Origin of the sequence: Pectobacterium aquaticum (assembly GCF_003382565.3) — a bacterium.
Lineage (GTDB): Bacteria > Pseudomonadota > Gammaproteobacteria > Enterobacterales > Enterobacteriaceae > Pectobacterium > Pectobacterium aquaticum.
Genome location: NZ_CP086253.1, coordinates 3,572,169 through 3,629,839 on the forward strand (window position 1 = coordinate 3,572,169; position 57,671 = coordinate 3,629,839).

General features: G+C 53.9%; 51 protein-coding genes and 3 pseudogenes (1 of these 54 only partly in view). 28 read left to right on the forward strand and 26 right to left on the reverse strand.

Annotation, left to right across the window (positions count from 1 at the left end; all coding sequences use genetic code 11):
• Positions 1 to 82: 82 nt before the first annotated feature.
• The 8 genes from DMB82_RS16580 to DMB82_RS16615 all read right to left on the reverse strand — a co-directional run bounded on the left by DMB82_RS16580 (position 83) and on the right by DMB82_RS16615 (position 8,837).
• The gene (locus DMB82_RS16580; protein WP_102117273.1) at positions 83 to 538 is read right to left on the reverse strand and encodes a GNAT family N-acetyltransferase; all 456 of its coding nucleotides are present in this window, start codon (positions 536 to 538) and stop codon (positions 83 to 85) included.
• Positions 539 to 555: 17 nt separating this feature from the next.
• On the reverse strand, positions 556 to 1,785 hold the full coding sequence (gene lplT / locus DMB82_RS16585; protein WP_102117274.1) for a lysophospholipid transporter LplT: 1,230 nt from the start codon (positions 1,783 to 1,785) through the stop codon (positions 556 to 558).
• Positions 1,782 to 3,953: a bifunctional acyl-ACP--phospholipid O-acyltransferase/long-chain-fatty-acid--ACP ligase gene (aas, locus tag DMB82_RS16590; RefSeq protein ID WP_116163320.1), complete on the reverse strand. Its 2,172-nt coding sequence runs from the start codon at positions 3,951 to 3,953 to the stop codon at positions 1,782 to 1,784. The genes lplT and aas overlap by 4 nt, the downstream gene beginning before the upstream one ends.
• 404 nt (positions 3,954 to 4,357) lie before the next feature.
• Positions 4,358 to 4,831, reverse strand: a complete 474-nt coding sequence (locus DMB82_RS16595) for a GNAT family N-acetyltransferase (protein ID WP_116155454.1) — start codon at positions 4,829 to 4,831, stop codon at positions 4,358 to 4,360.
• A gap of 2 nt (positions 4,832 to 4,833) precedes the next feature.
• Positions 4,834 to 5,601, reverse strand: a complete 768-nt coding sequence (locus DMB82_RS16600; protein ID WP_102117275.1) for an FCD domain-containing protein — start codon at positions 5,599 to 5,601, stop codon at positions 4,834 to 4,836.
• 90 nt (positions 5,602 to 5,691) lie between these two features.
• A complete protein-coding gene (locus DMB82_RS16605) occupies positions 5,692 to 6,009 on the reverse strand; it encodes a PTS sugar transporter subunit IIB (RefSeq protein WP_014916549.1) in 318 nt (105 codons plus the stop codon).
• 29 nt (positions 6,010 to 6,038) lie between these two features.
• On the reverse strand, positions 6,039 to 7,475 hold the full coding sequence (locus DMB82_RS16610; protein ID WP_102117276.1) for a glycoside hydrolase family 1 protein: 1,437 nt from the start codon (positions 7,473 to 7,475) through the stop codon (positions 6,039 to 6,041).
• Positions 7,476 to 7,499: 24 nt separating this feature from the next.
• Positions 7,500 to 8,837, reverse strand: a complete 1,338-nt coding sequence (locus DMB82_RS16615) for a PTS sugar transporter subunit IIC (protein ID WP_116155453.1) — start codon at positions 8,835 to 8,837, stop codon at positions 7,500 to 7,502.
• A 286-nt stretch (positions 8,838 to 9,123) separates the two neighbouring features.
• Between DMB82_RS16615 and DMB82_RS16620 the strand changes: the two genes are divergently transcribed.
• Together DMB82_RS16620 and DMB82_RS16625 are read left to right on the forward strand one after the other, a co-directional pair.
• Entirely contained in the window at positions 9,124 to 9,468 is a 345-nt protein-coding gene (locus DMB82_RS16620; protein ID WP_116155452.1) for a PTS lactose/cellobiose transporter subunit IIA, read from the forward strand.
• A 131-nt stretch (positions 9,469 to 9,599) separates the two neighbouring features.
• Positions 9,600 to 10,613 carry a LacI family DNA-binding transcriptional regulator gene (locus DMB82_RS16625; protein WP_116155451.1) on the forward strand — a complete coding sequence of 338 codons (1,014 nt, stop codon included), beginning with the start codon at positions 9,600 to 9,602 and terminating at the stop codon, positions 10,611 to 10,613.
• A gap of 24 nt (positions 10,614 to 10,637) precedes the next feature.
• Here DMB82_RS16625 and lysA read toward each other — a convergent pair whose 3' ends face one another.
• Positions 10,638 to 11,900, reverse strand: a complete 1,263-nt coding sequence (lysA, locus tag DMB82_RS16630) for a diaminopimelate decarboxylase (protein WP_116163304.1) — start codon at positions 11,898 to 11,900, stop codon at positions 10,638 to 10,640.
• A 150-nt stretch (positions 11,901 to 12,050) separates the two neighbouring features.
• Here lysA and DMB82_RS16635 point away from each other — a divergent pair, with 150 nt between their 5' ends.
• Positions 12,051 to 12,974: a LysR family transcriptional regulator gene (locus DMB82_RS16635; RefSeq protein ID WP_102117281.1), complete on the forward strand. Its 924-nt coding sequence runs from the start codon at positions 12,051 to 12,053 to the stop codon at positions 12,972 to 12,974.
• A 32-nt stretch (positions 12,975 to 13,006) separates the two neighbouring features.
• Here the strand turns inward: DMB82_RS16635 and DMB82_RS16640 are convergent, their stop codons facing one another.
• A complete protein-coding gene (locus DMB82_RS16640; protein ID WP_102117282.1) occupies positions 13,007 to 13,915 on the reverse strand; it encodes a LysR family transcriptional regulator in 909 nt (302 codons plus the stop codon).
• Positions 13,916 to 14,022: 107 nt separating this feature from the next.
• Here DMB82_RS16640 and DMB82_RS16645 point away from each other — a divergent pair, with 107 nt between their 5' ends.
• The 4 genes from DMB82_RS16645 (at position 14,023) to pspG (ending at position 17,355) form a co-directional block, all read left to right on the forward strand.
• The gene (locus DMB82_RS16645; RefSeq protein WP_116155448.1) at positions 14,023 to 14,904 is read left to right on the forward strand and encodes an MBL fold metallo-hydrolase; all 882 of its coding nucleotides are present in this window, start codon (positions 14,023 to 14,025) and stop codon (positions 14,902 to 14,904) included.
• Positions 14,892 to 15,548, forward strand: a complete 657-nt coding sequence (locus DMB82_RS16650; protein WP_116163302.1) for a DsbA family protein — start codon at positions 14,892 to 14,894, stop codon at positions 15,546 to 15,548. The genes DMB82_RS16645 and DMB82_RS16650 overlap by 13 nt, the downstream gene beginning before the upstream one ends.
• A 346-nt stretch (positions 15,549 to 15,894) precedes the next feature.
• The gene (gene dusA / locus DMB82_RS16655; protein ID WP_116163300.1) at positions 15,895 to 16,917 is read left to right on the forward strand and encodes a tRNA dihydrouridine(20/20a) synthase DusA; all 1,023 of its coding nucleotides are present in this window, start codon (positions 15,895 to 15,897) and stop codon (positions 16,915 to 16,917) included.
• A gap of 165 nt (positions 16,918 to 17,082) precedes the next feature.
• Positions 17,083 to 17,355, forward strand: coding sequence for an envelope stress response protein PspG (pspG, locus tag DMB82_RS16660; protein ID WP_010279209.1), 273 nt, complete (start codon positions 17,083 to 17,085; stop codon positions 17,353 to 17,355).
• Positions 17,356 to 17,745: 390 nt separating this feature from the next.
• Here the strand turns inward: pspG and DMB82_RS16665 are convergent, their stop codons facing one another.
• Entirely contained in the window at positions 17,746 to 18,729 is a 984-nt protein-coding gene (locus tag DMB82_RS16665) for a quinone oxidoreductase (RefSeq protein ID WP_116163298.1), read from the reverse strand.
• 227 nt (positions 18,730 to 18,956) lie between these two features.
• On the opposite strand from DMB82_RS16665, the gene DMB82_RS16670 reads away from it, so the two are divergent.
• From DMB82_RS16670 to DMB82_RS16705, 8 genes are all read left to right on the forward strand, one after another.
• Positions 18,957 to 19,925, forward strand: a complete 969-nt coding sequence (locus tag DMB82_RS16670) for an IS110 family RNA-guided transposase (RefSeq protein ID WP_102119603.1) — start codon at positions 18,957 to 18,959, stop codon at positions 19,923 to 19,925.
• Positions 19,926 to 20,217: 292 nt separating this feature from the next.
• Positions 20,218 to 21,624 (forward strand): replicative DNA helicase, encoded by a 1,407-nt coding sequence (dnaB, locus tag DMB82_RS16675; RefSeq protein WP_039490832.1) that lies wholly within the window; start codon positions 20,218 to 20,220, stop codon positions 21,622 to 21,624.
• A 41-nt stretch (positions 21,625 to 21,665) separates the two neighbouring features.
• Positions 21,666 to 22,748 (forward strand): alanine racemase, encoded by a 1,083-nt coding sequence (gene alr / locus DMB82_RS16680; protein ID WP_116165010.1) that lies wholly within the window; start codon positions 21,666 to 21,668, stop codon positions 22,746 to 22,748.
• Positions 22,741 to 23,379: a hypothetical protein gene (locus DMB82_RS16685; protein ID WP_102117288.1), complete on the forward strand. Its 639-nt coding sequence runs from the start codon at positions 22,741 to 22,743 to the stop codon at positions 23,377 to 23,379. The genes alr and DMB82_RS16685 overlap by 8 nt, the downstream gene beginning before the upstream one ends.
• Positions 23,380 to 23,512: 133 nt before the next feature.
• Positions 23,513 to 23,992 carry an Lrp/AsnC family transcriptional regulator gene (locus tag DMB82_RS16690; RefSeq protein ID WP_102117289.1) on the forward strand — a complete coding sequence of 160 codons (480 nt, stop codon included), beginning with the start codon at positions 23,513 to 23,515 and terminating at the stop codon, positions 23,990 to 23,992.
• Between the two features lie 249 nt (positions 23,993 to 24,241).
• On the forward strand, positions 24,242 to 24,856 hold the full coding sequence (locus tag DMB82_RS16695) for a YitT family protein (RefSeq protein WP_102117290.1): 615 nt from the start codon (positions 24,242 to 24,244) through the stop codon (positions 24,854 to 24,856).
• 64 nt (positions 24,857 to 24,920) lie between these two features.
• Positions 24,921 to 26,114, forward strand: coding sequence for an amino acid aminotransferase (locus DMB82_RS16700; protein ID WP_102117291.1), 1,194 nt, complete (start codon positions 24,921 to 24,923; stop codon positions 26,112 to 26,114).
• Between the two features lie 168 nt (positions 26,115 to 26,282).
• Positions 26,283 to 26,780, forward strand: coding sequence for a M48 family metallopeptidase (locus tag DMB82_RS16705; RefSeq protein ID WP_102117292.1), 498 nt, complete (start codon positions 26,283 to 26,285; stop codon positions 26,778 to 26,780).
• Here the strand turns inward: DMB82_RS16705 and DMB82_RS16710 are convergent.
• Positions 26,775 to 27,007 (reverse strand): annotated as a pseudogene (locus DMB82_RS16710) (IS1 family transposase); the annotation flags it as partial. The gene DMB82_RS16705 and the pseudogene DMB82_RS16710 overlap by 6 nt on opposite strands.
• 133 nt (positions 27,008 to 27,140) lie before the next feature.
• Here DMB82_RS16710 and DMB82_RS16715 point away from each other — a divergent pair.
• Positions 27,141 to 27,314, forward strand: a complete 174-nt coding sequence (locus DMB82_RS16715; RefSeq protein ID WP_167469190.1) for a hypothetical protein — start codon at positions 27,141 to 27,143, stop codon at positions 27,312 to 27,314.
• Here the strand turns inward: DMB82_RS16715 and DMB82_RS16720 are convergent.
• Both DMB82_RS16720 and uvrA read right to left on the reverse strand, forming a co-directional pair.
• A complete protein-coding gene (locus DMB82_RS16720; RefSeq protein WP_116155442.1) occupies positions 27,301 to 27,720 on the reverse strand; it encodes a secondary thiamine-phosphate synthase enzyme YjbQ in 420 nt (139 codons plus the stop codon). The two genes, DMB82_RS16715 and DMB82_RS16720, sit on opposite strands and share 14 nt — an antisense overlap.
• Before the next feature lie 16 nt (positions 27,721 to 27,736).
• The gene (gene uvrA / locus DMB82_RS16725) at positions 27,737 to 30,571 is read right to left on the reverse strand and encodes an excinuclease ABC subunit UvrA (RefSeq protein WP_116165008.1); all 2,835 of its coding nucleotides are present in this window, start codon (positions 30,569 to 30,571) and stop codon (positions 27,737 to 27,739) included.
• A 250-nt stretch (positions 30,572 to 30,821) separates the two neighbouring features.
• On the opposite strand from uvrA, the gene ssb1 reads away from it, so the two are divergent.
• Positions 30,822 to 31,379 carry a single-stranded DNA-binding protein SSB1 gene (gene ssb1, locus DMB82_RS16730; protein ID WP_116155441.1) on the forward strand — a complete coding sequence of 186 codons (558 nt, stop codon included), beginning with the start codon at positions 30,822 to 30,824 and terminating at the stop codon, positions 31,377 to 31,379.
• Positions 31,380 to 31,998: 619 nt separating this feature from the next.
• Positions 31,999 to 33,409, forward strand: a pseudogene (locus tag DMB82_RS16735) (reverse transcriptase domain-containing protein); the annotation flags it as partial.
• A gap of 20 nt (positions 33,410 to 33,429) precedes the next feature.
• On the opposite strand, the gene DMB82_RS16740 reads toward DMB82_RS16735, so the two are convergent.
• Positions 33,430 to 34,557: an ISAs1 family transposase gene (locus DMB82_RS16740; protein WP_102119602.1), complete on the reverse strand. Its 1,128-nt coding sequence runs from the start codon at positions 34,555 to 34,557 to the stop codon at positions 33,430 to 33,432.
• A 96-nt stretch (positions 34,558 to 34,653) separates the two neighbouring features.
• Here DMB82_RS16740 and DMB82_RS16745 point away from each other — a divergent pair.
• The 3 genes and pseudogenes from DMB82_RS16745 to DMB82_RS16755 all read left to right on the forward strand — a co-directional run.
• Positions 34,654 to 35,154, forward strand: a pseudogene (locus DMB82_RS16745) (HNH endonuclease); the annotation flags it as partial.
• Between the two features lie 172 nt (positions 35,155 to 35,326).
• On the forward strand, positions 35,327 to 35,809 hold the full coding sequence (locus DMB82_RS16750) for a hypothetical protein (protein WP_116163691.1): 483 nt from the start codon (positions 35,327 to 35,329) through the stop codon (positions 35,807 to 35,809).
• A 377-nt stretch (positions 35,810 to 36,186) separates the two neighbouring features.
• Positions 36,187 to 36,645 (forward strand): GNAT family N-acetyltransferase, encoded by a 459-nt coding sequence (locus DMB82_RS16755; protein ID WP_102117304.1) that lies wholly within the window; start codon positions 36,187 to 36,189, stop codon positions 36,643 to 36,645.
• Between the two features lie 145 nt (positions 36,646 to 36,790).
• Here DMB82_RS16755 and DMB82_RS16760 read toward each other — a convergent pair whose 3' ends face one another.
• The 6 genes from DMB82_RS16760 to DMB82_RS16785 are packed head-to-tail and all read right to left on the reverse strand — an operon-like array spanning position 36,791 to position 44,575.
• Positions 36,791 to 37,828: a LacI family DNA-binding transcriptional regulator gene (locus DMB82_RS16760; protein ID WP_102117305.1), complete on the reverse strand. Its 1,038-nt coding sequence runs from the start codon at positions 37,826 to 37,828 to the stop codon at positions 36,791 to 36,793.
• Entirely contained in the window at positions 37,828 to 38,880 is a 1,053-nt protein-coding gene (locus tag DMB82_RS16765) for a carbohydrate ABC transporter permease (RefSeq protein ID WP_116163693.1), read from the reverse strand. Before DMB82_RS16765 ends, DMB82_RS16760 begins: the two co-directional genes overlap by 1 nt.
• Positions 38,881 to 38,888: 8 nt before the next feature.
• Positions 38,889 to 39,887, reverse strand: coding sequence for a carbohydrate ABC transporter permease (locus tag DMB82_RS16770; protein ID WP_102117307.1), 999 nt, complete (start codon positions 39,885 to 39,887; stop codon positions 38,889 to 38,891).
• Positions 39,888 to 39,910: 23 nt separating this feature from the next.
• The gene (locus DMB82_RS16775) at positions 39,911 to 41,002 is read right to left on the reverse strand and encodes an ABC transporter ATP-binding protein (protein ID WP_102117308.1); all 1,092 of its coding nucleotides are present in this window, start codon (positions 41,000 to 41,002) and stop codon (positions 39,911 to 39,913) included.
• Positions 41,003 to 41,004: 2 nt separating this feature from the next.
• Positions 41,005 to 42,111, reverse strand: coding sequence for a beta-galactosidase BglB (bglB, locus tag DMB82_RS16780; protein ID WP_102117309.1), 1,107 nt, complete (start codon positions 42,109 to 42,111; stop codon positions 41,005 to 41,007).
• A gap of 1 nt (position 42,112) precedes the next feature.
• On the reverse strand, positions 42,113 to 44,575 hold the full coding sequence (locus DMB82_RS16785) for a hypothetical protein (RefSeq protein WP_116163695.1): 2,463 nt from the start codon (positions 44,573 to 44,575) through the stop codon (positions 42,113 to 42,115).
• Between the two features lie 453 nt (positions 44,576 to 45,028).
• Here DMB82_RS16785 and DMB82_RS16790 point away from each other — a divergent pair, with 453 nt between their 5' ends.
• The 7 genes from DMB82_RS16790 to DMB82_RS16820 all read left to right on the forward strand — a co-directional run bounded on the left by DMB82_RS16790 (position 45,029) and on the right by DMB82_RS16820 (position 52,678).
• Positions 45,029 to 46,336 (forward strand): ABC transporter substrate-binding protein, encoded by a 1,308-nt coding sequence (locus DMB82_RS16790; protein WP_116163697.1) that lies wholly within the window; start codon positions 45,029 to 45,031, stop codon positions 46,334 to 46,336.
• Positions 46,333 to 46,884 carry a glucosamine kinase gene (locus DMB82_RS16795; RefSeq protein ID WP_102117312.1) on the forward strand — a complete coding sequence of 184 codons (552 nt, stop codon included), beginning with the start codon at positions 46,333 to 46,335 and terminating at the stop codon, positions 46,882 to 46,884. Before DMB82_RS16790 ends, DMB82_RS16795 begins: the two co-directional genes overlap by 4 nt.
• Positions 46,881 to 47,786: a glucosamine kinase nucleotide-binding domain-containing protein gene (locus DMB82_RS16800; RefSeq protein ID WP_116155428.1), complete on the forward strand. Its 906-nt coding sequence runs from the start codon at positions 46,881 to 46,883 to the stop codon at positions 47,784 to 47,786. The genes DMB82_RS16795 and DMB82_RS16800 overlap by 4 nt, the downstream gene beginning before the upstream one ends.
• A 25-nt stretch (positions 47,787 to 47,811) precedes the next feature.
• Complete coding sequence (locus tag DMB82_RS16805) at positions 47,812 to 49,635, forward strand: metallophosphoesterase family protein (RefSeq protein WP_116163699.1); 1,824 nt, start codon at positions 47,812 to 47,814, stop codon at positions 49,633 to 49,635.
• A 562-nt stretch (positions 49,636 to 50,197) separates the two neighbouring features.
• A complete protein-coding gene (locus tag DMB82_RS16810) occupies positions 50,198 to 50,908 on the forward strand; it encodes a metal ABC transporter ATP-binding protein (RefSeq protein WP_102117408.1) in 711 nt (236 codons plus the stop codon).
• Positions 50,905 to 51,759 (forward strand): metal ABC transporter permease, encoded by an 855-nt coding sequence (locus tag DMB82_RS16815; protein ID WP_102117315.1) that lies wholly within the window; start codon positions 50,905 to 50,907, stop codon positions 51,757 to 51,759. The genes DMB82_RS16810 and DMB82_RS16815 overlap by 4 nt, the downstream gene beginning before the upstream one ends.
• 40 nt (positions 51,760 to 51,799) lie before the next feature.
• Positions 51,800 to 52,678: a metal ABC transporter substrate-binding protein gene (locus DMB82_RS16820; protein ID WP_116163701.1), complete on the forward strand. Its 879-nt coding sequence runs from the start codon at positions 51,800 to 51,802 to the stop codon at positions 52,676 to 52,678.
• A gap of 189 nt (positions 52,679 to 52,867) precedes the next feature.
• Here the strand turns inward: DMB82_RS16820 and DMB82_RS16825 are convergent, their stop codons facing one another.
• From DMB82_RS16825 to DMB82_RS16845, 5 genes are all read right to left on the reverse strand, one after another.
• Positions 52,868 to 53,950: an ABC transporter ATP-binding protein gene (locus DMB82_RS16825; RefSeq protein WP_116163703.1), complete on the reverse strand. Its 1,083-nt coding sequence runs from the start codon at positions 53,948 to 53,950 to the stop codon at positions 52,868 to 52,870.
• 91 nt (positions 53,951 to 54,041) lie between these two features.
• Positions 54,042 to 54,881: a carbohydrate ABC transporter permease gene (locus DMB82_RS16830; protein ID WP_102117318.1), complete on the reverse strand. Its 840-nt coding sequence runs from the start codon at positions 54,879 to 54,881 to the stop codon at positions 54,042 to 54,044.
• Between the two features lie 27 nt (positions 54,882 to 54,908).
• Positions 54,909 to 55,793: a carbohydrate ABC transporter permease gene (locus DMB82_RS16835; RefSeq protein ID WP_102117319.1), complete on the reverse strand. Its 885-nt coding sequence runs from the start codon at positions 55,791 to 55,793 to the stop codon at positions 54,909 to 54,911.
• Between the two features lie 67 nt (positions 55,794 to 55,860).
• A complete protein-coding gene (locus tag DMB82_RS16840) occupies positions 55,861 to 57,150 on the reverse strand; it encodes an ABC transporter substrate-binding protein (protein ID WP_102117320.1) in 1,290 nt (429 codons plus the stop codon).
• A 229-nt stretch (positions 57,151 to 57,379) separates the two neighbouring features.
• Positions 57,380 to 57,671: the end of an alpha-mannosidase gene (locus DMB82_RS16845; protein WP_116163705.1), read on the reverse strand. The gene runs 2,846 nt beyond the window's last position; only the last 292 of its 3,138 coding nucleotides appear in the window; its start codon lies beyond the right edge, outside the window — the gene reads right to left on this strand; the stop codon is at positions 57,380 to 57,382.

Genomic DNA, 57,671 nt, shown 5'->3' on the forward strand with positions numbered 1-57,671 from the left:
AAAAAACAGCATTAATCAATGCGCACGAAACATTTATGGTACTGACAGAATGCTAAATCCAGGTTTTAGGAATCCCTAATTTTCAAAACGCTGACAGCATATCAATATGCGGAATGCCGTCTTCGTCGTACTCCTCACCGGTCGCCACAAAACCAAATGCGCCGTAGAACGCTTGCAGATGAGCCTGCGCGGACAGGAAAAGGTGCTTTTGCGGCCAGTGGCGTGCGCAGGCAATCAGCGTGTGTTCCATCAATTGGTGCCCAAGATGTTGCCCGCGGGCATGCGGCGCGACAATCACGCGCCCAATCGTCACCACATCGTTGTTCGGATGGGGCGCGAGCATCCGAGCGCACGCGGCCAGCTTGCCATCACGGTACGCCGTAATATGGCGATTGCCGTCCACCAGATCGCGGCCATCAATGTCCAGATAGGGGCAGGTTTGCTCGACCACGAATACCTGATTGCGCAGCGCCAATATGTCATGCAGTGAATACACGTTAAGGTCTGCCACATCCCAGTCATGCCATATAAGACTCATTGCTACTTCCTATTCGTTTATTCTTTACCTACGCCAACGGAACGATCGCGGCGCTTAGCCAGAATCAACCATGCCCACAGCAGCGCAATTGCCAGCGCAAACAAGGCGCCAAAGCCAATCCCGATGGTGATGACCGACACACCCAGTTTCACCACCAGAGAATAGAGCCCCAGCATTAACAGCATAGCGCCGTTCTCACCCAAATTCTGTACGGCGATCGCATTCCCCGCCCCGACGCTGGCCTTCCCCCGCACCTGCAACAGCGCATTCAGCGGAACAATGAAGAACCCTCCTAGCGCCCCTAGCAGAATCAGCAAGGAATAGGCGCTCATGAGGTTGTGCTGAAGCGTAAAAATCACCACCACTACGCCAATCAGGAATCCAGCAGGCAGGCAGCGCCGCACGCTATCGAGCGTTACCAGCTTCGCAGCCGCACCGGCTCCCGCCACGATACCCACGGCGACCATCGCATTAAGCAACGTTGGTGTGGCATTGTCGGTGATGCCGAGCGCATGCGGCACCCACAGCACCAGCAGAAAGCGCAGCGTCACGCCGGCGCCCCAGAACATACTGGTCCCAATCAGTGACAGCCTGGCATCACCATCGCGCCACAGCACCCGACAGGCGGAAAAGAAGCTGCTCGCCATCTGCACCGGATGCCACGGCTGCCCCGGTCGTGCCGCGTTGAGACGAGGAATCAGCATGTTCGCCCCCAGCGCTATGCCGTAAGCCACCGCACAAACCGACAGCGCCCCGTAAATGTTCCAGTCCGCCAGCACGCCGCCAGCGACGGAACCGGTCAGGATCGCCGCAATCGTCGAGGCTTCCATCAGACCATTCGCTTTGACCAACTGATCGCCGCGCGTGATCTCACCCAGAATGCCGTATTTCGCCGGTGAATAAGCGGCAGCACCAATGCCCACCAGCGTGTATCCCAGAAACGGATTTCCGCCCACGCAAATCAGCAGCGCACCCGCCAGCTTCAGGGTGTTGGCGAACATCATCACCTGCCCTTTGGAGAAGCTGTCCGCAATTTGCCCGACAAACGGTGCCAGAATGATGTACGCGGCGACAAACCCCATCTGCAAAAACGGCTGGCTCCAGTCGGGATACACCAACTGTTTGATCAGCGCTAGCGTGGCAAACAGCAGCGCGTTATCGCCAAACGCGGAGAAGAACTGCGCGATAATCACCGCGCTCATACTGCGCGACAGCAAAGGCGTCGCGGGTTCAGTCTGTTGACTCATGCATTGTGCTCCGACGCGTTGGTGACGGACTCTTCGGCCATCTGGCGCAGCGTGACAAAGTCAGGCTTGCCGCTGCCGAGTAACGGTAAGGCTTTCACATAGCGAATATCGCGCGGCACCGCAAGTTCCGGTACACCGCTGCTGCGTGCCTGCGCAAGCAATGCGTCACGGGTTATCTGGTTGTCCGTCGTAAACAGCACCAGCGCTTCGCCTTTGCTGCTGTCACTTTTCGCACTGGCGGCATGCTGCGCTTCCGGCGACACCTTCACCGCCAGCTGTTCCACGCTTTCCAGCGACACCATCTCCCCCGCCAGCTTGGCAAAGCGCTTCACGCGGCCGATGATGGTGCAGAAGCCTCTTTCATCCAGTTCGACAATATCACCGGTGTCATACCAGCCCTGCTGCAACTCGCCCTGTGCGTTTTCTGCCGCAGGCGCTTCGAGCACGCCGGGGTTTTCCACCCGCAGATAGCCTTTCATGATATTCGGCCCGCGCAGTTGCAGACGTCCACCGCGCGTGATGCCCGGCACCGTAATCAAGCGCGATTCGATTTCCGGCAACAGCTTGCCGACGGAATGGATTTTCGTCGCCATCGGTACGTTGATCGCCACCACTGGCGCGCACTCGGTCACACCGTATCCTTCCAAAATGCGGATACCAAATTTGTCCTGCCAAACCTGACGCGTGGTTTCAGACAGTTTTTCCGCCCCGGCAACCACATAGCGCAGACGAGCGAAATCATACGGATGGGCAAAGCGCGCGTAGTTGCCTAAGAACGTTGACGTCCCAAACAGCACAGTACAGTTCTGGTCATAAACCAGCTCCGGCACAATGCGATAGTGCAGCGGGCTGGGATAGAGGAACACGCGAGCGCCAGTCATTAGCGGCGTTAACAGCCCCACCGTCAGGCCAAACGCATGGAACAGCGGCAGCGCGGACATAAAGCGGTCGCGCGGCGTGAAATCCGCCACCGTGCGAATCTGCTCGACATTAGCCAACAGGCTGTCATGGGAATGCACGACACCTTTCGGATTTCCCTCGGAGCCGGAGGTAAACAGCACGATAGCCGCATCGTCAGGTTTCTGCGGCAGCATCGCGCGGGCAGGAAACAGCAAATGAAACAGGATCCACAGCTTATCCGTCAGCGTCACGGTGTCTTTCAAATCTTCCAGATAGACCCAGTTGGCCTCGTTAACCTGCTTCGGCAGATCGGTTAACTTGCCCTTTTCAAGAAACTGGCGAGACGTGACGATGGTTTTGATCCCCGTCGCTTTCATCGCACTTTGTAGCCCTTTCGCACCCGCGGTGTAGTTCAGCATGGCAGGAATACGGTTACGCAGCGATGCGCCCAGGATGGATGCGGCGGTAATGGTTGCGTTAGGCAACAGCATGCCGACATGTTCATCGGCGCGGGTGAAGCGCTGCAAAATGCGCGACACGCCCAACGATTTTTTCAATAAGCCCTGATAGCTGTCTTCATTGAATGAGATATCGGCAATGCTGGGAGAATGCCGCCCGTAACGGGTTCTCGCCGCCAGAAAGGCCTGATACAGCGTGTGCTGCGGGCGCGTATCCATCCGCGCCTGCATCATAATCTGGTGCAAGTGCTCACCGGCCAGCGCGCGGCGTTCTCTGGCACTGCTGGCTTCCGGCATCGGCAATGTGGTCGGCGGCAAATAGGTGATCGTAATCTGTGGGAGGCAGCGGCGTTTAAAGACGCCCGCCAGCCGACCAAAGGGCGTGAACTCTGCGCCATCAATGCGCACGGGGATGATCGTTGCCCCCGATTTCGCCGCGACAAACGCTGCGCCGCTGTAAATCTTCATCAGCGATCCGGTGACGCTGATACGCCCTTCAGGGAAAACCACGACGGGCTGGCCGCGTTCGATCACCTTGATCAGTCCTTTGATTGCCAGAGGCTTAGTGGGATCTAACGGCACGAAATCGATATACGGTTTTAGCCAGCGCATAAACCAGCGGTCGGAAATGGAGGAGTACACGGCAAAGACGGGTTTTATCGGTAAGAATAACGCCAGCAAAACGCCATCAAGGAAAGAGACGTGATTGGGGGTAATGAGCAATTTGGATTGCTGAAACTGACTGCTGTCGCCCTCGATCCGGATGCGGTACAGACGCTGGAACACCCAACGTAACAGGGTATGAATCATGCCTTCTCCCAATAGACAGATAAACGGCAGCTTGCTGAAACGCATAAACCACCAAGCGATACGTCAAAATACTACATACATATCATACTTCAAGTGATGGGTACGCGGCTGAACGTGAAGATTGCCAACAGCACAGCATTCACATCGCATGAAAATGGCTGGAGATAACGAAAGCGGGAAATTCAGGCAAAAAAAAACCTACGCATCCGCGTAGGTTGGTGTAATCAAATGGTTTCAATGTACAGAGCACATCGATATATCACCAATCAATACCTCTGGGACTTGTCACTCTAAGGATCGTCACCGCTCTTCACCAGCGATGAATCGAAAGAGTTATTCTATAAGTGCAACCAACTGTAAGATTCTGGTGAATCATGTAAGGCAGTGCCTTTTCGCGCATTTTTCTAGCGTGATAACGACTGGTGATACAGCCGCACGGCTTTGTCCGGGTAGTCCAGCCCATCACCGATATAACGCCAGCCGTGTTTTTCGTAATAGCCGCTAAACGTGGCGAACAGATAAAGATCGTCAAAGCCCTGACGGCGGCAGAAATCCAATACGTGTTGTTGCAACGCCAGACCTAACCCTTTGTCACGCTGGCTTTCTTCCACGTACAGCGATGCCAGCCAGGGCGTCAAATCCTGCCGGCTGATTAAATCGCAGCGCCAAAGCCCTACCGTCCCGACTAAACACTCGCCCTCCAGCGCGATAAACGTCAGCGGCAGCGCCGCCGGGTTCAGGCTATTACGCACCACGCTGGCAAAGAATTCACGGCTGTTCTGGCTACCAAATGCTTGCCATATCCAGTCAATCACCTGTTCCTGATGCTGAGGATGATCCGCCAGATAAACAATCTTTACGCTAGGAACATCCGCCATGATTACACCAGCTTCCCTTGAAAAATCGGTACAGAATCAAATAAATAGCCGTCAAACTCGGGCGCATCGGCGTCAGAGATTTCCATTAGCGTATTTTTGACATTTTCGAGGTGCTGCCACATGGCCTGATAAGAACCAGACACATCGCGACGCCGCAGTGCCGCCAGAATAGCCTGATGATCCGCCAGCCATTTCAGACGATAGCCCTGCGTCCCAACGTGCGTATAAAGCTGCTGCCAGAGCGCGTTATCGTCACGGCACGCCCAGATATTGCTGACCGTTTCCAGCAGCATCTGGTTTTGCGTCGCACCGGCAATTTGCAGATGGAACAGGCGATCGAAATCGCCACGGTAATCTTTTACGGCAATCGCGGCCTGCTCTTGTTCCAGCGTCTTACGCAGGTTTTCGATATCCGCACGCGTTGCCATACGTGCCGCAAACGCCGCAATGTTGCTTTCCAGCAGTTGACGAGCCTGTAGCATTTCAAAGGCGCCGATATGGTTTTTTCCACCCTCTGCCGCGTCGTCTTCATCGGGAATACGCAAGACATAAACCCCAGAGCCCTGACGAATATCGACCGTGCCTTCCAGTTCAAGCATCAGTAGCGCTTCGCGCACTATCGTCCGGCTAACGCCATAGGTTTCCGCAATATTTCGTTCAGGAGGAAGGCGCGATCCGACGGGGTAATCCCCTGACTGAATCTTCTGACGCAAATCACAGCCGATTTCCTGATATTGCTTCTTCTCTTGCAGAACTACATCCTTCGCCACGCTTTCACCCTACATGCACTGTCGCCCTAGATGCGGACGTCAGGCCCGCACCGAATATACCCAGCCACGTACTGACGTCGTAGCGGGGCATTAGTCTACCAAACTCAGCGCCTGATCCAGTACTTTTGCGCCATTTAATGTGCCGTAGGCGACAGGATCGATCACTGCGATAGGAATCTGGTAGCTGTCCGTCAGCTTTTTATTTTCGTTAAGCTTGAAGCGCACCTGCGGCCCCAGCAGAACCGCAATAATGTCGCCGCCGAACTCCTGTAGCTCATCCCGCAAGTTTTGCTCTGGGATCGCGTAGATTTTCAGTTCCATTCCCCGCGTTTCCGCTTCCTTTTCCATCTTGGTGACCACCAGTGAGGTCGACATTCCTGCTGAGCAGGCCAGTACGATTCTTTTCATATTCCGTTCCTCATTTTGGTTATCTGCACCTATTTCTCTTCATCATCCAGCGTCAATTCAAGCCGACGCGTGTCGTGTAGCTGACGAAACCAGGCGGCGGATTTTTTCGGCCGCCGTTGCCGATCCTGTTCCAGATCGATTTCAATTAGTCCGTAACGGTTTTTAAACGCGTTCATCGGCGAGACGTTGTCGGTAAATGCCCATAGCATGTAGCCGCGGCAGTTTGCGCCCTCTTCCTTCGCCTTCAGCGTCCAGTACAGGTGCTCGGCAATAAACGCGATGCGGTAATCGTCCTGAATCACGCCCGCGTCGTCTTTAAAGCGCGCCTCGTTCTCAATACCGATACCGTTTTCCGCCACAAACCACGGCGCATTGCCGTAGTCGCGCTCTATGCGTTTTGCCATGTCGTAAATGATTTTGGGATTGATCTCCCAGCCGCGCGAAGTGTTCATGCGACGCCCCGGTAGCTCAAAATGCTCGTAATAATAGGCCGGATGGAACGGTGTCTCTTTGTTCCACTCGCGGCTGGGCGCGTTGACCCGATGCGGGTAATACAGGTTGATCCCTACCTCATCGACCGTATTGTCCCGAATGATCGCCAGCTCTTCTTCCGTGTAATCCCACTTCACCTGATGCTGCGCCAGCAGCGCCACCAGCTCCGCCGGATATTCCCCTTTTAACGCCGGATCGAGGAAAACCCGGTTATAGAACAGATCGTAAAGGTGCGCCGCTTTTACATCGTGCGCCGCACGGGATCGCGGATACGTGACTTCGGGATTGAGGATCACGCCGATCGAACCGCCATCTCGGTGATAACCCTGCTGCCGAAACCGCTGCACCACTTTTGCCGTCGCCAGATTTTTATGGTGATTCCACTGCATCCAGGTATGCGTGTTTTGTTCATAAGGGTAGCGTAGCGCGTCCAGATAAACGCGCGTCTGCACCACAATCGGCTCATTGAAGGTAAACCAGCGCTTCACTTTCCCGGCATAGCGGGCGAAAACCGCGTCGGCGTACAGCACAAACCACTCCACCACCTGCTTGGATGACCAGCCCTGATACTTCTCCAGCAGGCAGGCGGGCAGCTCGTAATGTTCAAGGCAGATCATCGGCTCGATCCCCTGCCGGTGCATTTCATCCAGCAGGTTATCGATATAGGCCGCGTACTCCTCATCGACGATGCCTTTCTCATAGTCCAGCATAAAGCGTGACCAGTTGATCGACGTACGATAGTGCGTCAGCCCTGCCTGCTTCATCAACGCCACGTCTTCCCGATAGCGATTAAAGAAGTCCGTCGCTTTCGCTGGGCCGTAGCCGTTGTGCCAGACCTGACGATCCTGCTTGTACCAGAGATCCAGATAAGAATCCTGCCCAGCTTTCTTGCCACTCCATCCTTCCGTTTGCCATGCTGATGCCGCCGCGCCCAGAATAAAATCGGGTGGAATAGTCAGTGCAACCTTACTCATGCGTTACCTCTCTTCTCGTCCGTTTCAGGCTTTTTCCGCTGCGGCCTGCTTTTCTGCTTCCAACTGCGCCAGTTCAGCACGACGGGACGCCACTTTGACAAACGGCAGATAGATCAGCATCGCGACGATGATGCATACGATCTGTGTCGCAACCGCTCCCATCGATCCCGCCGTCGACAGCCAGGCGTTAATGATCGGCGGGGTCGTCCACGGCACCATCACCACGGCTTTGCCCGCAAACCCCATACTGGTGGCGAAATAGCCAATCGTGCCCGTCACTAACGGTGTGATAATGAAGGGAATAGCCAGAATCGGGTTGAGCATAATCGGCATACCAAAAATTACCGGCTCATTAATATTGAACACGCTGGGGCCGAAAGAAATTTTAGCGATCTCTTTCATCTCTTTGCGTTTAGAGGCAATCATCACCGCCAGCAGCAGGCCAATGGTGAGGCCGGAACCCCCGATGCTCATGTACACATCCCAGAACGGCATAGTGATAATGTTCGGTATCTCATGCCCCTGCTCGAACGCGGTCATATTGACGGCAATCGCCCCCAGCAGCAGCGGTTCACGAATCGGTTTAATCATCTGGTTGCCGTGAATCCCGATCACCCAGAACAGCTGAGCGACAAACATCAGCACCAGCAAACCGGGCAGGCTTTGCACTACGGATTCCAGCGGCTGCTGTACGACTTTATAAACGGCATCATACAGATACATGCCCGTCACGCGGTGAAACACAAACCCAAAGGTGGCAATCGCAACCACCGTGATAATGGAGGGAAACAGCGCGGAAAAAGAGGCGGCGACGTTGGGCGGCACGCTGTCCGGCATTTTAATCTGCAACCGATCAATATTTTGCAGCTTGGTATACATTTCGACAGACAGAATGGCGATGAACATCCCCAGAAACAGGCTTTTGGTATCGGAGAACTGTTTCGCCAGCACGTCTTTCACCACCATCATCTGCCCGTTGACGGCCATTTCGATCGTGGTTGGCGTGACGGCAATAAAGCAGATCACCGCCAGCAGGCCGGGAAACAGCCCGCGTGAACCGTTAATCTTCCCAAGCTCGATACCAATCAGGAAGACGGCACCGATAGTCAGAAAGCTGAGCGTGGCGTAGTTAATGCCGCTCATAATCGGTTTAAGTTCAGCCAGAAACGAAAACATAGAAAAACTGGCCAGACCATTTTTCGGGTCCATCACCATGTTGGAAATCAGAACGGAAAACGCCCCGACGATAATGACAGGCATCAGCGTAATAAAGGATGCCTTAATCGCCATAATGTAACGCAGACTGTTAAATTTATTGGCAAAGGAGCCCAATGAATCAATCAGTTGGTCCTTAAGTGACATAACACCACCTCTTTCATCATCATATTGTTATATCGCGTGTGACACGCGGGATGGCCGTTACGCGCAGGGTAAATGCAGGTACCGCGCTTTCGCGTTTGGCATACCAAAAATCAACCATAATGAATTATTTTTCTGTGACATGATTCTCACAAGACGATATTGGAATTCCAATATGATGAAAATGTGATTTTTGGCATACCATGCATTCTTGACTACATAAATTCTCAGCCACATAAGTTCTCAACCAACTTGGGCTGCTTTCCTGACTGCGATAAGGACACCTACGATGAAAGACACAGAAAACATCCCTGCATTCGATATGGAACAAACCGTGATGGAGCTGCTGATTAATGCGGGTGAAGCGCGCTCAAACGCCATGATGGCCATTCAGGCGGCGCGCCAACGGGAATGGCAACAGGCTGACGATCTGCTCGCGGCATCACAAGATGCGGCGCGTGCGGCTCACCGCGTTCAAACACGGCTGATCGGTCTGGACGAAGGGGAAGGCAAGGTGCCCGTCAACCTGATCATGGTACATGCACAGGATCATCTGATGACCGCCATGCTATGTCGGGATTTGGCGGAAGAGATTGTCTTGTTACGCCGTGAAATGGCTGCATCACAAAATTGACAAAAATCTAATTGAGAAACGAACATCAGGCGTTAAATCCAACAATATGCCTGTGGTAATATGTCATACGACGTTCGTAACAGGGATGGATAGGCGTTTAGCCCGTCATCATACTCAATTAAGGTGCAGCGATGAAAACCATGCTTGAGGTGGCAAGACGTGCAGGCGTGTCTAAAGCGACCGTCTCCAGAGTGCTAAACGGCACGGGTCAGGTCAAACAGACAACACGCGATGCGGTATTTCAGGCAATGGAGGAGCTAGGCTACCGTCCTAATTTTTTGGCGCGTTCGCTGGCTCGCCGTACCTCAAACAGCATTGGTCTTGTTATCTCCAATTTTAACGGCCCCTATTTTGGTCGCCTGCTGCGCCGTGCTACGGATATCGCAGAAAGCAACGGTAAACACCTGATCGTGACAGACGGGCACGATACGCCGGAAGATGAGCAGCGCGCGGTGCAACTACTGTCAGACAGGCAGTGTGACGCCATTATTCTCTATACCCGTTATATGTCCGAATCGGACCTCATGACGCTGCTCGACACGCTGACCATTCCGATGATCGTGATGAATCGCGATCTGCCACAGGCGCGAGAGCGCTGCATTTTCTTCCGCCAGCAGCAGGCCGCGTTTGACGTGGTGAATTACCTGATCGAACAAGGCCACCGCGAGATCGCCTTTATCACCGCCCCCATGCAAACACCGACGGCGCAGGCGCGGCTCGCGGGCTATCAGCAGGCATTAACCGCTCACCAGATCGCGCTTGAACCGCGCCGAGTGGCATATGGCACCAGTATGGTCGCCAGCGGTTATCAGGCTGCACGCCAGTTGCTGAATAGCGGCATCAGTTTTAGTGCGCTGTTTGTCAGCAACGATCACATGGCGATTGGCGCAATGAAAGCGCTGTACGAGGCGGGGAAAAAATTACCGCAGGATGTCTCCGTCTTCGGCTTTGACGACGAGCCCTGCGCCACTTACCTGCACCCTTCACTTTCCACCGTCTACATGCCGATTGAAGAGATGGCCGCTACCGCGATTACGCAAGTGCTGGATCTGATCGCGGGCAAAGACGTCAACCCGCTACAGCCCTTCACCGGCGAACTAAAAATCCGCGAGTCGGTACAGAAAGGGCCGTATTACGCTAAGTAAAACGCCCCTTTTTCTCAATCCCGATTAAAGCGCTTCCAGCGCCAGCAGCTCTTCCAACGTCTGGCGACGGCGAATCAAGCGCGGTTCACCGTTTTCGAACAGCACTTCCGGCAGCAGCGGACGACTGTTGTAGTTCGAGGACATGGATGCGCCGTACGCACCGGTATCATGGAAAACCAGATAATCGCCAACCTGTGCATCCGGCAGCGCGAACGTTTCTACGCCGCCGCCCGCCTGCTGGGTAAACACATCGCCGGATTCACACAGCGGCCCGGCAATCACGCTGTCGCGCAACGTGGACTGGCTGATATCGCGGCCATCACCCGGCAGCAGAGAAACATGGTGATAGCTGCCGTACATCGCCGGACGCATCAGGTCGTTAAATCCGGCATCGACCAGCACAAAGTGGCGACTCCCCATAGATTTTATCGCCCGCACTTCCGCCACCAGCACGCCGGATTCTGCGACCAGAAAACGTCCTGGCTCGATTTCCAGCGTCACTGGGTGACCAAGATGCGCGGCAATTTTCTCACGCGCCGCGTTCCACAGCCCGTAATAGTGTTCGGTATCAATCGCTTCTTCGCCGTGGCGATAGGGAATCGACAGCCCGCCGCCCGCTGAAATCGCCTCGATATCCTGACCGAGTTCAACAACCTGCTGCACCATCGCCTCGCACACCTGTTCCAGATGGCCATAATCAACGCCGGAACCAATGTGCATGTGGATCCCCACCAGCTTCAACTGATAGCGTTGAATATGCGCCAACGCCAGCGGCAAATCGCCGTACCAGATACCGTGCTTGCTGTTCTCGCCGCCTGTGTTGGTTTTCTGGCTGTGACCATGACCAAATCCTGGATTCACACGCAGCCACACCGGATGCCCCGGTGACTGCTGCCCGAGCTGTTCCAGCATACCGACCGAGCCGGCGTTCACCGGAATGTTCAGTTCGGAAACGCGTTGCAGCGTCGGACGATCCAGCAGATCGGCGGTAAACACGATCTCATGATCGTCAGTACCCGGAACAAACCCCGCAATCAGCGCACGCTCGATCTCCCCCAGCGATACCGAATCCACTTTCACACCCTGCTCACGCATCAGGCGCAAAATATGCGTGTTGGAACACGCCTTCTGTGCGAAGCGGATTGTGTCGAACTGGCGCAGTTGGGCGATGCGGCTAACGATGGTCTGCGCGTCATAGGCCCAAACCGGACAACCAAAGCGGGCGGGCAGTTCACGTAGGCTTTGCGCGTTCAGAGCATGGGTTACGTCATTCAGATCGTGTGGCATAAAAGTTACCGAGTTTCAGGATTAAAGGTGATAGGCAATCACTATAAAAATACCCCAACGGGCACACAAATATCGTTTTAGGCAGACTCTATTCATTTCTGATATGGTTTATCAAACTGATGGTTTATAAAAATAAATGAAGGAGGCGACATGGCGGCAGTATCCCTACGACATATCGAGATTTTCCATGCAGTCATGACCACTGGGAATCTGACAGAAGCGGCGGATCTGCTGAACACGTCGCAGCCGACCGTCAGCCGTGAGCTGGCCCGCTTCGAGAAACTGATTCAGATGACGCTGTTCGAGCGACTGCGCGGCCGGCTTTACCCCACCGCACAGGGGCTACAGCTGTTTGAAGAAGTCCAGCGCTCTTATTATGGGTTGGATCGGATCATCAACGCCGCCAGCGATATTCGCCGTTTTCAGCAGGCACAACTTTCTATTACCTGTCTGCCCGTGTTCTCACAGTCGCTGCTACCTGATGCCTGCAAACCGCTGCTGGCGCGTTATCCGCTGCTTAATCTGCACATCATTCCGCAAGAATCGCCGCTGCTGGAAGAATGGCTGTCAGCCCAGCGCCACGATTTGGGCCTAACGGAAAACAGCCTCACGCCAGCCGGTACCGAGCGGCAAACGCTGATGTTACTCAATGAAGTGTGCGTACTGCCTGCTGGGCATCCGCTGGCGCAAAAAGCGGTACTCACGCCGCAGGATTTTGCCGATGAACCCTTTATCAGCCTGTCGAGCGCCGACAGCTATCGCCAGTTGCTGGACAAGCTATTTCAGGAACAAGGTGTGTCGCGCCGGATGGTACTGGAAACGCACAGCGCGGCATCGGTGTGTGCGATGGTGCGGGCGGGCATCGGGCTGTCGATCGTTAACCCGCTCACCGCGTTGGATTATGCCGCTTCCGGCGTCGTCGTGCGGCCTTTCAGCATCGACGTGCCCTTTACGGTCAGCCTGATTCGTCCACTGCACCGCCCTGCTTCGGCGCTGGTCGATACCGTGATTGATCAACTCAAGCAGTACGCCGCCGGCGTGCCTTCACGTCTGGAGCTGGTCTTGCGGCAGTAATATTCCAGCCTTGGGTCGGCTCACTTCAGCAATTACAGCGCTAACACCCGCCAGCGGGGATCGTGAGCAAACCAGTCCACCAGAAAATCCAACAGGGTACGCAGCGCGGCGGGCATCTGGCGGCGCGAGGTGTAAATACCATAAATCCCCATCGCCTGCGGACGGTATTCCGGTAGCAGCGCCACCAGTTGTCCGTTAGCGAGATACGGCGCCACCGAATAGCGCGGTTGCAGCGCGATGCCCGCGCCTTCCAGCGCACCGGCCAGCAGCACCAGCGACTCATTGCCGCTCAGGTTACCGCTAACGGGAATCGTAAACTTTTCATCATCGCGGGAAAAATGCCACAGGCTTTTGCCGAAATAGGTGTAGGTCAGGCAGTTATGAATCGAGAGATCGGTCAGCTGTCGTGGAATACCATGCTCATTCAAATAAGAAGGCGATGCACACAGCACCGACTCACAGCGTGAAAGCGGTCGGGCAATCAGATTGGGATCCAGTTCGTTGGTGATGCGCAGTGCCAGATCGATACGTTCCTCGACCAGATTCACCGTTCGGTTATTCATTTGCAGATCGATAGCGACCCGAGGATGCCGCCGCAGGAAAGCGGTTATCGCCATACCGAGCGCGCCCTGCGCCAGCGATTGCGAACAGCTGACGCGCAGCAAACCGCTTAACGTGGCATCGTCGGTATCGGCCTCGACGCGCATATCCGCCGTCAGCGCCAGCATCTCCCGACAGCGCGCCAGCGTTTTTTCACCGGCATCCGTCAGGCTCAGCTTGCGCGTGGTGCGGTGCAATAATCGCGCCCCCGCCCACGTTTCCATCTCCGCCAGATAGCGCGTCACCATCGCCCGGGACATGTCCAGCGTGTCCGCCGCCGCGATCATGCTACCGCGGTCTATAATAGTCACAAACACTTCGGCTGCCGTTATACGATCCATAAATTAGTCCGTTTTATGCAACAAACAATTGCCCGTTTTGCGGTTTTTCGTACGATTAATGCAACATAACATGAACCCACTTTCTGTCCTACCTGTGGAGTATCACCATGTCTAAATCTATCGTTTTTACTGTTTCTTTACTCGCGGCATCAATGAGTCTGGCTTCTGCGGCTAACGCCGCCGAGTTAAACATCGACGTGTTTAATCCAGGTGAAGCCAGTATGTTCCCCGTTTCTTCTGAAATTATCAGCGGCGATAAAGAAGTCGCGCTGATCGATGCGCAATTCCAGCGTAACGATGCTCAAACGCTGGTTGATCGCATCAAAACCACCGGGAAAAAACTGACGACCGTCTATATCAGCCACTCCGATCCTGACTACTATTTCGGTCTGGACGTGATTAAAGCCGCGTTCCCAGACGCTAAAATCGTTGCGACCCAGGCGACCATCGATGCGATTAACGCCAGCAAAGACGGCAAAGTGGCACACTGGGGCCCAATTCTGAAAGAAAACGCGCCGAAAGAGATCGTGGTTCCTCAAGCACTGGCAGGCGATAGCTTTACCATTGATGGCAAAAAGCTGGAAGTGAAAGGTCTGAAAGGGCCAACGCCGGATCGCACGTACGTCTGGATCCCTTCGCTAAAAGCCGTGGTCGGCGGTGTTCCGGTATCTGCCAACATCCACGTCTGGCTTGCCGATACCCAAACGCCAGAATCTCGCGTGCACTGGCGTGACACGCTGAAATCCATTGAAGCGCTGAAGCCAACCACCGTCGTGCCGGGTCACTTTATCGCGCCAACGGATTACACCTTGAAAAACGTGACGTTTACGCTGCAATATCTGGATACGGTGGAAAAAGAGCTGGCAAAAGCGAAAGATTCTGCCGAACTGATCGCCGCAATGAAAAAACACTACCCGACCCTGAAAGAAGAATCGGGTCTTGAACTGAGCGCCAAAGTCCTGAAAGGTGAAATGAAGTGGCCACAGTAAGACTGCATTATATTTACGATCCATTGTGCGGCTGGTGCTACGGCGCCGCCCCACTCGCGCTGGCCGCGCAGGAGATTGACGGGTTGGATCTGATCCTCCACGGCGGCGGTATGATGACGGGCAGCAATAGCCGCACCATCACCCCCGAGTGGCATGATTACGTGATCCCCCACGATCGTCGCATTGCGCAAATGACCGGGCAGACCTTCGGGGAAGCCTATTACGAAGGGCTGCTGCGCGACACCAGCGTCGTGCTGGATTCCGCGCCGCCAACAGCTGCCGTACTCGCGGCAGAAGCGATGGCTGACAAAGGCATGGCGATGTTGCACCAGATCGAGCGGGCGCATTACGTTTCTGGGCTAAAAATCGCCGACGCCGCCGTGCTACGTCAATGTGCAGAAGCGATCGGTCTGGATGGTGATACGTTCAGCACCGAGTTCACCATTATTCAGGCAGAAACGCTGTCAAAACACATCAGCGCTAGCCGGGAATTACTGGCAAAAGTACGTGGACAAGGCTTCCCCACGTTTGCGCTGGAAGACGCTAACGGGAATTTCCAGCAAATCCCAGCGGCAAACTACCTCGGTCAGGTAGACGCATGGCGCAAGGTGCTGGCACAGAGGGTCAACCACGCGACCGCATAAGCATCCACATCAACCTTAATAAGGGAGCACGCCAACGGCCTGCTCCCTTTTTCGTTCCCGATGACGCCTGAATCTGATTTGATCTTTGAGATCTTCCCTCTGCTCAGTACCGACGTAAAGTCGCGTGTTCGAACACAGGACACAGCCGGATCCAACCCTCGTAATACGCAACTCACGTCGTGATTCATACTTCTTGATCTCAGGTTATCGTGTATGCAGGACGCGTTTTCACAGATGCAGAGTAAGATAGCGAGCAGTCACAGCCCGCTCCCTGTGCTATAGTCAGCGCCAGCAAAGATAACCTCAGACCACACCGCCAGACACACGAAACGATAACTGACAAACCATGACCGACGTAAAATCAGGTACACACCACACGGTATTCACCGACTCTCGCGCTTCTCGCCTTAACCGCTTCTCCATCGCGCCGATGCTGGACTGGACCGATCGCCATTGCCGGTATTTTCTTCGCAAGTTGAGCAGCCAGACGCTGCTGTATACCGAAATGGTAACGACAGGCGCGATTCTTCACGGTAAAGGCGACTATCTGGCCTACAGCGAAGAAGAACACCCGCTGGCGCTACAGCTCGGCGGTAGCGATCCGCAAGCGCTGGCGCAGTGTGCCAAACTGGCAGAGCAGCGTGGCTATGATGAAGTTAACCTGAACGTCGGTTGCCCGTCTGACCGTGTACAGAATGGTCGTTTCGGTGCCTGCCTGATGGGCGAAGCGGCACTGGTGGCGGACTGCATCAAGGCGATGAAAGACAGTACCTCAATCCCGATTACGGTGAAAACCCGCATCGGCATTGACGATCAAGACAGCTATGAATTCCTGTGCGACTTTATTCAAACCGTCGCCGAACGCGGCGAGTGCGATACCTTTATCGTCCACGCGCGCAAAGCCTGGCTATCGGGCCTGAGTCCGAAAGAGAATCGGGAGATTCCACCGCTGGACTATCCGCGCGTTTACCAGCTCAAGCGCGATTTTCCAGCGCTCACCCTCGCCATCAACGGCGGCGTCAAAACGCTGGAAGAAGCCAAAACGCATTTACAGCATCTGGACGGCGTGATGATGGGGCGTGAGGCTTACCAGAATCCCGGTATTCTGGCGCAGGTCGACCGTGAGCTATTTGGCATCGACACCGCCACGCCGGATCTGGCTGGTGTGGTAAGAGCCATGTACCCCTATATCGAGCGCGAACTCTCTGGCGGCGCGTCATTAGGCCACATCACGCGCCACATGCTCGGCATGTTTCAGGGCATCCCCGGTGCGCGTCAGTGGCGACGCTATCTGAGTGAAAACGCCCACAAACCCGGTGCTGACGCTGCGGTGGTAGAGCGTGCGCTGGCGCTGGTTAATCTGGTTTAAAAAATACTAACAGTTAGTGTTTTTCATCAACACTCTTTCATTTCTCTTCCTGACGCCGCTGGTAAATCAATCACTTACCAGCGGCACATCTTGGCACGATTCTTGTTATAGCTTATGTGGCACGCAGAACTTTTCTCTGCGGTTTAACCGCTACAGGAGCACACCATGTTGGAAATTTTCTTCGTTATTGGCTTTTTTATCATGCTGATGTTGACGGGCGTGTCACTGCTGGGCGTGATTGCTGCACTGTTTGTGGCGTCCCTTTTTATGTTGATCGGTGGGCTGTTTAGCATCGCGATAAAGGTACTGCCGTGGCTGATCTTGGCCGTCGCGGCGGTGTGGCTGTGGCGCAAATTTAGCGGACGACCTGTCTACAACTCGCACCGCTATACCTATCGCAAATACACCTATCGCCAGCGCAACGGAAATGAGTGGTAATGCCAGAAAAATCTGGGTTACACGAAAATGAGTTGCGCACAAAAATGACGGGCAACGCCGTGTTTAACATCAACTTGTTTTACTACGGCTTGTTTTAATACGGATTATTTTAATATGACCTGTTTTAGTACAAAAGTGTGCGCCAGCAGATATTTTTTCCCAGATGTGGCTGCTAGGATGGCGCTACTGTTTGATACCCCAATATTGTTTACACGGGTAAGCAAGCACTGTGGCAAAAAGCCACACGATTTCATCGTCGTCAGGGAAATAATAGCCGCACAGCGGCACTTTCGTGACGATCACCACGCTGTACCCTACATACAGTCTGATGAAATTGGCGAACGGCAAGGGCTTCCTAACAGGAAGCCCTTTGCTTTTCAGAAACAAATATTAGGGAATCAGCAGGCAGGAGCCCTGCGTACTGCGGCTTTCCAGCGCCCGATGAGCCGCTTGCGCATCCGCCAGCGCAAATTTTTGATGCTGCGGCACGTCTACCGTAATTGCTCCACTGGCGATCAGTGAAAAGAGTGCATTGCTGGCCTGTTCGAGTTCGGCGCGGTTCGTCACGTAACCAAACAGCGACGGACGCGTGACGTACAGCGAGCCTTTCTGGTTCAAAATCCCCAGATTGACGCCGGTCACTGGCCCCGACGCATTGCCGAAGCTGACCATCAGTCCGCGACGGCGCAGGCTATCGAGCGAGGCTTCCCAAGTATCTTTCCCAACCGAGTCATACACGACGTCCACCTTCTGCCCATCGGTCAGTTCCGCGACGCGCTGCGCAATATTCTCGGTACGGTAATTAATGGTCGCCCAGGCACCCGCCTGTTTTGCCCGCTCCGCCTTCTCATCGGAACCCACCGTCCCGATCAGCTTCGCCCCTAGCGCCTTCGCCCACTGACAGGCAATCAACCCAACGCCACCCGCCGCCGCATGGAACAGGAAGACTTCATTTGGCTTGATTTCATACGTCTGGCGCAGCAGATAGTAAACCGTCAGCCCTTTCAGGAAAGAGGCCGCTGCCTGCTCAAAGCTGATGGCATCCGGCAGCAGCGCAACTTTCTCCGCCACCACGTTATGCACTTCGCTATACGCCCCTAACCCGGACTGCGCATAAACGACGCGATCGCCGACTTTCAGCACGCTAACCCCTGCCCCAACTTTCGTCACGACGCCCGCCGCTTCGGTTCCCAGACCGGAAGGTAAGTCAGGCACCGGATACAGGCCGCTGCGAATATAGGTATCGATAAAATTAATGCCGATGGCGCGATTCTCAACCTGAACCTCTCCCGCAGCGGGGTCGGCAGGTGTGAAATCCACATATTGCAGAACCTCTGGGCCACCATAAGCTCGGAACTGAACGCGTTTTGCCATGTTATCTCCTTAATCGTGACAGGTTCGTTGTCTCTCTATAATACGTATACCCTTGTATCTTGAAGTTTAGGTATTATTGACAATGTAGGTTTGGCACGGTTCATGTAGCCTGGTTTACCCTGGGGTTTCTAAGCCCGTTATTTAGCTCATTGCGCATGAACCGCGTCACTCATCTGAAACCCGTACAGTTGTTTGACCTCATTTCGTATTTGCAAGGAGGGGTAAAAATGAGTCTGCCAAATTTACTTCACATCGGCATTGATGTTTCCAAAGCCTCCCTCGATGTCGCTATCGGTTCCGCATTGCCGCCCTTTTCCGCCAGGAATGACCTCGATGGCTTTGACGCTATTCTGGCTGAACTGGCAAAACATCCTGTTTCCCTTATCCTCATGGAGGCTACTGGTGGCCTCGAAGCCCCACTCGCTTGTTCGTTACAAGCCGCTGGGTTTGAGGTCGTGGTTATCAACCCACGTCAGGCCAGAGACTTCGCGCGGGCCATGGGATACCTCGCCAAAACCGACACGATTGATGCCAAAGCCTTGGCTATGATGGCCGAGGTCATCGACCGTCATCCTGAGCGCGAACGTTTTATTCAACCGCTGCCAGACCCTCAACGTCAGGCTCTGGCGGCTCTCGTCACTCGCCGACGCCAACTCGTGACCATGCTTGTCGCTGAACGTAACCGCCTTACTCAGGCTCATCCTCAGGCTCGTAAGAGCATAAAAACGATTATTGATGCGCTGAAACACGAGCTGGCTCGCATAGACCACGACATGAACAGGCATGTTCAGATTCACTTCAGCGCCTTGTCCGGTTTACTCAATAGCGTCAAAGGCGTCGGAACCACGACCACCGCTACGTTGCTGGCAGAGATACCCGAACTGGGAAAACTCTCGCGCCGCGAGATTAGTGCGCTGGCAGGCGTCGCGCCCCTCAATCGGGACTCTGGCAAAATGCGGGGCAAGCGGACAATATTTGGTGGTAGGGCCCACGTCCGTAGCGTGTTGTATATGGCAACGTTGGTCGCGACTCGGTTTAATCCGGTGATTCACGCGTTTTATACGCGTCTCGTGACGGCGGGCAAACCGAAAAAAGTCGCGCTGGTTGCCTGCATGCGCAAACTTCTGACTATTCTGAACGCTATGCTCAAAACGGGTAAGGAATGGGATGCGTCTTTTCACCTGATTACCTCATGAAAAATAGTGTTCAAGACAGTTGCTAAATAATTCGAGTTTCAGGCAGGCGGCAAGCGAAGGAGCCCGATGAGCTTACTTGAGTAAGTGATTCGGGCGACAAATCTGCCGGGAGCAGATTTGAACGCTGCTTGCAGCGGCCCTTCAGGGCGAGGCCCACGACGGGCCGAGTATTTAAGCGAAGCCAACGCACATGCAACTTGAAGTATGACGGGTATATTGTGTTATTTCGGACGTGTGGCATATACAATGCCCCCTAATCCAATGGCAAATCAACCGGTAAAGAACCCGTTTTATGGCAGAGAAAAGACCCACCAATAAATCGAATGCACCTCGCGACCGCCAGATGGAAGGTCTGAAACTTCCGCCACATTCGCTGGAAGCGGAGCAGTCGGTATTGGGTGGCCTGATGCTCGACAATGAACGCTGGGATAATGTCGCCGAGCGTGTTGTTGCTAACGATTTCTATAACCGTGCCCACCGTCTGATCTTCACCGAAATGCATCGGCTGCTGGAAATGAGCAAGCCGATCGACCTGATCACGCTGTCCGAATCGCTCGAACTGCAAGGCTCACTGGAATCCGCTGGTGGCTTCGCCTATCTGGCTGAATTGGCAAAGAACACGCCGAGCGCCGCTAACATCGGTGCCTACGCCGATATCGTGCGCGAGCGCGCCGTGGTGCGTGAGATGATCTCCGTCGCCAATGAGATCGCCGATGCCGGCTACGATCCGCAGGGGCGCAGCAGCGAAGATCTGCTCGATCTGGCGGAATCTCGTGTCTTCCAGATCGCCGAAAACCGCGCCAGCAAAGATGAAGGCCCAAAAAGTATCGACCGCATTCTGGAAGATACCGTTTCCCGTATCGAGCAGCTTTACCAGAAACCACATGATGGTGTGACGGGGGTGGACACGGGCTATCAGGACCTCAACAAAAAAACCGCTGGCTTGCAGAAATCCGACCTGATCATCGTGGCAGCCCGTCCATCAATGGGGAAAACCACCTTTGCGATGAACCTGTGCGAACATGCCGCGATGACACAGGAAAAGCCCGTCCTGATCTTCAGTCTGGAGATGCCCGGCGAGCAGATCATGATGCGTATGCTCGCGTCTCTGTCTCGCGTGGATCAGACGCGAATCCGTACCGGCCAGTTGGATGACGAGGACTGGGCGCGCATTTCCAGCACCATGGGGATCCTGCTGGAAAAACGCAACATGTACATCGATGACTCCTCTGGCCTGACGCCGACCGACGTGCGATCCCGCGCCCGCCGCGTGTTCCGTGAACATAATGGCCTGAGCCTGATCATGATCGACTACCTGCAATTAATGCGCGTGCCGTCATTGTCCGACAACCGTACGCTGGAAATTGCAGAAATTTCCCGCTCGCTCAAAGCGTTGGCAAAAGAATTGCAGGTTCCTGTTGTCGCCCTGTCGCAGCTTAACCGTAGTCTGGAACAGCGCGCCGATAAGCGCCCGGTTAACTCGGATCTGCGTGAGTCCGGCTCCATCGAGCAGGATGCCGACTTGATTATGTTTATCTATCGTGATGAGGTTTATCACGAAAACAGCGACCTGAAAGGCATCGCTGAAATCATTCTGGGGAAACAGCGTAACGGCCCGATTGGTTCCGTTCGTTTGACCTTTAACGGGCAGTGGTCGCGCTTTGATAACTATGCCGGCCCACAATATGACGATGAATAACGCAGCGCTCAGCAATGACAACACTGCACTAAGGAACAAGAATGAAAACGGCAACGGCCGTCATTAACCGGCGTGCTTTGCGCCACAACCTGCAACGTATCCGTCAGCTAGCGCCTGACAGTCAGGTCGTTGCCGTCGTGAAAGCCAATGCCTACGGCCACGGCATGATCGACGCTGCCCATACCTTTTCCGACGCTGACTGCTACGGCGTCGCGCGGCTCTCCGAAGCGCTGGCACTGCGCGCCGCGGGCATCACTAAGCCTATCGTCCTGCTGGAAGGCTTTTTCTCCGCCGACGACCTCCCGCTTCTGGTAGAGCACCAGTTAGAAACCGCCGTTCACAGCCCTGAACAGCTTGCCGCGCTGGAACAGGCCACGCTGCCACAGCCGATCCCCGTGTGGATGAAACTGGATAGCGGTATGCACCGTCTTGGCGTTCTGCCGGAACACGCCGACGCATTCTGGCAACGCCTGACCGAATGCCGCAACGTGGTACAGCCAGTCAATATCATGAGCCACTTTTGCCGCGCCGATGAACCCGAAGCGGGAACCACCGAACGCCAGCTAGCCTGCTTCGATGCCTTTACGCAGGGTAAGCCCAGCGCACAGTCCATTGCGGCCTCCGGCGGTATTCTGCTGTGGCCGCAGTCACACCGCGATCGCGTTCGTCCCGGCATCATTCTCTATGGCGTGTCACCGTTGGATAACGAAGACGCCGCGCATTTTGGCTTCCAGCCAGCCATGACCTTTACGTCTCACCTGATCGCGGTACGCGAACACAACGCGGGCGAAGCGGTCGGTTACGGCGGCACCTGGATCAGCCCGCGCAATACTCGTCTGGGTGTGGTCGCCGTCGGCTACGGTGATGGCTATCCGCGCTGCGCCCCAGCCGGGACGCCCGTGCTCGTCAACGGCCGCGAAGTACCGCTTTCTGGCCGCGTATCGATGGATATGATCACGGTGGATTTAGGGCCAGATGCGCAGGACAAGGTCGGCGATGAGGTCATCCTTTGGGGGCCAACGCTACCGGTTGAACGCATTGCTGCGCATACGGGCGCCAGCGCCTACGAGCTGATCACGCGCTTAACCCAGCGCACCGCGTTGGAATACGTCGACGGTGAGTAAAAACGGACTGACTAGTTTTTATCGGCAAGCTCATGGCTTGCCGACCTTAAAACGGGTTATCTACTATGCGGCAAGCTGGCTTGCCGTCTCCGCTATCCTGACGCTGTTTGCCCTCATTAATTTCTATACTCTGAAACCGACGGACGTCGGCGGCACGCTGTTTGGCGGCATGTTTAGCGCGATGTTCGACCTCATCTATTGGTCTTGCGCCGCGTCGGGATTCTGCTTTCTGGCGCTCTTTCGGCTTTCAGGATGGCGTGTTGCCTGGGTACTCGCGGGGCTGGTGCAAATCGGTATCGGCGCACTGTGGCGCATTCAATATTGGCAGGATTATGAAAGCGACGAGCTGATACTTTCCCCGATGCCCGGCGAACTGTATGTTTCCATGCTGGTGGGCGCAGGCATGGCCGCCATCGGCATCGTGAAATATCGACACGCGCGGCGCAACCCAGTCGCTCCACGTCCAAGCTATGCGAAAGCGGTCGCTGCATTGCTGCTGATCGCGCTTTATTTCGCGCTCCCGCTGCATTTCTACCTGCGTGAACCTCTCCCCTACTGCGCTTTTAGCCCCAGCGGTCAGCAGTTAACGGTATGTCTGGGAGACAATGACGAGCGGATTATTGTTGAGTGATGGATGTACCGCCGTACAGGCAGCTAAGAAAATTAAACGCGCCGAAAATCAACAATAAAAAACTCATAGGCAACGCGACCTAAAAAGCTGGTAGTCTGTTTGGCCGACTGCCTGATACTGTTTAGGAAACGCGATGTACCACATTGATGACTTCGATCTGAAAATCCTGACGCTGCTACAGACCAACGGCCGCCTGACCAATCAGGAACTGAGCGATCTGGTTGGGCTTTCCGCCTCGCAGTGTTCCCGCCGTCGCATCGCGCTAGAACAGGCACAGCTGATTCTCGGCTACCATGCCCGCCTGTCGCCGAACGCAGTCGGGTTGGAATGCCTAGGGTTAATTGAAGTGCGGTTGATCAACCATACCAGCGAATACGTTGAACGCTTTCACCAGATGCTGGGGGAAGTGGATGCCATCATCGATGCCTATAAAACCACGGGTGATGCCGATTATCTGTTAAAAGTCGCCGTGGCCGATCTGCCAGGACTCAGCACCCTGATTAGCCAGATTCTGTCGCAGAACAAGAGCGTCGCGCACCTGAAAACCTCAGTGGTATTGAACCGCCTCAAAGAGAACGGTTTGGTGATACCAGAACGGCTTGCGTTGCCCTGAATTGGGGCAACTGCCTCTATTTGGTGCATAAAATGAATGCCTCACGCAACGAAACCTATGTAAATGCACGATTCAGCCGAATAGATAATAAAAAACGCATGAATCACGCATTGTTTTCATTCATATAATTCAATACGTTGCTCTTATCGCAGGCGAGATTACGCAGACACCAGCCGCTAAACAGCACTATCTGGTGCGATTCTTGCTTTGGTAAGCACCTGTTTTACGACCATCTGTTGAGTGCTCACCATGGATAACGTTATTCCCACACAAAAACTATCACACACGCTGCTGGAAGATATTCTGGCGATATTGATCGGCACGCTGATGGTATCGTTTGGCGTTATCCTGCTGCGTCAGGCCGGTGCCCTCACCGGCGGCACCGCGGGCATCGCGTTCCTTACCCACTATCTGACCAACGTCTCCTTTGGCGTTGCGTTTTTCCTGCTGAATCTGCCCTTCTATTATCTGGCTGTGCGCCGCATGGGGTGGGAATTCACGGTGAAAACGTTCTGCGCCGTCGGGCTGGTTTCGTTGTTTTCCGACCTGCACCCGCTGTTCGTTCATTTCGATCAGCTCAACCCGTTTTACGCTACGCTGTTTGGCAATATCATCACCGGAATCGGCTTCGTAGTGCTGTTCCGCCATAAGGCCAGCCTCGGCGGCATGAACATTCTGGCGCTGTATCTTCAGGACAAATACGGCCTGCGAGCGGGAAAACTCCAGATGGGCGTTGACGTTGTGATTGTGCTGACTTCGCTGTTCGTGGTAAGCATACCCATGTTGATTGCTTCGATTCTGGGGGCAACCATTCTGAACCTGATTATCGCGATGAACCATCGCCCCGGCCGTTACGCGGCCTGATTGTTCCCATCATCGTCGGGGTTGCGGTACCCATAAAAATTGACACATTCAGGAGAGCTACACTGTGTTTCAAAACGTTGATACCTATGCCGGAGATCCTATTCTGTCTCTGATGGAAAAATTCAAACAGGATCCAAGAGCGGATAAGATCAATTTGAGTATCGGGCTCTACTACAACGAGCAGAATATTATCCCGCAGTTGCGCTCCGTCAGTGCGGCCGAAAGCAGCCTGAAACAGCCGGCGCAGAGCGCAAGCTCTTACCTGCCGATGGAAGGGTTACAGCCTTACCGTACCGCGATCCAACACCTGCTGTTTGGTGAAAATCACGCAGCGCTGAAAGCCGATCGCATCGCCACCATCCAGACGCTGGGCGGTTCCGGTGCACTGAAAGTCGGTGCAGATTTCCTGAAACGCTACTTCCCGAACTCAGAAGTGTGGGTCAGCGATCCAACATGGGAAAACCATATTGCGATCTTCGAGGGGGCGGGCTTTAACGTTCACACCTATCCGTATTTCGATGGCGAAAGCCTGGGCGTGAAATTTGACGCCATGCTCGCCACGCTGCAAACGTTGCCAGCGCGCAGCATCGTGCTGCTGCATCCATGCTGCCACAACCCGACCGGTTCTGACCTCACCACCGAACAGTGGGATCGCGTCATTGAGCTCATCATCCAACGTGAGCTGATTCCGTTTATGGACATCGCCTATCAGGGCTTTGGCCTCGGGATTGAGCAGGATGCCTATGCGATTCGCGCCGTTGCCAGCGCGGGCGTTCCGGCACTCATCGCCAACTCGTTCTCCAAGATTTTCTCACTGTATAGCGAGCGCGTCGGCGGCCTTTCCGTGGTGTGCGACGATGCCGACAGCGCACAGCGCGTGCTGGGTCAGTTAAAAGCGACCGTCCGCCGCAACTACTCTTCCCCACCGAATTTCGGCGCACAGGTCGTTTCTAAAGTCCTGAATGACGCGCAGTTGAACGCTGACTGGAAAGCGGAAGTCGAAGAGATGCGCACCCGTATTCTGAGCATGCGTCAGGAGCTGGTTTCAGCACTGAAAAACGCGCTGCCGAACCGTAACTTCGATTACCTGCTCACCCAGCGCGGCATGTTCAGCTACACCGGTTTCAGCTCAGAACAGGTTGATCGTCTGCGTGAAGAATTCGGCGTGTACCTGATCGCCAGCGGACGTATGTGTATGGCGGGGCTGAACCACAGCAACGTCCAGCGCGTCGCCGCTGCTTTCGCCGCGATCCAGTAAATTGTAAATGACAACGCCACTGGCTTAACCGACTCACATGAGTGAACTCGCTTAACCCGGTGGCCTGTGTTTTCGGTTAACTATCGCTGTCGTGCTATCTGTTCTCTACACTCAGACTGACGGCAACACATCGACAAATCCGCCATGCTTTATCCCAACGAATAAAATATGACCCAGTTACGCTACCTGAACGGCTATCCCCCAGCAATTATTGCCCAAGTACAAACGCTCCTTGATCAAGGCAAACTCGGCCCGTGGCTGGAAAAAAAATACCCTGATCGCCATCCGATCCAGAGTGACAAGTCGCTCTATCAGTTTGTCGCCGAACTGAAACAGCGCTATCTAAAAAATGCTCCAGCGATATCAAAGGTGCTTTACGACAATAAACAGAACCCGATCAAAGGGACGCTGGGAACCAATACCTTTGTGGCACGCGTGCAAGGCGGAAAATTAAAGTCCAATAATGAAATCAGAATAGCGACGCTATTCCGTGACGGGCCCGAAGATTTCCTGCGGATGATCGTGATACACGAACTCGCTCACCTCAAAGAAAAAGACCACAACAAGGCTTTCTATCAACTCTGCTGCCATATGGACCCTGATTATCACCAGTTGGAATTTGATATGCGAATCTGGCTGAACTGGCGGGAAATAAACGAGTCATGACGCAAATGCGTTGTAATGGTGTTTTTCAATATAAGTACCGATGACTTTTCATGTATTTCAAATGAGCGTGAAAAGCAGGTTGTTTTCCTCGCCAGACGTTTAATATGAATTCGTAAATGAAGGTTATGCCGCTCAATTCTCTGCGTGAATAGCTTACCTGTCAGGTGTTTTTCTGACTCGGTTTCTCGTGCGTAACGCCCCCAATCATCGGTGGTGAAAAACCATATTGTTGACAGTAGTATCGGGGAAATCCTGCCTTTCCTATACCATACTTACGGACGGGTTCTGTTTGCTGGCAATGTCGGCAGGCAACGTTGATCGTGGCTGGCATAAATGCGTGACCTCAAAAGAGAATACCTTATGAAAATAACGCTTTTAAGCCATTACCACTTTCTAAGCTGCCTGTACGGCAGCTTAGAAATGCGCCAGATTCTGATACGCGAGGCACAGCGCGTTCACTGCCGTACAGGCAGCTCGCTTTTTATCGGGATACGTCACTGGCGCGACGCATTTCGTGGCGTTATTCCCCATTGAGCGTGACAACCAGCGAGCGGCTGCCGCCGTGGTTGCGGTGTTCGCACAGGTAGATACCCTGCCAGGTGCCGATGTTCAGGCGTCCGTTGGTGATGGGGATCGTCAGGCTGTTGCCGAGCAGGCTGCCTTTCAGGTGCGCGGGCATGTCGTCGCTACCTTCATAGGTATGGCGGTAATACGGTTCATCCTCCGGCACTAAGCGATTAAAAAAGCTCTCGAAATCCTGCCGCACCGTAGGGTCGGCATTCTCGTTAATCGTTAGCGCCGCCGAGGTGTGCTTGATGAATACCTGCATCAACCCGACTTTTATCTGGCGCAATGCGACAACCTGCGCCAGTATTTCGTCGGTCACCAGATGGAAGCCTCTGGCTTTCGGCTTCAGGCGGATTTCATATTGCGTCCACATTGCCTTATTCCTGCTATCAGGCTTCACGCGCCAGAATCGGTCGCAGGAAACGCGCAGTGTGAGACGCTTCGCACTCTGCCACCGTTTCCGGCGTGCCGGAGACCAGAATTTCTCCGCCGCCGCTGCCGCCTTCTGGCCCTAAATCGACAATCCAGTCTGCCGTTTTAATCACATCCAGATTGTGTTCAATCACCACGATGGTATTGCCCTGATCGCGCAACTGATGCAGAACGGTAAGAAGCTGCTGAATATCGGCAAAGTGCAGGCCGGTTGTAGGTTCGTCGAGAATATACAGCGTCTGCCCGGTGCCGCGTTTCGACAGCTCGCGAGACAGTTTTACACGCTGCGCTTCCCCGCCGGACAGCGTGGTGGCTGACTGCCCAAGACGAATGTAGGACAGACCGACGTCAATCAGCGTTTGCAGTTTCCGCGCCAGCGCCGGAATGGCATCAAAGAACTCTCGCGCCTCTTCGATGGTCATATCCAGCACTTCATGGATGCCTTTGCCTTTGTATTGAATCTCCAACGTTTCGCGGTTATAGCGCTTGCCTTTGCACTGGTCACACGGCACATAGACATCCGGCAGGAAGTGCATTTCGACCTTAATCACGCCGTCGCCCTGACAGGCTTCACAGCGCCCACCGCGCACGTTAAAACTGAAACGGCCAGGATTATAGCCACGGGTACGGGCTTCCGGCACGCCAGCAAACAGTTCACGAATCGGCGTGAAAATACCGGTGTAGGTTGCCGGATTGGAGCGCGGCGTACGGCCAATCGGGCTTTGATCGATATCGATCACCTTGTCGAAATGCTCCAGTCCCTGAATCTCGCGGTGCGCGGCAGGCTCTGCCAGCGTGGCACCGTTCAGTTGGCGCTGCGCCAGTGGGAACAAGGTATCGTTGATAAGGGTCGATTTACCCGATCCTGATACCCCAGTGATGCAGGTAAACAGCCCAACCGGCAGCGTCAGCGTGACGTCTTTCAGGTTGTTACCCTTCGCGCCAATCAGCTTCAGCACTTTGGTCGGATCCGCAGGCACGCGCTGCTGCGGGATTTCAATCTTGCGTTTACCGCTGAGGAACTGCCCCGTCAGCGAATCTGGCACCGCCATGATCTCTTCCATCGTGCCTTCTGCGACAATCTGCCCGCCGTGCACGCCCGCGCCGGGGCCGATATCAATCACATGGTCGGCGGCGCGAATTGCGTCTTCATCATGCTCAACCACAATGACGGTATTGCCCAGATTGCGCAGGTGAATCAGGGTTTCCAGCAGGCGCTCGTTGTCACGCTGGTGCAAGCCGATAGATGGCTCATCCAGCACGTACATCACGCCAACCAGGCCAGCACCGATCTGGCTTGCCAGACGAATGCGCTGCGCCTCGCCGCCGGACAGCGTTTCCGCCGAACGGGAGAGCGACAAATAGTTCAGCCCGACATTCACCAAAAATTTGAGTCGATCGCCAATCTCTTTCAGCACTTTCTCGGCGATTTGGGCGCGTTGCCCACTGAGCTTCATATTCTGGAAGAACGTCATCGCATGGCCGATGCTCATATCGGAAATCTGCGGCAGCGTCGTCTGCTCGACGAACACGTTACGCGCTTCTTCACGCAGGCGCGTTCCGCCGCAGCTGGCGCAGGAACGGTTGCTGATGAATTTTGCCAGCTCTTCGCGCACCGCCGTGGATTCCGTCTCTTTATAACGGCGCTCCATGTTGTGCAGCACGCCTTCAAACGGGTGACGACGCACGGAGGTGTCGCCGCGATCGTTGATATATTTGAATTCGACGTTCTCTTTACCGGAGCCGTAAAGAATAACTTTCTGCACCGCAGCGCTCAGACTTTCAAACGGGGCATCGACGTCAAATTTGTAGTGCTCCGCCAATGAGCGCAGCATTTGAAAATAGTAGAAGTTGCGACGGTCCCAGCCGCGAATCGCGCCGCCAGCCAGCGACAGCTCGGCATTTTGCACCACGCGGGACGGATCGAAGAACTGCTGCACGCCCAGACCATCACAGCTTGGGCAGGCACCCGCTGGGTTGTTGAACGAGAACATACGCGGTTCCAGCTCATGCATGCTGTAGCCACACACCGGACAGGCAAAGTTCGCCGAGAACAACAGTTCAGGCTGGGTTGGGTCGTCCATATCGGCAACAACGATGCTACCACCGGACAGATCCAGCGCGGTTTCGAATGACTCCGCCAGCCGCTGTGCCAGATCGTCACGCACTTTAAAGCGATCGACGACGACTTCAATGGTGTGCTTTTTCTGTAATTCCAGCGTCGGCGGATCGGACAGATCGCACACTTCACCGTCGATACGGGCGCGGATATAGCCCTGCGACGCCAGATTTTCCAGCGTCTTACTGTGTTCGCCTTTGCGATCTTTCACAATCGGTGCCAGCAGCATCAGGCGTTTGCCTTCCGGCTGTGCCAGCACGTTGTCCACCATCTGGCTGACCGTTTGTGCATCCAGCGGCACATCGTGCTCCGGGCAACGCGGCTCACCCACGCGAGCAAACAGCAGGCGCAGATAATCATGAATTTCGGTAATCGTCCCGACCGTAGAACGCGGGTTGTGCGAGGTGGATTTCTGTTCGATAGAGATGGCGGGCGACAGCCCTTCGATATGATCGACGTCCGGTTTTTCCATCAGCGACAAAAACTGACGGGCATAGGCGGAGAGGGATTCCACATAGCGCCGCTGCCCTTCGGCATACAGCGTGTCAAACGCCAGCGATGACTTACCCGACCCCGACAAACCGGTGATTACGATCAGCTTGTCACGAGGGATTATCAGGTTGATATTCTTGAGATTATGGGTACGAGCACCACGAACTTCGATCTTATCCATTCACACACTTCCCGGAATAAAAACGGTTTGTCATCGCCTCTCGAAGAGAGAGAACCGGTACGAAACGAGCAATTATGGCACAAACAAGGCTGAATGGATATCCAGTATTAAACCCGTTTACCTTGCAAACGCTGCAAATTTTACTTTCATTTCTGAAGCCATTTCGCAGGTATGACAGAGAGTTTTCCACATGGTAAGATTGATCGTTTAGACTTAGAAAATAAATCTACCGATTCATCAGGAGACGAGCATGGCCAGCAGAGGCGTTAATAAAGTGATTCTTGTCGGGAATCTGGGTCAAGACCCGGAAGTCCGCTATATGCCGAATGGTGGTGCAGTTGCCAACATCACGCTGGCTACGTCGGAAAGCTGGCGTGACAAGCAAACCGGTGAGCAGAAAGAGAAGACCGAATGGCACCGTGTCGTGCTGTTCGGCAAACTGGCAGAAGTCGCGGGCGAATACCTGCGCAAAGGCTCTCAGGTTTACATCGAAGGCGCACTGCAAACCCGTAAATGGGCCGATCAGGCTGGCGTAGAGCGCTACACCACCGAAGTCGTCGTTAACGTCGGCGGCACCATGCAGATGCTGGGTGGACGCCAGGGCGGCGGCGCACCAGCAGGCGGTAACGCAGGTGGCGGTCAGCAACAAGGCGGTTGGGGCCAACCTCAGCAGCCGCAGGGCGGCAACCAGTTCAGCGGCGGCGCGCAATCTCAACAGCGTCCAGCACAGAACCATTCCTCTACAAGCAATGCTCCAGCGCAAAGCAACGAACCGCCAATGGATTTCGACGACGACATTCCGTTTTAAGTGCGCCGTTTAGCTTTGTAAATCAATCGCTTACGGCAACTTCATGTCGCAAGTATAGGCTGTTGGAAAGCCTATTGCAAGCCTAACTTATCCTTGTCTAGTAATAGACTTGAACCTCGAAAGAGGGAGGGGAGTGCAGCATGTTAGGAAAAGGCTGGTGGCGGGGAAACTATCTACTTTGCGCCAGTCATTGCAAGTCCTATATGGTTAAACCTGATTGGTTGAATCATAGTCCATAGTGGGTTTCGGGATATCTTTGACTCACGATAGTTAAGGAGTCATACCAATGTTTATGATGATTATGGTTAGAAGGTCATCATATCCGACAACATTGGCACCTGCTCGGTGAGAGTGGTAATTGGACGTAAGTGAAACCTAAGTAGGACGCCTCTTGACTACAGAGAAATGCGGGATCACCTAAGTTGGTTTGAATTTAACAACCAATATGGTGACGGAGGCTCCGTAGTACCCAACGTAGCCCTGTAATGGGGTAGCAGTCGGTTTTAATCCGACCTGAAACTTGGATATAAGCAATGGGGTGACCCATGTGAAAATTCAAATGTAAGGGGGAAGGGAGACAGTTAGACGCGATACTAATAGAAGCGAGGTTCGATAGTCAGTGCTATCAGACAGAACACTCAAAGCTCTAAGTGGTATTAGTAAAGCAAGTAAACAAGGTTGCAAGATCAAGAAACTACACAAAATCATGTGTAGTCATCAGGATCTCTGGATGCAGGCTTACGCCAACATCTATCCCAATCGTGGAGCCATGACGAAAGGGATAGACGATAACACATTAGATGGAATGGGCATTGAAAGGATTAATCATCTAATCAACCTCATAAAATCTGGTAGTTATTTTCCTAAACCTTGCAGACGCACACACATACCCAAAGATGCTCGGAAGCCGAATGGTAAGAAAAGACCTCTTGGAATACCAAGTGGTGATGACAAGCTGATACAAGAGGTCATGAGAATGATCTTGGAAGAAATCTACGAACCAATCTTCAGTGACTGGAGTTATGGATTTCGACCTAGGCGGTCTTGCCACACCGCTCTGACTGAAATTAGAGACAGTTGGAAAGGAACCAAGTGGGTATGTGACGTAGATATCAAGGGGTACTTCGACAACATTAACCATGACCTCCTGCTGAGATTTCTCAGTAAGAGAATTGATGATCGACCTTTTCTTGCGCTTCTTAGGAAGTTCTTAAAGGCTGGTTACATGGAAGAATGGCGTTATTTTGGCACCCACACGGGAACCCCGCAAGGCGGGATAATTTCCCCGATACTAGCCAATGTTTTTCTCCATGAACTTGATGAGTTTATGAAAACTAAAATCAAAGAGTTCAGCAAAGGGGGACGAAGAAAACCCAACCCAGAGTACAAAAAGGCTCTACAAAATCGTACCAACCGCATTAAGTGGATAAAACAAGGTTTCGGAGCCTCTGGTTTCCCTGCTGATGAGCAGAAAATCGAAAGATGGAAGCAAGAGGTGAAGACGTTCGAAGAGCAAATGGCGAGTACGTCAAGCGTTCTTATGAATGACCCTGACTTTAAACGCATGCGATACGTTCGGTATGCTGACGACTTCCTGATAGGGATCATTGGTTCAAAGCAGGAAGCAATGCAGGTAATGGCTGACATTACTGAATTTGTTGAGTCAGAGTTAAAACTTGAAGTTTCGAAAGAGAAATCGAGTGTTGTAGATCCTAAACAAGGCTTTGTTTTTCTTGGATATGAAGTGATTTGTAGACGGGAAGACAAAAGGGTCAAATGTGTTGTGGGACATAGATCGGATGGCGGTAAGACATACGGTGTAAAACGTACTATATACTGAACACGTCCACCTTGGTGTACCGAGAGCCAGAATACACAAATTTTGTTCTCTTCGTGGCTATGGGAATTACGACATGGGGGATGGTGGTAGTCTCAGTAAACCAATCATGATGTATCTGTCTGATTATGAAATTATTAGTCAGTACAATGCGGAAATGCGCGGTTTTGCAAACTACTACAACCTTGCACCACAGGGCGTCCGCATGAGTGATCAACATTTAACCATTGACGTTAATCCAGCCATAAGAACTTGCTCCAAGAACACGGGTTTCATCATGCAGCGTTTTTGTTTCATCGGTACGCTAATCTTCGTTGGCTCGGCTCTGAGCATGTTCAGCGCCATGTGCCTTAACCCTGCCAAGTTTTCTGCGGCGTTTTCTCGGTAAATCTGGCAAGCATCCTCTCGCATACTGACATCTAAAATCCAATGCATGGACTCGATACCCCAATGGGCCCGTATCGCATCTCCGGCCTGCTCTGGGGTTAGTTTGGCTGAACTGATGTAGTAGCGGTACTCCAACTCTGGCGCTTTGCCTTTTGCTGCGCGGTAACTTTCGACCATGACTATGCTGGTTAGCCCGAGCCAGGCAGAGAAATCCCCAACCATATCACTGGCATCCAGTACATGGTAAGTGCGTGCCTCCACTCGGCTTTTCTGCTTCTCAACTTGAGATATGCCCCTGTCAATTGGCGCGCGCCGATGTGGGGTAAAAGCGGCCTGTATCGCTGCCGCTAACTTGCCTTGATTGCCCTTAACTGCCAATAAGTAGTCGCCACCTTTGCTCGTAATCGCCTTGGCAATCTTGGTCTGACAGGCCATCGCATCAATTGTCACGATGGCACCTCGCAAGTCCAACATCTGAATCAGCGCGGGTATCGCGGTGATTTCATTGCTTTTAGCATCAGTTTTAAGCTGGCCCAATACGAGTTGGTTGGCGCTGGCATAGGCACTTACCATATGGATGGTGCTTTGCCTGTCGTCTCTGTCATAAGAGCCGCGCAAAGTCTTGCCATCAATAGCGACGACTTCACCACAGGTTAACTTGTGCACGGCTTTCATCCAGGCGAGAAAACAATCGCGGAATTCAGCGGGCTCAATATTTGAAATTAGGCGAGCAAAGGTATCATCAACGGGCACACCTTTTTCAAATAAGCCCTGTTTAAGGAACCAGTCATGATGGCCGAGAACGTACTCACGAATGTCAGTCCAGCCCTGGCCTCCCGCTATCACTGCGCAGATTGAAGCAAACAAAATATCAAACAGTGGGTAATCCACTTTTGCGCTTTGTCGTTCATCGCGGATGATACTGAAATGCGCTTTGATGGTATCTAAATTCATGGTCACTCCTCAAAAGAGGAGCATAAGATCATAGTCGACTCGTCAGGTCAATGTTGACGTCGAATTGTGCAAAAAACGTTCATGATCTTGCCCTGCCTTGCACCAGTGCTATATCTCAATAAATTACATTGGATATGGCAAAACAGTCTGTTTAAGACACTGGCAGGCAAGCATCGAACATCAAGGACTAAAATTGCTCGGCAATTAAGGCAACCAGATGGTAGATACATTCACTATGAATTTCGTAATGGAAAACGCTATGAACTTGAAGTTTTCCAACTTAAAAATCGAAGTGTGTCTACAGCCGGAATAAGTGTGCCTGATTTTATCAATCAGTTACCGAATATTTATAAATATTCCTCACGTACCGAGCTGTTAGATAGGATGTCAGCAACATGCTGTGAATATTGTGGCACCAAAACTGGTTATCTTGAAGTTCACCATGTGCGCAAACTGAAAGATATCAAAGATGGTACAGAGCCTTGGAAACGCCTAATGATTGCCCGTAACAGGAAAACATTGGTGCTATGTAAGGACTGTCACGTAGATCTTCACAGAGGGACGCTACCTGACTATCGAAATTTTGCTAAAGTCTAATGGAGAGCCGTATGCGTAGAAATGTGCAAGTACGGTTCGGTGGGGGGACAACGGCCAACCCGTATAGGGCGCACGTGTTCTACCCAACTTTGCGTTAGTTAGAATAATTACTGATATATTTATTTAATGGCCTGAATATTCAGGCCATTTTGCATGGAAAGCTCGTAACACCATGAACAAAAATATTGACTATGTGCCAACACTGACACTACCGCTAATTCTGATTGAAAATAGCAATGGATATTCTTCGCAAACCCGAGAGAGGAAAAAAATTGATATTTCTGGTTTCCCTGAAGAAATTGGTACCTACGTTATCCGATATCAACAGCATCCGATCCCTCGATTAATAGGAACCAGCCCCATATTAAAGATAGGTTGCACTACCGATAGTTTCAGAAAACGTTTCAATAACTACAATCATCAATCAGATATGACCACTCCTGATGTTGATTTATATGAAAAACTTAAGCTAAGAACACAAAAAACGAATATCAGGATTATGTATTTTCTTTCCCACCATAAACATCAAGATGAGATTGTTATCGACTTTTATTTCTCCACACTTGATGAACCGAAATCATTAGAGTACAAACTTATCAAAAACTATATGGAATCACATGGTGAATTACCACCACTTAATTTTGGCATGAAATAATGTAATAACACCGATTACATTTTCTTTATTTAAAATTTATTCCGCCCGCTGCACAGGCTACCTGTACGACAATCCGCCGTATGGATAAACACCACATAGCCGTCCTCCATTCTGCGAAATAACCTGCCGCCATAAAGCCGTTTGCATTCATTTTCACTTGACGCACCGGAGACCAAACGTGGGATATGACCATAACATCCCGCTAACACTACGGCAAAACCCACAGCCTGTTCAGGCTCAGAACGTGGGAATTTAAACGAATTGGTCTGCTCTATTATCAATAAGTGGAGGGGAACATCCGTCTATTTGATTGCTATTTTATTCCGGTACATATCAGCCTGATTGCCAGCACTTATCCACGATAATATGAGAGTAAAATGATGAATACAGACCAAGAAATTATTGTTAATTCCGTTGAGCCAGAAGATCACGCGCAGTGGCTGCCCTATTGGAAGAGTTATCAGGAATTCTATAAGGTGCAGCTTTCCGATGAGGTCACGGAAGTCACTTGGGATCGTTTTTTTAACGCCGAGATTCCCGTGTATTGCGCCGTGGCGCGGGAAGGGTCGCACATTATTGGTTTAGTGCACTTTGTTTTTCACGATTCAACATGGGGAGTAAACTCTTATTGTTATTTAGAGGATCTGTTTGTTACCCCCACCGCTCGCGGTAAAAACGTTGGCAAAAAACTGATTGAATACGTGAGAGAACAGGCACAGGAAAAAAGCTGCGATCGGCTGTATTGGCATACTCAGGAAACCAATAAAACCGCCCAGCGACTTTATGATTGGGTCGCGGAAAAACCCGGTGTTATCGAATATAGAATGCCGCTTTAACTATAGTATTTATGCATAAAACATAGTATTTGTGCATAAAACATAGTATTTGTGCATAAAAAATAGTATTTATGCATAAAAATAGTACTTATGCAGAAACTATAGTGCTTATGCGGGGTGAAACTTCCCTGTAAATAACGCCCCTCTACTCCACCCGCCGCACCGATTCTCTGACCACCACCTGCCCAGCCAGTTCAGTACGCTGGGCGATACCGAGCGCCTGTGCGGGCGTCATTTGCTGCGCCAGTAGCTGTAGCGCGGCGCGGGCAATCGTCTCAAACGGCAGATGCACCGTGGTGAGTGAAACCGGCAGCATGTCGAACGGCAGAATGTCGTCCATGCCCATGACGGAAATGTCCTCCGGCACGCGTAGCCCGTGCTGATACAGCGCGTCGATCACACCGATAGCCTGATTGTCCGCCGCACAGAAAATCGCGGTGACGCCCAGCCTGTCGGGGTTAGCCGTCAGCCAGCGCAGCAGTGCATCGCGCGCGGTACGCGGATGGAAATCCGGCAGCGACAGAATGAGATCCTCATCCACCGCTATGCCCGCCTGCGCGAGCGCATCCCGATAGCCGCGTTCGCGCTGTTTGATCGTCATACGCGACGTCCAAGTGAGATGCAGGATCCGCGTATGTCCTTGCTCGATCAGGTAACGCACGCCCGCTGCTGCCGCATAGTGATTGGCGGGCGTCACGCTGCTCAAGCGCATTGAGGGATCTTCACCGTTGATCAGCACCGCCGGAATCCCGCTTTCCGCCACGGCGTTCAGCAACGTCGGGTGATCGTCATTCACAATCAGAATGCCGCTCTCTTTTCCGCCCTGAAGCTCACGCAACAGCTGTTGTTCGTTAATGGTGTCGTGCTCCCCCAGAAACGGACGCAACTGAATATTACGTTGCAGGCAGAGCGTTTTTAGGGCGTTGATCAGCGTCAGCGACACCAGATTGTACTCACTCTCCAGCATCAGATTGCGCGGCGTCGCCAGCAGAATGTGGCGCAGCGGCTCCGTCTGCGCGATGGCCGCTTTGCCCACTTTATGCAACGGATAACCCTGCTCGGTGGCAATCGCCATAATGTGCTGCCTGACTTTGGCGCTGATCGGTGCCGTCCCGTTCAGCGCGCGGGAAACCGTGCTGATGGAAACCCCCGTACGGTCAGCAATATCCTTGAGTGTCGCCATTATTTCATCCCCGTATTGGCAATCCCCGTCGTGATGTATTTTTGCAGGAAGACGAACACCGCCGTCACCGGCAGAAGCGAGAGCATCGTCATCGCCAGTATATAGTGCCACTGCACCGAGAACTGCCCCTGAAACGCATTCAGCCCGATTTGTAGCGTAAAGTTCTCCTGGCTGGAGAGGACGATAAGCGGCCAGAGGAAGTCGTTCCAACGCCAGATCACCGAGAAGATCGCCAGCACCGCCAGCGCGGGTGCGGTCAGCGGTAGAATGATCTTCCAGTAAATACGGAACTCGCTGGCGGCATCGATACGTGCCGCTTCGATCAGCTCATCGGGGATCGTCAGCATGTATTGCCGCAGCAGGAATACGCCGGTCGGCGTTGCCACCGTGGGAATAATCACGCCCCACAGGTTATCGCCCATGTTCAGGCCAATCACCACCAGGAACGTCGGCACCATCACCACCGACAGCGGAATCATCATCGTGGAGAGAAACAGCGTCAGCACCGTACCGCGCCCGCGAAACTCGTATTTCGACAGCGCAAACGCCGCCATCGAACTGAGCAACAGGGTCAGCAGCGTCGCGATCACCGTCACGAATACGGTGTTCTTCAGGTAGGTGGCAAAGTGGAACTTCGTTATCGGCGTCGTGTAGTTCTCTGTCTCCAGATGCAAGGCCTTCATCGGCACCAGATCTTTCGTCGATACACGCACCACCTCACTGGGCGCAGTTGGGTTCACCATCTGCGCGATCAGGCCGATGCGCCTGACCAGCGCCATGGTTTTCGCTTCGCCATCTTCCTGCTTAACCTGCCACAACTCCAGCGGTTTCGGGTACTCAGGCAACGTGACGGTATCCGCCGCCTGTGGCAGAAAGCTGGGCGGAAAACGGTTGATCTCCGCAGGCGTTTTGAACGACGACATCGCCGCCCACATCACCGGAATCATCACCAGCAGCGTACCCACCACCAGCCAGACCCAGCTCATAATATCCGTAATATGGATGCGCCCCGGATGACGGGTACGGGTGAGAAATGCGATTATTTTCATCATGGCTCCCGTTATTTTTTCCCTTCCAGCCGACGCGTCAGCAGGAACTGCAATGCCGTCAGAATCATCAGCACCACGCCCATCAGCACCGAGGCCGCCGAGGCCAACCCGTAGAGTGACGCGTTTGACGAAAAAGCCGTCTGGTAGATGTATTGCACGATAAAGCTGTTGGCCGTGCCGGGGCCGCCGCCGTTGGTCAACACCCAGGCTTCGTCGAAAATCTGCACGCTGTGGATAGTTAGCAAAATCACCACCACCAAAATATTCGGAGCCAGCAGCGGCAGCGTCAAACGATAAAACCCACGCCAGCGCGAGGTCCCATCTACCGCTGCCGCCTCATAAATATCACGCGGAATGGCCTGTAACCCAGCCAACAAGATCAGGGTATAAAACCCGACGTGAAACCAGACGGAGACAAACACCACCCAGAAACGCGATAGCGTCGGGTCGAGCAGGAAGGTAATCGGCTGCCCGCCCAGCGACGACAGCACCAGATTCAGCAGGCCGTTACGGTTAAGGAACCATTGCCAGATCAGGCCAACGACCACCGGCGACAGCAGCACCGGATAAAAGAACATGGCGCGGAAAAAGCCACGGGCGATAATCTTGCGGTTGAGGATCAGCGCCGTCACCAGCGCCACCAGCAGCGTGCAGAGCACGTTGAAAAAGGTGAACGACACGGTGTTGTAAACGCCAGTCCAGAACAGATCCTGTTCACAGGTGGATGGCTCTGCGTAGTTGCCACAGCTCAGCAGCGTAGCGAAGTTATCCACGCCGACGTAAGGGCGTTCCCACAGCAGGATATTGGTGCCGCCGGTAAAGGCATAGCAGACCGACAGCAGAATAGGAATGAAGACAAAAACAGCGAACAGCAGCATATTGGGCGCGATAAAAAACCACGGCATCACTTTGCGGCCACCGAGTTTTTGTAGCAGGTTCACCGCTTTTTCCACTGGCGTTACCAGCTTATCGATCAGCGATCCTGCGGGCAGTAAGGCAATCTTTTTCATGTCGTCCTCTCCCGTCGCGATAATTAATGCTCGCTACAGCGCGGCAATGTGTCATCCGTTTTGCCGTCGAACAGATGGCAATACGTCGGCGGGAAACGGACGAATACCGATTCACCCGCGGCGAACTCCCGATGATGCGCCAGATGGACAATCATCTCATCGTCAATGCCGCTCATTCGCCCGTAGATAAAGGTTTCATGCCCCATCATCTCGCAGCGATCGACACACAGCGCCATGCCCTCGCCATCCCCCACCAACTCACAGTGTGAAGGACGAATGCCGAGCGTGACGTTCTGCCCGACAGTGCCGATAAACGGCAACACCAGACGATTGCCAGACGGGCACTGCACTTCAACCCCGTCGGCACAGGTGGCGACGATCTGCGCCGGGAACATATTCATCCGCGGTGAACCGATGAAACCCGCGACAAATTTATTTTTCGGCCGATTGAACAACTCCAAGGGGGTGCCAACCTGCTCAATGCGGCCAGCGTTCAGTACCACAATGCGCTGCGCCATCGTCATCGCTTCCACCTGATCGTGAGTCACATAAATCATGGTGGTGCGCAGCTTCTGGTGCAGGCGGGACAACTCGCCGCGCGTCTGCACGCGCAGCTTGGCGTCCAGATTGGAGAGCGGTTCGTCAAACAGGAACAGGTCGGGTTCACGCACGATAGCGCGACCAATGGCTACGCGCTGCTGCTGCCCGCCTGACAGCGCACGCGGTCGGCGATCCAGATACGGTTCCAGCCCCAGCATGCGGGCGGCTTCATCAATACGGCGAGCGATTTCGTCTTTGGGGAAGTGCAGGTTCTCCAGTCCGAACGCGAGGTTCTTGCGCACAGACAGGTGCGGATAGAGCGCGTAAGACTGGAACACCATCGCAATCTTGCGCTCTGCCGGTGTGAGATCGTTCACCTTGCGGTTGTCGATCAACAGCTCGCCGCTGCTGATCTCTTCAAGCCCGGCAATCATGCGCAGCAGCGTGGATTTTCCACAGCCCGACGGGCCGACAAAGACCATGAACTCGCCATCATGAATCGTTAAGTCCACGCCTTTGATGATGCTCACCGCACCATAACTTTTGTGGACGTTTTTTAGTTCCAGACTCGCCATTGTCAGCCCTCGCAAACAGAATCTAACTGTGCCAATAACATCAGCATGACCAGTGCCTGCCCGTAAGGCACGGCAACATTGGGAATATCGCGATAGAACTGTAAATCATGTCCCATCGCCGTGCCGTCCGAGACACCCTGCACCACGCCCTGTGCATCAATCTGCGCCACCACGGCGGCATAGCCTTTTTCCAGTACGTCCTGCGGGAAATCGTGCAGCATGCCCAATCGACGCGCCGTCAGAATTCCGGCGATAAATCCGGCGCTGGCGGAGGTCTCCAGCGGTGAATCCGGGTCATCCAGCAGCGTGTGCCACAGGCCGGACTCGTGCTGGCAGCGCGCCAGCGTGGTCGTTTGCTGCTCCAGAATCGCTTCCAGCGTGCGCAGTACTGGCGCGGACAGCTCATCTTCCGCCAGCACCCGCATTTCCGGCAGCACCAGCGTGATCCAGGCATTCCCGCGTCCCCAGAACGCATTGGCATAGTGATGGCGGCCGACGAACGTCCAGCCGTGATACCACAGCCCGCTACGCACATCGGCCAGATAGCGCGCGTGCGTGACGAGCTGGTATTCCGCCTCTTCGATCAGATCGCGGCGGGAGAGTAATTTCCCCGCGACCACCAGAAACAGACCCGCCATAAACAGCGTGTCGTCCCACAGCTGTCCGGTATTCGGCCGCTCTTTCACCGTGTGCTGGAAGCCGCCGTCCTCGGTTTTCGGCAGCGAGTGCAACAGCCAGTCCGCCCAGTCGCTCACCGTTTCACGCCACTGCGCGGGGGCATCCGGTTTGTCCTGACACAGCAACGCCAGCACCAGCATCGGTGCCGTCGAGTTGATCTGACGCGGCGGCAGCCCAGCATCCAGCTTTTGCTGATACCAGTTCGCCAGCGTCGTCAGCATGGTGTCGTCCTGCGTCAGATGCGCCAGCTTCCAGAAACCGTACAGCCCGACGCCGACTTCCCAATCCCATTCTTCGAATTGAATCGTCAGTCCAGCGTCCGGCGTGTCGTCCTGCATCACGCTGTCGATTGCTTTCAGGCGGCAAAATGCCCGCGCCACCTGCGCCAGCAGCGCTTCGGTTTGTTGTCGGTTAAGTGAACCTGTCTGCATGTCATGGGTTTCCTGTGTTGAACTGCGGGACGACCGGGACATCGTCGGGGAAAAGAAAAGGCTGCTGCGCCACGCTGAATCCTGCCGCGTGGCTAAAGGCCAGTTCGCCGTAATCGGGATCGTCGATACGCACGCCGTCGCTGTCCTGTATCAGCGAACGCCCTCGGAAGCGGTCAGCGAATACGGCGAATCCTTGTGCGCCGTCGCCACTGTCCACGGCAACGAACCACATGTTCTGTTCGCCATACGCGCGCAGTTCGCCTTCCGCCTGCTGGCCTGCGGTCGCAAACGGCTGTAATCCGGCGGGATTATGAAACGCGGCATAGCCGTTGCCGCCGCGTACAAAGCACCAGACGCCTTCAACGATGACGTCATCCAGCGCGGTTTGTGGCAGATAGAGATGTGTCCAGGGGCGGATATCCTGTTGCAGATCGAACACCATCAGCGCGCGATTGCGGTACTGCATCAGGTGCGGCAAGCGTCCGTTTCCTGCCCAATAAGAAGGACGGTGCACGCCGTCGGGGCGATCTTCGCCGGGGTGGTTCACCCACAGACGGGCGGCATAGTGCGTGCCCAGCCGCACATCCAGCAGATGCTGCTGGTGCCCATGCTCGCCGGGGTGATGATCGAAAACGGAAGAAAAGGCCACGTCGCGCTGCTTCCAGGCGATGATGCGGGCGCTGCGGTTCAGCCCCTGCACCCAGCGCGCTTCTGCACCGTGCGGCAGTGACCAGTGTGCAATCTGATCCGTCGTTTCCGGCGGCTGATAGTCGCTCAGGCACAGCAGCGGCAGCGCGGCACAGTGCGGAATCAGCCAGCCTTCTCCCCACATCAGCGCACACAGGCCGGACAGCTCGGTCAACATGCCGGAGCGCAGTTCTTTATCGTAGGCGCGTCCCATGGTGCCAACTGCGACGCCGTTCTGATGCACCCACGCCGTCATCAGCATGATGCGGTCAATCACCACGCGGGATTTCTCGCGCAGATCGGCATCCTGCGCCAGTTCGTACAGCGCCACCAGCCCAATCAGGTCGATGGGGTAATAAGCTGCCGAATTCCACTCCACCAGCCCGTGCTCCAGAATGGAATCAAACCAGCGCGTCAGGCGCTCGTGAGCAATCGCCTTTTGCTCCAGACCGCGACGGCCGCTGCATGGGAAGGTGTCATCCGGGAAGTTTTGTCCGGCCAGATATTGTGCGACGTGGAAGCACAGGCAGTGGTTTTCGCTCCAGAACCACATGGTGTCGTTGCCCGGCTCATCAATCCAGTAGCGGAAGCCGACAATGGCGCTGCGCACGCGCCGCCAGTCCTGCGGCGGCAACTGCTGTCCCTGATAGCGCTGCCACAGCCAAATCAGCGGCACTAGTTGGAAATCGGCACAGTCTTCACGACGGCTGATTTTCTGCAATGCGCTGTTGAGAATCGGCGCAGCGGCATCGCTGCCCTCGCCCGTCGCGACAATCGCCAGCAGCCGTCCGAGGCGTTCAAAACCGTGCAGCGCGGTATGACGCAGTACCGCTTCACGCCGCGCGGCCAGAGTCGGTAACGCGGGCATCGTTTGCGATGGCAAGCGCCCGAAACTGAGCGTACGCGTCAGCGTAATGCCGTTGCAGGTCGCGGCACAGACCAGATCGTAATAGCCCACCAGAACCGCAGGCAGATCCACCTGCCAGCCGAGATTGCCAGCAGGCAGCGTTTGTTTTTGCTGCCATGCGGGGACGGATTCGTTGACGTTGCCAACCAATCGATGTGCCATCGTCACCGTTTCCAACAGTGGTTGTGAGCTATTCAGCACCAGCACGGGCGGTTGGATCAGGTTATTCTCCAGCGTCAGCCCGTTCACCCAGCTATCCAGCGCGGTCAGTTGTGCGCTGAGCACCGCGTCTTCATCAAGCTGCCAGAAGAGCGTATCTTCCCCCTGATAGCACAGGCTAAACAGGTAGTCGGTATCGCGCTCGCACAGCTCTTCGCTGTGCACCACCAGCGTGTTCAGCCCCGCTCTCAACGGCAGCGAGATGGCACAGGTTTGCTCGGTGTTGCGGGTAAACGGCGTAAAGCGGGTAACCTGTTCGCCGTTCAGCCACAGCGTGACGCCGCCGCAGGTGCTGAGCGTAAACGGTGCTGGCTGCGCGCGGTCACTGTGGATCGTGCAGCGAGCAAAGCGCTGAACGTGAACCGGACACGGCCAGAAATCGCTGAAATTCACGCAGCGGCTTTCATCGCCACCGCTCCACATCAGCGGGAAATGAAGATCTTCGGGTAACGTCACTTCGCGCTTTGCCTCTTCCTGCAAAAAGCGCACGCGGCAGGGTAAAACACCGACATCGACAAAGCCGTTAATAAAGCGGTAATTCACCTTATCCGGCAGCGTATCCGGCTCGGCAAAATAACGTTTTTCCGTCAACTCGGTGATGAGAAACCGATTAATGACGCCGTTCTTCTTTAATTTCCAACCGATATTCATACGGAATCCTGTTTACGGCGTTGAAAAATAAAATAACGAAAATGTATGGCGTAACTTATTTGCACTTTCGCTGTGCACACTCTGCCAATATTTAGGGCAGCGGGTCATTCCCTGCACTGTGACATCGCAATTAGAATGCAAATTTGCATTAAGTTGTCATTTGCATTCATTTATTGACATTTCGCATTAATAAATAAGATTATCGCGTTTAGATACGTGATTAATATCACAAAAATGCTTTATTTAAATCAATATTTAAAATATCTTTAACCTGCTTCACATAAATCAATCAGGGTTCTGTCCATGATTGCATGATGAAAATGACAGATGAATGCAAATTTGCATTAATAAGAAAACGGAATAACTCACAGAAATAAAATAAACTCTGCCGCCAACGCCAGGGTATTTACGTCATTAATCAAACATAAGATGTGCTCACCAACGGAGAGGTTTATGATGCGTTCCAACACCGCGTTATTTTTTTCCGCCCTTGCACTGGGGTTATTCAGCAACAGCGCGTTAGCCGCTAAAACGCAAATAACATTTTTATATAGTGACGACGATCCCGAATTAGTGCATTTCATGGAGCAGAAAGTAAAATCTTTCTCTCAGAGTAATGAGCGCATCGATGTGAATTTTGTCAGCACCGGCTATAACGCGCTGCAAACACAGTTACCGATGCAGTTGGCGGCGGGCTTAGGCCCGGATATTGCCAAAACCACGCAAATGGGGCTGCTCGGCTATACACTAGATTTGCGCCCCTATCTGAAAGATCCCGCCGCCTTTGAGAAACGCTACAGCGCGGGTATCGAAAAGATCATGCGCGTGAAAGGCGTGCATAAAGCGGATGCGCTGCCGGGCTTTGTCGCCTCCTGGACTGCCGACCTGCCATTTATTAACGTGACGCTGTTTGAGCAGGCAGGCGTACCTCTGCCGCAGCCGGGCTACACGATTGATGATTTGATGAAAGCCTCGAAACTGGTCGCGGAAAAAATCGGCGTGCATATTCCCTTCACCATCGACCGCAGCGGTTTCCGCTTCTCCGGCCCAGCCTATTCTTACGGTGCGCGTTACGATAAAGACGGGCTGATCAACTTCCCAGATGCGGCTGCGCAGCAGTGGATTAAAGATCTGAAACACTGGTCGGACGAAGGCGTGTTCCCGCGTGAAATGTGGGGTGCCGCGGGCGGCGGTCAGTACAAGAGCATGGCGGACGATTTCGTGAACGGCAACATCGTGACCTACTTTTCCGGCAACTGGCTGTTGAACCAGTTCAGTAAGCAGATTGGCGACGGTTTTGACTGGAAAGTGCTGCCCGCGCCTTGCAAAGAGAAGTGTATTTCGATGGGCGGCGCGACCTTCATCATGCCGTTCACCACCACCAAACACCCGCAGGAAGTCGCCGAATTCATGGAATGGCTGGGCAGCGAACCGCTGCAACGTGAGATCGCCGAGCGCTTCAATATCATCGTCGGTGCGGATATTGCCGATCTGCACTACCAGACCAAAGATAAGCACGTGATCGACGGCCTGAACACCGCGCGTGAAGAGATCAAAAAGATCCCGTCTTACGTCTTTGATTGGGAACGCATGGAAAGTCTGGGCGCGAGCGAACTGTACCCTATCATCCTGACGCGCTTTACCCAATATCTGAACGATCAGGTGTCGTTTGATGAGTATCTGCGCCTGACGTCAAACGATGTGAAGCGCCTCAACGAAACGATCGCGACGAATCAACAACAGCGGAAAAACGCACCGTGAAAGGGCAACTGAGGGAGATCGGCATCGATGGCGATCGCCCCTTTGATCGCGCAAAAGAGAGCACATTGTGCGAACAGCGCTGGCCGGGGCAAAGCCGCTATCTGTTGGTCACCGGCGGCTTCACTCGCCTGCTACACTGGCATAACGGCCTCCTGACCTGTCGCGGCGGCGATAGCTTTCCCATCGGCAATCCGGCCAGCCTGTCTCGGCTGGGGCTGTGGGCGGTGCAGGAGATGCTTCAGGCCGTTGAGGGCATCACGCCGCTTACACCGCTCAGTGAAGCGCTGTTCCTGCACTTCGATAAGCATATCGATCGGGTTATCGACTGGTCAAAACAGGCGCAGGCCGCAGACTACAGTACGCTCGGGCACGTTGTGCTGGCGCATCCGCAGGATGTACTGGCGATGCAACTTCTGACCCGCTGCGCGGGTGAACTGGCTCTGCTGCTCAGCAGCCTGCCGGATTCACAGACTGAATCCGTCAGCCTCAGCGGCGATCTGGCGATTGCCTGTCTTCCCTATCTGGATTCTGGAGCACGCGCATCATGACAACATGGCTGTATGCCGGTGTGGATGGCGGCGGCACAGGCTGTCGGGCACGGATTTATCAGGACGACGGTACGCCGCTCGGTCAGGGACACGGCGGTCGTGCCAATCTGCTGCTCGGCGTGGAAAGTGTGCGCCAGTCAGTGGACGACGCTATCGCGCAGGCGTTGAAGCACAGCGGGCTGTCGCCGGATGACGTATCCCGGCTGAAAGTCGGGCTGGCACTCGCCAGCGCAGAATATCGCGCCGCCTACGAGGCGTTTCTGGCGTTGCCGCATCCTTACGCGACGCAGGTGCTCAATACCGATGCACTGGGTGCCTGTCTGGCCGTCAATCAAGGGAAAGACGCAGGCGTGGTCATTGCCGGCACTGGTTCTTGCGGGCTAGCGTGGCAAAACAGGACGATTACCGCCTACGGCGGCCATGAATTCCCGATTTCCGATCAGGGTAGCGGCGCACGGCTTGGGCTAGCGGCGCTGCAACATACCTATAATGTGCTGCAAGGCTGGTGCGCGCCGTCGGTGCTCAGTCAGCACATCGACGATTTCTTTTCTGCCAGCACAGCGCCCACGAACACGCTCTACGCGCTACAGACATTTAGCCAGAAGGCGAAACCGGGCGACTATGCACAGTTCGCCCGCTACGTATTTGACTGCGCTAAGCAGGACGATGCCGTTTCTCACGCGCTGCTGGCGCAGACAGCCAGCGAAATCGGCCTGCTGTTGGCCGCCGTGGCACGCCATACGCCTCCCCGCCTGTCGCTCATGGGCAGCATCGGCTTACATATTCGTCCGTGGCTACCGGACGAGTGGCAATCCCAACTCGCGGCTCCGATGGGCGATGCACTCGACGGCGCACGATTGATTGCCTGTCATGATTATGCGTTATACAGCCATCCGTTATAAAAAATAAATAATGCCGGAGACATCAATGACATCACTCACTCGCAGAACCTTCGTCAAGCTCGGTGCAGGCAGCGCCATTACGCTGGCTGGCGGCTTTTTCCACGCTAACGGCGAATCGGCAGCCCCCGCAGGACCGCTGCGCATTGCTATTATTTCGGATGTCCACGTCCACAACATCTACGGTAACTACGATTTTGACGGCCTGCCTGATGCGCAGACGGGAAAGACGCTGACCATTCGTACACTGAAAGATTCGGTGAATTCGACCCGCATCTTCAATGAACCCTACTTTGCGCTGCTGGCCGCGCTGGACGAACTGGCAAAACAGCAGGTGAAATACGTGGTGCTGTCTGGCGATTATTCTGATGATGGACAACAGCCCACCGTTGAAGGGATTGCCGCCATCCTGACGCAGTATGAACAGCGCCACGGGATGCGCTTCTTTGCCACGCCAGGCAACCACGATGTTAATCGCCCGCAGGGGGATGATTCCTCGGAGAGAATGCTCAATGCCGACGGCAGCAGCACCATGCTGAGCAGTAAATCCGACGTCAAACTCGGTGATGCAAAATCGCTGGTTGTCACCGCCACGATGCAGGCGCTCGGCTATGAGCGCGGCCTGCCGCTGATGAAACCGTTTGGTTTCTTTAAACGCGACGACTTCCTGCACTGGGAAACCCCATTTGGCGACAGCGACGAACTCACTAAACGCCAGTATCTCGCCCGCTCGCCAGACGGCAGTAAGCAGTGGAATATCGTGGACGCCTCCTATCTGGTGGAGCCGGAAGCGGGACTGTGGCTACTTTCCATCGATGCCAACGTATATCAGGTCAAAGATGGCCCAGAGAAACGCGAAGAGATTAAAGGCTACTCCACCAGTAACGACACGGGCTGGAACGCCTTGTTGACGGAAAAGCCGTTCATGCTGCCGTGGGTGAAATCGGTCGTGCAACGGGCAAAAGCGCAGAACAAGAAGCTGCTGGTGTTCTCGCACTATCCGCTGGTCGATTTCCTCGACGGTACGGTAGAAGACGAAAAACAGCTCTTTGGCAGCAACAGCTTCATTAAACGCACACCGCGGCCGGAGGTTGCCGAACAGGCGCTGGCAGCCGGAATCCGTCTACACTTCAGCGGCCACCTGCACGTTAACGACACCGGCGTGTATCGCGGTTCACAGGGGACGCTGGTAAATGTTGCCGTGCCATCGCTCGCTGCCTATCCGCCCGCCATGAAGCTGGCGACGCTGCACAGCGATCGGGTGGACATTGATACGTTGGTGCTGCGCAACGTGCCACAGTTCAACCATCTGTTCCCGTTTTATCAGAAAGAGTTGGATCGCACTGGTGAACCGCTGGGCGACATCCTGAAAAGCCGCGATTATTACGACTTCCTGCACCATCATCTGGCACTGCTGGTACGCCAGCGTTTTCTGGTGAAAGACTGGCCGGAAGATTTGTCACCCCTCATCACTACGCTGAACTGCGCCGATCTGCTGTGGATCGCACAACAGCAGGAACCGCTCAGCGCCAAAACGCTGCCCGACGCCGCCGAGCGCAAACCCACTGCGGTTGCAGGCACCGAAGCGTTACAGGATATTTCGCTGCTCACGCTGGTGACCGACTGGTATTGCCTGCGCAACGGCAGCGATCTCGCCTGGCAGGATATCCCGGCTGCGCGGGTGAAACAGTACCGCGCACTGCTGGCGGCCTACACGCCAACGACCACGCTACCGCCGGACAGCCTGCAATACCGCTTCGGCCTGATGCTGAAAATCCTAGCCGGTTACATCAACGATGAGCCTGCTACTCGCTTTGTGGTTGATATGCAGGGGAATTTTTTAACAGTATAAGATTTTCTCTTTCGGGGGAGGCTTCGTACGCCACGCTGAAGATAAAAACTGAGCCAACTCATATTGCTCACGGGTCTTCTCTTCACGGCGTAAAAAATTATGCTGAGGTGAACATGAACGCCGAGTGAGCGGCATGGATGCCGCGAAAGCCAGTGCCGCGTCGGGAACGCGTCACTGGCGGCTCGAAAAGCGGGCATGGGCACCGAAGGCACCGCGTTAGCGGCATAATTTCCGCCAAAAGCCGGGGTTCATAGGGGGCTGGCGTAGCCCCCTATGTCGGGCGCGTGCTACGACGTAGCATGAAGATAACAGTGTTCGACGCGCACGAAATAGTGCCCCCCTGCCTCATCAATCACACCCCTCCCCCTAATCAGCTTACATAATTTTTTACCTATTCCCTCTGTCGTCATCACCAAAAAATGATACGTTATAATATAACAATTAATCTTTTATCGATGATGATGACACGTTTTTACTCCCTCTCCGCGCTGAAGCGCGTGTTACTGGTTTCCCTGCTGTTGGTGCCGTTGTGGTTATTGGTTGGGTGGGCGGTGATGTTGCCATGATTGCCCTGCAAGAACTGGCCTTTGGCTATCGTCATCAACCACCGCTCGCGACGCTCAGCGGGTGCTTTCATCAAGGATCGCTGACGGCCATTATTGGCGCAAACGGCAGCGGAAAATCTACGCTGCTGAAAACGCTGGCGGGTCTGTTGCCGCCGCTTTCCGGTTCGTTCAGCCTCGGTAACGGCGGTAAAGATAACGCGATTAGCTATCTACCCCAACTCTCCGAATTTGATCGGCAGTTCCCTATCAGCGTACGCGATCTGGTACTCATGGGGTCGCTGCCCCACCGCGGATTACTACGCAGTATCAATGCCAACTGGCATCGTAAAGCGGCAGACGCGCTCGACGCCGTCTCAATGGCAGACTTTGCCGATCGGCATATTGGCGTCCTGTCCGGTGGGCAGCTACAGCGTGTGCTCTTCGCGCGGCTGATGCTGACACAGGCTCCCATCATTCTGCTGGATGAGCCTTTTACTGGGGTCGATAGCCACACCACGCAGGCGCTTTTGCAGATTATCGCGCAGCTTCATGCCGAAGGCAGGACTATTCTGGCCGTGTTGCACGATCTGGAACTGGTCGGTCAGCACTTCCCGACTATATTGCATCTCACCCCAGACGGCCACCGCTGGGGAGATGCCCACCCCCTATTACATAGCCTGCGCAAGGCCGACAGCGATACGCCAACGCTCAGGATCGTCACGTCATGATGCTATTTCACCTGATGACTTTTCCTTTTGCAGAATTCGGTTTTATGCGCCGTGCGCTGGTTGGCTGTCTGGTCATCACGCTGAGCGCCGCGCCGTTGGGCTGTTTCCTGCTGTTGCGGCGCATGAGCCTGATTGGTGATGCGCTGTCGCACGCGGTCTTACCCGGCGTCGCCATCGGCTACCTCATATCCGGGATGTCGCTGCTGGCGATGGGGATCGGCGGTTTTATCGCTGGGCTATCTGTCGCCATGCTCTCCGGTTTCGTCACTCGCCATACGGAATTAAAAGAGGACGCCAGCTTTGCCGGATTTTACCTCGGTTCGCTGGCGCTCGGCGTCACGCTGGTATCACTGCGCGGTTCCAGCGTCGATCTGCTGCATGTGCTGTTCGGATCGATTCTGGCGGTAGATCGCGCCGCGCTGATCGACATTGCGCTGATCGGATCAACTTCCTTGCTGGTGCTCGCTGCTCTCTATCGGGCGCTGGTGATTGAATCGTTTGACGTGACCTTCCTGCGCATCAGCTCAGGGCGGTATCGGGCGTTAATCCACGGTCTGTTTCTGTCGCTGGTGGTGTTGAATCTGGTCGCAGGATTCCAGCTGTTAGGCACGTTAATGACGGTCGGCATGATGATGCTGCCTGCCGCCAGCGCGCGTTTCTGGACACAGCGCCTGCCCGTTATGCTCGGCATTGCGGTGCTGCAAGGGATGCTCGCCAGCCTGATCGGGCTGCTGTGGTCCTACTATGCCGAGTTGCCCGCAGGGCCTGCCATCATTCTGACGATTACGCTGTTTTTTTGTTTCTCGGTCTGCGTTGGTCACAACGGTGGGCTGTTACGCCTGCGTCGGTGACCGATAAATCTCGTTATCTGCAACTGTCTGTGAGGGAAAAATGAAACGTTCACTGTTAGCTATTGCGTTATCCGGCCTGCTGCTTAGCCCACTGGCGATGGCAAACAACCTTGATGTTGTCGCCAGCTTTTCCGTACTGGGCGATATGGTCAGCCACATCGGCGGCGATCGCGTGACCGTGATCGATCTGGTGAAGCCGAATGGCGATCCGCATGAGTTTGAACCGTCGCCGAAAGACAGCAAAACGCTGGCGAAAGCCGATCTGGTTTTCGTTAACGGGCTGGGTTTGGAAGGGTGGATCGATCGGCTGGTCACCGCCTCCGGCTACCGTGGTGAGGTCATCACGGCATCAAACGGCATTGAAACCCGCACCATGGTGGAAGATGGCAAAACCGAAACCGACCCCCACGCCTGGAACAGCATGGGCAACGGCATCGTTTATGCGCACAACATCGTCAACGCGCTGGCAAAAGTCGATCCGCAGAATGCCGATTACTATCGTCAGCAGGGTGAAGCCTACATCAAACAACTACAGGGACTGGATCGCTATGCGAAGAAAACCTTTGCCGACATTCCGCCAGAAAAACGTAAAGTGCTGACCAGCCATGATGCATTCGGCTATTTCAGCCAAGCCTACGGCGTGACGTTCCTGTCGCCGGTGGGCTACTCGACCGAATCGGAAGCCAGCAGTAAGAAAGTGGCTTCGCTGATTACACAAATCAAGCAAGAGAAGGTGAAACGCTACTTCATTGAAAACCAAACCGATGGACGTCTGGTGAAGCAAATCGCGACGGCCAGCGGCGCGCAGCCCGGCGGTGAACTGTACCCAGAAGCGCTGACCGATGCATCCGGCCCCGCGTCAACCTACACGGCCGCGTTTAAACACAACGTCGATACCCTCGCCGCCAGCATGAAGTAAACGTGGTGGTGCGCGCCACTACCGCTTTTCGCCGCTACTGACAGCCGCCACAGGACTACAGCTAGTCAGAAGGAGCGGGCGTGATGTACCGTCCGTGATATGTCATCGCAGGCATCATCCTGATGGGATCTGCACCGGGGAAGCTTTACGACGCTGCCCGCCCATTGAAGAAAAAGGGCGGGCACACGTTTAGGCATTAAGACGTTTGCCGCTGGCTTGATCAAAAACATGAACCGTATTGGCTTTAGGACGCAGATAAACCCGATCGCCCGCTTGCAGCATCAGGCGTGTTTTCTGGCTGACAGTGATGCGGCGATGATCGCTCAACAAGCAAAAAACATGCAGGTCACTGCCGGTATTTTCCACCGTTTCGACCGTAGCCGCGATCGTGTTATTGCCCTCTTCCACCCATTCAAAGTGTTCAGGGCGTACTGCATAGACGATTTGTTGGCCTACAGTAACCGTCACATCTTGCGGCACGGGCATTTGGGTATGTTCATCCAGTTGCAACACGCAGGTGCCCTGATGTTCAACCGCCCAGCCGGACAATTGGTTAATCTCAGGAGAGCCAATAAATCCCGCCACAAAACGGTTGGCAGGGCGATCGTACAGATCGAGTGGCGACCCTACTTGTTCAATCACGCCATCACGCAGCACCACAATCATTTCGCCCATGGTCATGGCTTCAATTTGATCGTGCGTAACATAAACCGATGTCGTATGTAGACGCTGGTGCAGTTCACGAATTTCCGCCCGTACCTGAGTACGCAGTTTGGCATCCAGATTGGAGAGCGGCTCATCGAACAAAAACACCTGTGGGTTGCGCACAATCGCACGTCCCATCGCCACACGCTGACGTTGGCCACCAGACAACTCTTTCGGCAAACGGTCGAGCAATTTTTCCAACCCAAGCAGGACGGCAACGTCATCCACCTTCTGGTTGATCTCTTTTTTCGGCATCTTTGCTAATTTAAGTGCAAAGCCCATATTTTCCCGCACTGTCATTTGCGGATAGAGGGCGTAGCTTTGGAACACCATAGCGATATCACGCAATTTGGGTTCCTGTTCGGTCACATTCAGACCATTGATGTGAACCTCCCCCTCAGTCACCTCTTCCAAACCCGCGATTAAGCGTAATAAGGTCGATTTACCGCAACCGCTGGGGCCAACCAGCACGCAGAACTTCCCGTCTGGGATCTCCAGTGACACATCACGAATGATTTTCGTGTTATCAAAAGATTTGCTGACGTTTTTAAGAATGACAGAACCCATAGTAATCCTCAGTCTCATTCACAGGACGCGCATAACTGCCGCCAAAACCAACCGGCGGCGCGCTACCTGCGCGCCGCAACACAACGGGAAATCACCCTTTTACTGCACCAGACATCAGCCCACGGTTGAAATATTTTTGCAGTCCCAGGTAGACAATGGCGCTCGGCAACATCGCCAGCAGGGTGATCGCGATAAAGACGTTAGGTGAACTGTTTTCATCCGAGCTGAGCACACGTAACATCACCTGAATGGTATACATGCTCTCCTGATTCACCACGATCAGCGGCAGCAGATACTGATCCCAAATCATGATGAAACCAAAAATCACCACCGTACCCAGCGCGGGACGAACTAAAGGCAGAATCACATTCCAGAAAATTTGCCACTCGGAAGCCCCGTCGACGCGGGCAGCATCTTCCAGATCCTTAGGAATGGCGGACATAAATTCACTCAACACAAAAATCGAAAAGGCCCAGCCAACAATCGGCAAGATCATGCCCATGTAGCTGTTGGCAATCGAGGCATCCAACACGGGTAACTTCCAGTTGATAATGACGTACAGCGGAATAGCGATCACTTCTTCTGGCAACATCATTGTGGATAGGATAATCAACCCGACGACGGACGCGCCGCGAAATTTTTTGCGCGACAGGGCGTAGGCAGCCAATGCGCTCACCCCGACCTGTAAGATCAAACCGAAAGCCACCACCACCAGCGAATTGAACAGAAATTTCCAGACGCCAACCTCAAACCAAGCGCGACGGAAATTCTCCAACGTAAAATGTGAGGGCCACAGCACCAGTTCTCCCGGTTTCACCGTCGCACCGCTGAACGCAGTCATAACGATACCGATGAACGGCCCCACGAAAACAATCAGTACCGCCGCATAAATAATGCCGCAACCGATACGATCCCACAGTTTCATTTTCATCTACTCATACCTCTGGTGCCTTTCAAATTAATACTTCACGTAACGTTTCTTGACGGCAAAATGAATCAACGTCAGCAACACGGTAAAGATGAACAGCACAAACGACACCGCCGAGGCATAGCCGTAATCAAACTGAACGAACCCGGCTTTATATATTTGTGTCATCACGACTTCTGTCGAGCCTGACGGTCCGCCCCCGGTAGAAGCGTAGATTTCGGCAAACACGCGAAAACCGCGAATGAAGGAGAGCATGATGATGACCGAAATCGCGGGAATCAGCCCCGGCAACGTCACATAGCGTAGGCGATTCCAGCGGCTGGCACCGTCAACGTTGGCCGCGTCATACAGTTCGCGGTTGATGGTGGCAAGCCCAGCAATGAAGATCACCATGTTGTATGGCACCGCTTTCCAAATTTGCAGCAGCATCACCATCGGCATAGCCTGGTGCGGATCGGTGAGAAAGCCCTGCGCATCAATGCTAAACCATGACAACATATGGTTGATCACGCCGTTGGGCGTAGGGTTGAACATAATTTTCCACATTTCTGCCACGATAGCCGCACTAGTGATCGCTGGCAGGAAAATCGCAGTACGGATAAAACGCAAATGCCGTGCTGGCCCTTCCAACACAATGGCGATAAAGAAAGCAATAAATGCTGACGCCAGCGCGGTCACTACCACGTTAAGCAAGGTGTTGAGCGTGGCATCATGGAGATCGCCGTCGTTCACTATGCGTGAAAAGTTTGCCAGCCCGACCCAATTATCGGGCTGACCAAAGTTGATCTGATAAAAACTCATCACCATGCCCTGCACCATTGGAATGAATTTAAACCAGGTAAAAACGATCAATGCCGGAGCCAGAAACAGCCAAGGCGTTAACCAGCGTTTAGTACGTGGGGAAAGGATGCTCATATTCACCGCCTGAATGCATCGTCATCGCGGCCGCCAACAACAGGCGGACGCGATGACGTGGAATGACTTATTTTGCTAAAACTTTTTGTTTACCCAGTTCAATATTCACTTTTTCATTGAGCTGTTTCAGCTCAGTTGGAATATCAGACTGGCAATTGGACAGGATTTTGTTGAAACCATCGGCAGTTACCTGACGAATTGGCGTCCAGTTCGGCACGGCAGGCACATAGTGACCATCAGAGGCATACTGCTCAGCAAATACGCCCCAACGTTGATCCTGATAAATCGCATTGGCATCCACCGTTTTATTCACCGGCAAACGAACGATCGGTTCGTTAGGCGTGCCGACAGCAGTACCGATCTTCTGCCCTTCCTGCGAGATAAAGAAGTCGATGAACTTCAGCGCCTGTGCTTTTTGCTTGCTGCTTTTTACCAGGAAGATAGCTTCGCCTTCCGCCAGGCTAGCGTTGCTGACCGGACCACGCGGCGGTTTTACCACTTCAAACTTATCCGGACCTGGCTCATTAGAGAACACGGGCATACTGTATGGGCCAGACAGCACCATACCAACCTGACCAGAGCGGAAGGCGTTGGAAATATCAGAGGTCACCGCGTTGATAGCCCCCGGCTGAACCACTTTGTCACACACCATGCCACGCATGAAGGTTACGGCATCGACCACGCCTTTATCATCCAGTGAGGCTTTGAAAGCATCACCTTGACGGCTCACAAATTCGCCCCCCGCCTGCCAAATAAAGGAAGAGAGGATCCAACTGGTATAACCACGCGTAGCGGAACCCGGTAGGCCAAAACCGTAGGTATCATTTTTACCGTTGCCATCGGGATCCTTTTCAGTAAAAGCTTTCGCAAGCGCCTTCAGATCATCCCACGTTTTCGGCTGCGGTAACCCAAGCTTTTCACGCCAGTCTTTGCGAATATAGAGTGCGGAGGCCTGCACCGACGTCGGAATACCGTAGTATTTACCATCACCAAATTTCAGGCTGTTCAACGCCACGGGTTGTAGATCCTTCCCATAGGACAACTGACTTGGCTCAATAGCATCTACCACGTTTAATTGAATCAACTGCCCCATGTAAGCCGCATCATTGATGATCAGATCCGGTAGTGTATTGCCCACGGCTGCACGAGCCAGACGCTGTTCAAAGTCAGTGCTGGCACTGAAGTAGCTCACTTTGATACCGGTTTGCTTCTCAAACGCTGCTGCTTCTTGTTCATAGATGACGCGGGCGTTGTTGTTGGCCCGGATCCAGACATTCAGTTCGTCAGCGGCGTGAACCGCCAACGAGCTTCCCGCCAACAGCGCGGTCGCAACTACCTTGGCTACTATTTTTTTCATTATGGTTGTTCCTCGTTTTCGGATGGCCCTGGTGTCAGACGCATAAAGCGTTATTCTTCATTGCGATGACTGAACGGATGCAAAGCCACTTCCCACGATTCAATCTCTACAGGGAATGCCGCCTCGCACCAAATGATTACTAAACAGATATTTTTATAGTAAACAAAAATACAACATAGTAAATTGGACAGATCGCGATTTGTGATTAAGATCGACATGTCCTTTCCCATCAGACTGCGGTATCGGCATGGGCAAAACAGATGGCCACCGTCTTAATCTCATAAGGTGCGAACGTCAATGTCAGCGGTCCCTGCTGTGGCGTTTTCCCGCTTTCTGGCGCTTCCAACAGATCGCATTCCCTCCACTCGCGGATAGGCAGCGAGCTCTCAAGCGTGAGCTGCTGCCGCCCACCGGCAAACTCATGCAGCCGCACGATAACCCACTCGCTTTGTTCTGCTTTCTTAATCGCATCCAACGCAACAAAAGGATGATCGCAGCGAATCACACCATTTGCTGCTTCT

Coding starts and splice junctions, on each gene's coding strand:
- DMB82_RS16625 (WP_116155451.1), top strand. CDS start 9,600: ATGAAAACCATGCTTGAGGTGGCAAGACGTGCAGGCGTGTCTAAAGCG.
- DMB82_RS16750 (WP_116163691.1), top strand. CDS start 35,327: ATGAACAAAAATATTGACTATGTGCCAACACTGACACTACCGCTAATT.
- DMB82_RS16620 (WP_116155452.1), top strand. CDS start 9,124: ATGAAAGACACAGAAAACATCCCTGCATTCGATATGGAACAAACCGTG.
- DMB82_RS16595 (WP_116155454.1), bottom strand. CDS start 4,831: ATGGCGGATGTTCCTAGCGTAAAGATTGTTTATCTGGCGGATCATCCT.
- DMB82_RS16815 (WP_102117315.1), top strand. CDS start 50,905: ATGATGCTATTTCACCTGATGACTTTTCCTTTTGCAGAATTCGGTTTT.
- DMB82_RS16765 (WP_116163693.1), bottom strand. CDS start 38,880: ATGATGAAAATAATCGCATTTCTCACCCGTACCCGTCATCCGGGGCGC.
- pspG (WP_010279209.1), top strand. CDS start 17,083: ATGTTGGAAATTTTCTTCGTTATTGGCTTTTTTATCATGCTGATGTTG.
- uvrA (WP_116165008.1), bottom strand. CDS start 30,571: ATGGATAAGATCGAAGTTCGTGGTGCTCGTACCCATAATCTCAAGAAT.
- DMB82_RS16755 (WP_102117304.1), top strand. CDS start 36,187: ATGATGAATACAGACCAAGAAATTATTGTTAATTCCGTTGAGCCAGAA.
- bglB (WP_102117309.1), bottom strand. CDS start 42,111: ATGCAGACAGGTTCACTTAACCGACAACAAACCGAAGCGCTGCTGGCG.
- dusA (WP_116163300.1), top strand. CDS start 15,895: ATGACCGACGTAAAATCAGGTACACACCACACGGTATTCACCGACTCT.
- DMB82_RS16635 (WP_102117281.1), top strand. CDS start 12,051: ATGGCGGCAGTATCCCTACGACATATCGAGATTTTCCATGCAGTCATG.
- DMB82_RS16830 (WP_102117318.1), bottom strand. CDS start 54,881: ATGAAAATGAAACTGTGGGATCGTATCGGTTGCGGCATTATTTATGCG.
- ssb1 (WP_116155441.1), top strand. CDS start 30,822: ATGGCCAGCAGAGGCGTTAATAAAGTGATTCTTGTCGGGAATCTGGGT.
- DMB82_RS16810 (WP_102117408.1), top strand. CDS start 50,198: ATGATTGCCCTGCAAGAACTGGCCTTTGGCTATCGTCATCAACCACCG.
- DMB82_RS16820 (WP_116163701.1), top strand. CDS start 51,800: ATGAAACGTTCACTGTTAGCTATTGCGTTATCCGGCCTGCTGCTTAGC.
- DMB82_RS16615 (WP_116155453.1), bottom strand. CDS start 8,837: ATGTCACTTAAGGACCAACTGATTGATTCATTGGGCTCCTTTGCCAAT.
- DMB82_RS16605 (WP_014916549.1), bottom strand. CDS start 6,009: ATGAAAAGAATCGTACTGGCCTGCTCAGCAGGAATGTCGACCTCACTG.
- DMB82_RS16740 (WP_102119602.1), bottom strand. CDS start 34,557: ATGAATTTAGATACCATCAAAGCGCATTTCAGTATCATCCGCGATGAA.
- aas (WP_116163320.1), bottom strand. CDS start 3,953: ATGATTCATACCCTGTTACGTTGGGTGTTCCAGCGTCTGTACCGCATC.
- DMB82_RS16610 (WP_102117276.1), bottom strand. CDS start 7,475: ATGAGTAAGGTTGCACTGACTATTCCACCCGATTTTATTCTGGGCGCG.
- dnaB (WP_039490832.1), top strand. CDS start 20,218: ATGGCAGAGAAAAGACCCACCAATAAATCGAATGCACCTCGCGACCGC.
- DMB82_RS16805 (WP_116163699.1), top strand. CDS start 47,812: ATGACATCACTCACTCGCAGAACCTTCGTCAAGCTCGGTGCAGGCAGC.
- DMB82_RS16705 (WP_102117292.1), top strand. CDS start 26,283: ATGACCCAGTTACGCTACCTGAACGGCTATCCCCCAGCAATTATTGCC.
- DMB82_RS16790 (WP_116163697.1), top strand. CDS start 45,029: ATGATGCGTTCCAACACCGCGTTATTTTTTTCCGCCCTTGCACTGGGG.
- DMB82_RS16670 (WP_102119603.1), top strand. CDS start 18,957: ATGAGTCTGCCAAATTTACTTCACATCGGCATTGATGTTTCCAAAGCC.
- DMB82_RS16715 (WP_167469190.1), top strand. CDS start 27,141: ATGAAAATAACGCTTTTAAGCCATTACCACTTTCTAAGCTGCCTGTAC.
- DMB82_RS16580 (WP_102117273.1), bottom strand. CDS start 538: ATGAGTCTTATATGGCATGACTGGGATGTGGCAGACCTTAACGTGTAT.
- DMB82_RS16690 (WP_102117289.1), top strand. CDS start 23,513: ATGTACCACATTGATGACTTCGATCTGAAAATCCTGACGCTGCTACAG.
- DMB82_RS16760 (WP_102117305.1), bottom strand. CDS start 37,828: ATGGCGACACTCAAGGATATTGCTGACCGTACGGGGGTTTCCATCAGC.
- DMB82_RS16840 (WP_102117320.1), bottom strand. CDS start 57,150: ATGAAAAAAATAGTAGCCAAGGTAGTTGCGACCGCGCTGTTGGCGGGA.
- DMB82_RS16800 (WP_116155428.1), top strand. CDS start 46,881: ATGACAACATGGCTGTATGCCGGTGTGGATGGCGGCGGCACAGGCTGT.
- DMB82_RS16720 (WP_116155442.1), bottom strand. CDS start 27,720: ATGTGGACGCAATATGAAATCCGCCTGAAGCCGAAAGCCAGAGGCTTC.
- lplT (WP_102117274.1), bottom strand. CDS start 1,785: ATGAGTCAACAGACTGAACCCGCGACGCCTTTGCTGTCGCGCAGTATG.
- DMB82_RS16825 (WP_116163703.1), bottom strand. CDS start 53,950: ATGGGTTCTGTCATTCTTAAAAACGTCAGCAAATCTTTTGATAACACG.
- DMB82_RS16770 (WP_102117307.1), bottom strand. CDS start 39,887: ATGAAAAAGATTGCCTTACTGCCCGCAGGATCGCTGATCGATAAGCTG.
- DMB82_RS16665 (WP_116163298.1), bottom strand. CDS start 18,729: ATGGCAAAACGCGTTCAGTTCCGAGCTTATGGTGGCCCAGAGGTTCTG.
- alr (WP_116165010.1), top strand. CDS start 21,666: ATGAAAACGGCAACGGCCGTCATTAACCGGCGTGCTTTGCGCCACAAC.
- DMB82_RS16785 (WP_116163695.1), bottom strand. CDS start 44,575: ATGAATATCGGTTGGAAATTAAAGAAGAACGGCGTCATTAATCGGTTT.
- DMB82_RS16645 (WP_116155448.1), top strand. CDS start 14,023: ATGTCTAAATCTATCGTTTTTACTGTTTCTTTACTCGCGGCATCAATG.
- lysA (WP_116163304.1), bottom strand. CDS start 11,900: ATGCCACACGATCTGAATGACGTAACCCATGCTCTGAACGCGCAAAGC.
- DMB82_RS16640 (WP_102117282.1), bottom strand. CDS start 13,915: ATGGATCGTATAACGGCAGCCGAAGTGTTTGTGACTATTATAGACCGC.
- DMB82_RS16835 (WP_102117319.1), bottom strand. CDS start 55,793: ATGAGCATCCTTTCCCCACGTACTAAACGCTGGTTAACGCCTTGGCTG.
- DMB82_RS16775 (WP_102117308.1), bottom strand. CDS start 41,002: ATGGCGAGTCTGGAACTAAAAAACGTCCACAAAAGTTATGGTGCGGTG.
- DMB82_RS16695 (WP_102117290.1), top strand. CDS start 24,242: ATGGATAACGTTATTCCCACACAAAAACTATCACACACGCTGCTGGAA.